The following is a 54937-nucleotide window of genomic DNA, read 5'->3' on the forward strand; positions in this document are numbered from 1 at the left end:
TCCGCCCTCGAGTGGCTGAAGTCCGTGCAGAACGAGGACGGCGGCTGGGGCTACACCCCCGGCGGCCCCAGCGACGCCAACTCCACGTCCGTCGTCATCGGCGCGCTGACCGCCACGGAGAGCGACCCCGAGCAGGTCGTCAAGGACGGCAGGTCGCCGTACGACGCCCTGCTGACGTTCGCGCTGCCCTGTGCCGCGGACAAGGGCGCGGGCGCCTTCGCCTTCCAGCCCGACAAGGACGGCAAGCTGCTCGCCAACGCGGACGCGACGGCCGCCGGTGTCCTCGGCGCGCTCGGCAAGGGCCTGGTCACCGAGGCCGGTGCGAAGTCCGCCGCCGCCACCTGCACCGACGCGAAGAAGCCCACCCGCGAGCAGGCCGCCGCGAACGGCGCCGCCCACCTCGCCGCGGCCGTCGCCGAGAAGGGCCACCTCACGTCCGCCCTCGGCGGCTCCGCCGACCAGCCCGACTACGGCAACACCGCCGACGCGGTCGTCGCACTCGCCGCGCAGGGCGGTGCCGACCAGGCGGCGAAGCCGCTGGCGTGGCTGGAGAAGAACAGCGCCAAGTGGGCCGCGCAGAGCGGCCCGGCCGCCTACGCCCAGCTGATCCTCGCCGCCCACGCCACCGGCACCGACCCGCGTGCCTTCGGCGGCACCGACCTGGTGGCGGCGCTGAACGCGACGGGTCCGAGCCCGCAGGGCGGCAAGGTGAGCGACAGCGCCACCGCGAGCGACGAGGACGGTGCGAAGGAGAACGACGAGAAGGACGACTCCGGCTTCGGCGTCTGGTGGTTCGTCGGCGTCTGCCTGGTCTTCGGCATCGGCGTCGGCTTCCTGCTGAGCGGCCGCAACAAGAAGCGGCAGCCGTGAGGCGCCGCGTCGTCCTCCTCTTCCTGGCCGCGTTCCTGCTGATCGGGACCGCGGGCCAGGCGCAGGCCGCCGGTTACCGCTACTGGTCCTTCTGGGACCGCGACGGCGACCGGTGGATCTACGCCACCCAGGGCCCGTCCCTCGTCCGCCCCTCCGACGGCGACGTCCAGGGCTTCCGCTTCTCGGTGAGCGAGAACTCGGACGACGCGGCCCAGCCGCGCGGCACCGCCGGCTTCGCGTCGATCTGCGCGAAGACACCGGCCGAGGACGGCAGCAAGCGCGTCGCCCTCGTCCTCGACTTCGGCACCGCGTCCGACGCCCCGGCCGGCGAGAACCCACCGGCTCCGCGCACGGCCTGCGCCCGGGTCTCCCCCGACGCGACGACGGCCGACGCCCTGGCCGCCGTCGCGGGCCCCCTGCGCTACGACACCAACGCCCTGCTGTGCGCCATCGCGGGGTACCCGAAGGCGGGTTGCGGCGACCAGGTGTCGGGGCAGGGGCAGAAGCAGGAGGGGAAGAAGGAGCAGCCGACGGCGACGGCGGCCGCGGACGGGACGAGTACCCGGGACGACGACGGCCCCTCGGTCGGCCTCTACGCGGGCATCGCCCTGGTGGCGGTCCTCGCCGGAGCGGCGACCTGGCAGGCGAGGCGGCGCCGGAATGCCACCGACTGACCCTGCCCCCGGCACCCCGGCGCACGTCCCGGCCGCGGGCGGTCGCACCGCCGCGACCCGGGCGGAGGCCGGATACGCACCCGCCGGGGAGGCTCCGGCGGCCCGGGCGGGCGGCCCCGCCCCCCGCCACCGCCCCGAGAGCCTGCACCCCGGCGCCTGGTGGCTCTGGGCGCTGGCCCTCGGCACCGCCGCCACCCGCACCACCAACCCCCTCCTCCTCGCCCTCCTCGTCACCGTCTCCGCCTACGTGGTCATCACCCGCCGCCCCCACGCCCCCTGGTCCCGCTCCTACGGCGCCTTCGTCAAGCTCGCCCTGGCCGTCCTGGTCATCCGCCTGCTGTTCACCACCGTCCTGGGCTCCCCCATCCCCGGCACGCACACCCTCTTCACCCTCCCCGAAGTCCCCCTCCCCGACTGGGCGCAGGGCATCCGGCTCGGCGGCCGGGTCACCGCCGAGGGCCTCGCCTTCGCGCTGTACGACGCGATGAAGCTGGCCGCCCTCCTGGTCTGCGTGGGCGCCGCGAACGCCCTCGCCAACCCCTCCCGCCTCCTCAGGTCCCTCCCCGGCGCCCTGTACGAGATGGGCGTGGCCGTCGTCGTGGCCCTCACCTTCGCCCCGAACCTCATCGCCGACGTCCAGCGCCTGCGCGCCGCCCGCCGCCTGCGGGGGCGACCCGACAGGGGTGTGCGCGGCCTGCTCCAGGTCGGACTCCCGGTGCTGGAGGGCGCGCTGGAGCGCTCCGTCGCCCTCGCCGCCGCGATGGACGCCCGCGGCTACGGCCGCACCGCCCAGGTCCCCGCCCCCGTACGCCGGACCACCGCCGCGCTCACCCTGGGCGGCCTGCTCGGCGTCTGCGCGGGGACGTACGGGCTGCTGACCGCCGCGGGCGGCACGTACGGCGTCCCGGTGCTCGTGCTCGGCGTCGCCGCGGCCCTGGCCGGGCTGTGGCTCGGCGGTCGCCGGACCGTTCGCACCCGCTACCGCCCCGACCGCTGGGACGCCCGCGCCTGGCTGGTCACCGCCTCCGGCGTCGCGGTCGCGGCCCTGATGTTCCTCGCCGCCGCCCGCGAGCCGGCTGCCCTGCACCCCGGAGTGGTCCCCCTGGTCGCCCCCACCCTGCCACTGTGGCCGGCGGCGGCCGTACTGATCGGCCTGCTTCCGGCGTTCGTCGCCCCCGCCCCCGATCCCGTACCCGCCAAGGAGTCGTCGTGATCCGCTTCGAGGACGTGTCGGTCACGTACGACGGCGCGGCCGCGCCCACCGTCCGGGGCATCGACTTCGAGGTTCCCGAAGGCGAACTCGTCCTGCTCGCCGGTCCGTCCGGCGTCGGCAAGTCCACCGTGCTCGGTGCCGTCAGCGGCCTCGTGCCGCACTTCACCGGCGGCACGCTGAGCGGCCGGGTCACCGTGGCCGGCCGCGACACCCGCACCCACAAGCCGCGCGAACTCGCCGACGTGGTCGGCTCCGTCGGCCAGGACCCGCTCTCCCACTTCGTGACGGACACCGTCGAGGACGAACTCGCCTACGGCATGGAGTCCCTCGGCCTCCCTCCGGACGTGATGCGCCGCCGGGTCGAGGAGACCCTCGACCTGCTGGGCCTGTCCGACCTGCGGGCCCGCCCGATCGCCACGCTCTCCGGCGGCCAGCAGCAGCGCGTCGCGATCGGCTCGGTCCTCACTCCGCACCCCGAAGTGCTCGTCCTGGACGAGCCGACCTCGGCCCTGGACCCGGCCGCGGCGGAGGAGGTCCTGGCCGTCCTCCAGCGCCTCGTCCACGACCTCGGCACGACGGTCCTGATGGCCGAGCACCGCCTGGAGCGGGTCGTCCAGTACGCCGACCAGGTCGTCCTGCTCCCGTCCCCCGGCGCGGCCCCGGTCCTCGGCCCGCCGGCCGAGGTGATGGCCGTGTCCCCGGTGTACCCGCCGGTGGTGGGGCTGGGCAGGCTGGCGGGCTGGTCGCCGCTGCCGCTGACGGTCCGGGACGCCCGGCGCCGTGCGGCCCCGCTGCGGGACCGGCTGGCCGGCCGGGAGATCCCGGGCCGCACGCCGCCGGCCGCCACGCTCCCGGCACCCCCCGCTCCCCGCCGGCGGTGGCGCGGCGGGGCTGCCCCGCGGACGCCCTCCGCCCCCGCCCCGTACGCCGCCGAGGTCCGTTCCCTGGCCGTCCGCCGCGACCGGATCCAGGCGCTGCGCGACGTCGACCTGACCGTCTCCCCCGGCGAGACGGTCGCCCTCATGGGCCGCAACGGCGCCGGGAAGTCCACCCTCCTGTCCGCCCTCGTCGGCCTCGTCGAGCCGTCCTCGGGCTCGGTGCGGACCGGCGACGCCGTACCGCACCGCACCTCCCCCCGGGATCTCGTCCGCCGGGTGGGCCTGGTTCCGCAGGAGCCGCGCGACCTGCTGTACGCCGACACGGTCGCCGCCGAGTGCCGGGCCGCCGACCGGGACGCGGAGGCGGCCGAGGGCACCTGCCGCGCCCTGCTGACGGAGCTGCTGCCCGGCGTCACCGACGACACCCACCCCCGTGACCTCTCCGAGGGCCAGCGCCTCACCCTCGCCCTGGCCGTGGTCCTGACGGCCCGCCCGCCGCTGCTGCTCCTGGACGAGCCGACGCGCGGCCTGGACTACGCGGCCAAGGCCCGGCTGGCCGGTGTCCTGCGCGGCCTGGCCGCCGAGGGCCACGCGATCGTGCTGGCCACGCACGACGTGGAGCTGGCCGCCGAGCTGGCCGACCGGGTGGTCCTGCTCGCCGAGGGCGAGGTGATCGCCGACGGTCCGGCGGCGGACGTCGTGGTGGCCTCGCCGTCCTTCGCGCCGCAGGTCGCCAAGGTGCTGGCACCGCGGAAGTGGCTGACGGTCGCCCAGGTGCGGGAGGCCCTGGCATGACCGGCGCCGGCACCGCTCCCCGTGACCGCCAGGCCCGCGCCGTCCGCCTCGGCCCCCGTTCCGTCGCCGCCCTCGTGCTGGTCAGCGCGGTGGGGGTGGCGGGCTTCGGCTGGCCCTTCCTCGCGCCGCCGGACGCCTCGGTCAACGCCCACACCCAGGACGCGCCGTGGCTGTTCGCGGGTGTCCTGGTGCTCATGGTGGCGGTGGTCGCGGCGACGATCTCGGAGTCGGGCCTCGGCCCCAAGGCCGTGGCGATGCTCGGCGTGCTGGCGGCGGCGGGCGCGGCGCTGCGCCCCATCGGCGCGGGGACGGCCGGTCTGGAACCGATGTTCTTCCTGATGGTGCTGAGCGGCCGGGTCCTGGGCCCCGGCTTCGGCTTCGTCCTCGGCTCGGTCACCATGTTCGCGTCCGCGCTGCTCACGGGCGGGGTGGGCCCGTGGCTGCCGTTCCAGATGCTGTCGATGGGCTGGTTCACGATGGGCGCGGGTCTGCTGCCCTTCCCCGACCGGTTGCGCGGCCGTGCGGAGCTGCTCGTGCTCGCCGCGTACGGCTTCCTGGCCGCGTTCGCCTACGGCACGGTGATGAACCTCGCGGGCTGGACCTTCATGAACAGGCTCGCCTCGAACATCGCCTTCGACCCGGACGCGTCCGTCCCGGACAACCTGGCCCGCTTCGTCGCCTACTGCCTGGCCACGTCCCTCGGCTGGGACGGGGGCCGCGCCGCCGTGACGGTGGTCCTGACCCTCGCGCTCGGCACGCCGGTCCTGAAGGCGCTGCGCCGGGCCACCCGCCGGGCGGCCTTCGAGGCGCCGGTCGCCTTCGAGCGGCCGACGAGGTGAACCGCCCCCCGTGACCGCGGGCGCCGACCGGCGCCGGCCCCGCGCCCGCGACGCCGGTCGCGCCGCGGGGCGGGGCCTTCGTAGGGGGCGGCGCGCGCACGGGAGGACGGTGCGCCGGGTGCGCCTACGGGAGGACGATGTCGCGGCCGGGTCCGCCGTCGGCGGTGTCCTTGCCGGGGCCGCCACCGACGAGGTCGTCGCCGCCTTCGCCGTGCAGCATGTCGTCGCCGGGGCCGCCGAGGAGGATGTCGCGGCCGTCCCCGCCCATGGCGTGGTCATCGCCGGAGCCGGCGTACACGGCGTCGTCGCCGCCGTAGCCCTCGATCATGTCGTCGCCCGCGCCACCCCACATCCGCTGGTTCTCGCCGTCACCCATGAGGTGGTCCATGCCGTCGCCGCCGTGCAGCACGGCGGGCCCCATGACCATGTCGTCCCCGTCACCGCCCAGCACCGTGCGCGCCGTGTGGGCGTGCAGTTCGTCGTCACCGGAGCCACCGCTGACGGTGCCGACCCCGGGGGTGAAGGCGGCGACCGTGTCGTCGCCGTCGCCGAGGTGGATGTCGATCCGGTCGGGACGGGGGCCTTCGGCGGGCAGTTCGCAGACGACGGCGGTGGTGTCCTCGGGCGAGGAGTGCGCGCAGTGGTCGCCCGGTTGGAGCGGTACCACGTCGCGGAAGCCGATCCGCTGGATGCCGTCGCTGGTGTACATGAAGAAGACGTTGAGGTCGTTGGTGTGGCCCGCGGCGGCCGTGAAGACGATCGACTGGGTCTCCCAGTCGGCTCCGACGCGGGACTTCGCCTCGGCGGCGCTCGCGGCGGTCGCCGGGCCGAGGGCGAGGCCGGCGGTGCACAGGGCCACGACGAACGCGCCGACGGCGGTTCGGTTTCGGTTCATGGAACCTCATCTCGATGGAGTGACGGTTGACCGAACGGCTTGCGTGGTGCTGGCGGGGACTCGGCCGTGACGGCGGTCTCCTCTGCCGGCCCGGATGCGCGGGACCGTGAACTGACGCGGCGTCATGGTAAGCCGTTGCCCCTCCGGATGCGATGGGTGGGACTCGACGGCATGGAGTGGTTCCGGAGTCGCCGTGGGAGGGGCCGACGCCCGATTCGGGAGGGGCTGATGCCCATTTCGGGAGGGGCGCCGGCGCCCGCACCAGGGCGGATTCCCCGACCGCGACCCACCCCCGTGATCAAGTTTGTCTGTTTCATTGACATTTCACTGAGGAGTCGTCACTTTGGGAGCGCTCCCATTACAGCCTTGCCTCTGGAAGGAGTTCCCCCCACATGCGCACAACGAGTCCGTTAACCGGGCGTTCTCGGTCGGCCCTCCGCCGGCCTCTCCAGGCGCTCGTCATGCTGTTCGCCGTGGTCGCCGGCGCCCTGGCCTGGTCGACCCCCGCCCAGGCCCACGGCACCATCGTCGGTCCCGCCACCCGCGCCTACCAGTGCTGGAAGACGTGGGGCAGCAACCACACGAACCCGGCCATGCAGACCCAGGACCCCATGTGCTGGCAGGCCTTCCAGGCCAACGCCGACACCATGTGGAACTGGATGAGCGCCCTCCGCGACGGCCTCGGCGGCCAGTTCCAGGCGAAGACCCCCGACGGGACGCTCTGCAGCAACAACCTGTCGAGGAACGCCAGCCTGAACAAGCCCGGCCAGTGGAAGACCACCAACGTCGGCAACAACTTCTCGGTGCAGCTGTACGACCAGGCGTCCCACGGTGCCGACTACTTCAAGGTCTACGTGAGCAAGCAGGGCTTCGACCCCAAGACCCAGACCCTGGGCTGGGGCAACCTCGACTTCATCACGCAGACCGGCCGCTACGCCCCGGCGCAGAACATCACCTTCCCCGTGCAGACCTCCGGGTACACCGGACACCACATCGTGTTCGTGATCTGGCAGGCCTCGCACCTCGACCAGGCGTACATGTGGTGCAGCGACGTGAACTTCGGCTGAGCCGAGGAGCGCCGCGCACGGCACCGGCCTTCGCCGGGCGCCGGTGAGCCGCCCGCCCGGCAGACCGAGCCCCGTCGGGGCAGGGGCCCCCAGGCCACCTGCCCCGACGGGGCTTCCGCGCTCGGGCTTCCGCGCTCGGGCTTCCGCGCTCGGGGTTCCGTGACGCGGGGACGGGACGCGGGTTCAGGCGGGAGTGGTCCGGAACCGCCGCCGGTACTCCGTCGGGGTCGCGTCCAGGCGCCGGCGGAACGCCCTGACCAGGGTGTCGACGGTGCCGAAGCCACAGGCGGAGGCGATCCGTTCCAGGGTGGCGTCGGTCGATTCGAGCTGATGGCGGGCCGCCTCGACGCGGGCCGACTCGATGTAGGCGTGCGGGGTCGTGCCGAGTTCGGTCTTGAAGATCCGGGTGAGCTGGCGGTCGCTGACGTGCGCGCGGGCGGCGAGGTCCGCGACGGTGAGCGGTTCGGCGAGATGGCGCATGATGTGGTGCCTCAGCTCCTCGACCCGCCGCGTGGCGGAGACCCGCTCCAGGGGGACGCTGAACTGACTCTGCCCGCTCGGCCGCTTCAGGTACATCACGAGCTGCCTGGCGACGCGCAGGGCGACGTCCTCGCCCAGGTCGTCGGCGATCAGGGCGAGCGAGAGATCGAGGCAGGCGCTGATGCCCGCGCCGGTCCAGACGTCACCCTCGCGGATGAAGATCGGGTCGGCGTCGACCTCGACGGCCGGATGGTCCTCGGCGAGCCGCCGCGCGGTCGACCAGTGGGTGGTGGCGCGCTTGCCGTCGAGCAGCCCGGCCGCCGCCAGGATGTGCGCCCCGACGCAGACGGACGTCACCCGCCGGGAGCGGGCGGCGAGTTGCCGCACCCGCTCCACCACGCCGGGGTCGGTGAGCGGGTGCACCCGGCCCCGGTCGTCCACCTCGACGGCGCCGGGCACGATCAGGGTGTCGACGGCCCTGGTGCGCAGCTCGCCGAAGGTGGTGTCGGGCAGGACGCGGACCCCCGCGCCGGTGGTGACCGGGACCATGGTCTCGGCGGCGAGGACGACGTCGTAGCCCGCCGCCTCGTCCGTCTCGCGCCGGGCCAGGGAGAACACCTCCGGCGGCCCGGTGACGTCGAGCAGGTCGACGCCCTCGAAGAGGACGACGACGATCAGACGGCTGACGGTGCGCACCGGACCCCCCGTACTCGGCACCAGCGATGTCGGTATCTGCAGGTTAGACGACATTGCCGACGCCACCGGACCGGCCGTAGCGTCATGAGCGCAGGTCACCGCGTCGGTGAACTGCCCATCCCGACACGCGACTCAAGGCGGTCCCCCATGCCCAGAACCACGCTGCGACAGCTCAACGGCCTCGACGACACCCCGGCGAAGCTCGCCGACTCGACCCTGGTCCTCATCGACTACCAGAACACCTACACGACCGGCGTGATGGAACTCGACGGCTGGCAGGACGCGCTCGCCGCCGGCGCCCGGCTCCTCGCGCGGGCCCGCCAGGAGGGCGCGAAGGTCGTCCACGTCGTCAACGACGGCGGCGAGGGCACCCCGTACGACGTCCGGGCCGAGATCGGCGCGATCCACCCGAGCGTCGCCCCGCTCGACGGGGAGCCCGTCGTCGTCAAGAAGGCCCCGAACGCCTTCGTCGGCACCGACCTGGACCGGCACGTCGACGCCGCGGGCCACGGCGACCTCGTCCTCGCCGGCTTCATGACGCACATGTGCGTCGCCTTCACCGCCCAGGGCGCCTTCCTGCGCGGCAACCGCCCCACCGTCGTGGCCGACGCCTGCGCCACCCGCGCGCTGCCGGTCGCGGGCACGGAGGTGGACGCCCGCCAGGTGCACCACGCCGCTCTCGCCACCATCGCCGACCTGTACGGGGTCGTCGTCCCGTCGCAGGAGGAGCTCGTCTGACGAGGCCGTCTCCGGGGACGGGGTCCCGGCACGGTCCGCGCACTCGAACCACACGGTCTTGCCGCCCTCGGGGCCCGGCCCCACGCCCCACTTGTCGGCGACCGCGTCCAGCAGCACCAGCCCCCGGCCGCACTCCGAGTCGTCGCGCACCGGCACGGCGAGCACGGGCTGCCGGGGACTGCCGTCCGCCACCTCGACCCGGACCACGCCGCCCGTCTGCCGCAGCAGCAGCAGCGTGCAGCGGCGGTCCGGGACATGGCGTACGACGTTGGCGAGCAGCTCCGTCACGCCGAGTTCGACGGCGTCCGTCACGCCGGCGAGGCCCCACTCGGCGAGGAAGGAACGGACGATCCGCCGCACGTGCCGGGCGGAGTGCGCGCCGGCCGTGAAGCTCATCCGGTACTGGTCGGCGCAGCGGTGACCCACGAGGGCCGAGGGAAAGTATTCGTTCACGGCACGAGCCTGACGTCGGACGACTACCGTGGGCTACCGCACGGATACAACCGGTTCCGGAGTGGACCGAGTTGTGCGAGAGGGGGCTCTGCGCATGACCCACATCAACGTCCTCGACCCGGACGCCTCGCCGCTGGACTACTACGGCTTCGAACTGCGCCGCTACCGCGAGGCCGCCGGACTGACCCAACGGCAGCTCGGGGACATCGTCAACTACACGGGCTCGCTGGTGGGCCAGATCGAGACGGCCCGGAAGCTGCCGACGCGCGAGTTCAGCGAACGCGTGGACGCGGCTCTGGGGACGGGCGGATTGCTGTCACGGTTGATCGACCTGGTGATGCGCAGTCAGGTTCCGGCCTGGTTTCAACAGGTGGCCGAGTTGGAGGCGCGTGCCGTGGAGATCTGCGCCTTCCAGACGCACATGGTTCACGGCCTGCTCCAGGTCGACGCTTACGTACGAGCCGTACTCGGCACACTCGACCCGACCGGCCTCGACGACCGCACCGCAGTACGGCTGGCTCGCCAGCGAATCTTCCAGAAGGAGGAGCCACCGGTCTTCTGGACAGTAATCGGCGAGGCAGCGCTGCATCAGGAGATCGGCGACCGGGCAACGATGCGCGGTCAACTGGCCCACCTGTTGTCGTTCGAAGCCAATCCCCGGATCAACGTCCAGGTGCTGCCGTTCTCTGTGGGAGAGCACGCGGGGCTACAAGGCTCGTTCACCCTCTTCCGCTTCGCTGCGGACGCGGCCATCGTCTACACGGAGGGGTACGGCAGCGGGCATCCGACGGCCAACCCGGACACCGTCAGGGACTGCTCGCTCCGTTACGATCATCTTCGGGCCGCCGCGCTCTCCCTCAAGGACTCGGCGGAGCTGATCCGCCGGGTGATGGAGGAACGCTATGGGGAGCAAGGCGATGCCGACGAGGATCCAGTGGCGTAAGTCCAGCTACAGCGGCGATCAGGGCGGTGAGTGCATCGAATGCGCCCCCCTCGGCCCGCTCGCCTGGCGTAAGTCGTCGTACAGCGGCGACCAGGGCGGCAACTGCCTCGAGGTCGCCGCACTCCCCCACCACGCCACCGTCGCCGTCCGTGACTCCAAGACCCCGGCGGGGCCGGTCCTCACCCTGAGCCCCGCCACCTTCACCGCCTTCGTCGGGTGGGCCTCCACCCCGGAGTGATCTGACCGGGACCGATCAACTAATCTGTTCGATTTCTCGTCTACGCACGTGCACCCGCCGTGCCCGCCGATGAAACCGAACGGATTCCCCGACCGTGGTCCCTGCCGAACTCGCCGTCGCCCTCCCCGAGGGGCGTACGGGCAGACCCCCGCGCGGTGCCCTGCGTGCCTTCGGGCACCGGCATCGCGTGCCGCTGCTCGCGACCCTGCCCACCCTCCCGCTGTACGCGGTGTGGTGGGCGTTTCTCGCCACCGGCGGGGGTGACCTCGCCGCGCAGGTGGCGTGGACGGACTTCGTCACGCGGCACGGCGGTTCGCCGTACGGACTGTTCTGGTACGGCGGAGTGCACACCGCGAACTACAGCGTGATCTCGCCGTATCTGATGGCCGTGTTCGGCGTGCGCACCGTCACCCTCGTCTCCGGGCTGGCCGCCGCCTGGCTGGCGGCCGTGCTCGTCGTACGGACCGGTGTACGCAAGCCCGTGTGGGTGGCCCTGCTCGCCTCGCTCGCCCTGTGGTGCAACGTCGCCTCGGGGCGCACGACCTTCGCGCTCGGCCTCGCCTTCGGGCTGGCCGCGTGCCTGGTGCTGGTCCGGGAGCGGCGACTGGTCCTCGCCGCCGGGTACGCGGCCCTGGCCACCATGGCGTCGCCGGTGGCCGGGCTGTTCCTGGCCGTCGTCGGGGCGGGCTTCCTGCTCGTACGGGACCGGGGGCGGGCCCTGGTGCTGCTGGTACCGCCCGCCGCCGTCGTCGGGCTCACCACGCTGCTGTTCCCGTTCAGCGGGGAGCAGCCGATGCCCGCCTCCCGGATATGGCCACCGGTCGTGCTCGGTCTCGCCGTGGCGGCGCTGGCCCCGCGCGACTGGCGGGTCGCCCGGTGGAGCGGGGCCGTGTACGCGGCCGGGACCGTGCTGACGTACCTCATACCCTCCGCCGTCGGCACGAACGTCGAGCGGTTCGCGGAGTACTTCGCGCCTCCCGCGTTGCTCGCGGCGCTGCTCGGCACGGACCGGGCGCGGCGGGTCGCGCGGGGTCTCCTGGTCGTCGCGCTCGTCTTCTCCGTGGGGTGGACGGTGAAGAAGACCGACGACGACCTGCGGGAGTACACGGTGGTGCCCGCCTGGGCGGCCGAGACGGACGGGGTCGTGCGGGCGCTCGACGGGTTCGGCGCCGACCGCACTCGGGTGGAGGTGGTGCCCGCGCGCGACCACCGCGAGGCCGCCGGGCTCGCCCCGCACGTCAACCTGGCCCGCGGCTGGAACCGGCAGCTGGACGTGGAACGCGCCCGCCTCTTCTACGACGGCACCTTCTCCGCGACCACGTACCGGCAGTGGCTGGACCGCTGGGCGGTCGGCTTCGTCGTGCTCCCGGCCGCCAAGCCGGACGGCCCCGCCGAGGCCGAGGCGGCCCTCGTGCGGGACCCGGCGCTGCGCCCCGACTGGCTGGAGCCCGTCTGGCAGGACGCGCACTGGAAGGTGTTCCGGGTGCGGGACGCCGTACCGCTCGTCTCCGAGCCCGGCACCGTCGTGACGACGAGCAGCACCGACCTGGTGCTCCACGTGGACCGGCCCGGCCCGGTGACCGTGCGGGTCGCCTGGTCGCCGTGGCTGCGGGCCGACGGCGGGTGCCTCGCCCGGGACGGCGAGTTCACCCGCCTGACCGTCGAGGCACCCGGCGCGTACCAGCTCAGCTCCCGGTACGGTCCTTCGCCGGCGACGGAGGATCGCTGCTGAGCCCCTCGGCGGGCCGCACGGAGTCCTCGGCCGGGGGCCGGGCGGGCGCGGGGACGGCCTGTGCGTCCGGGGTGGCCTTCTCGGCGGCCGTCGCCGTGACCACCCGGGCCCTCGGGCCCTGGAACAGGTAGGCCAGGCCGAAACCGGCGGCGACCACGGCCGCCCCGCCCACCGCGTCCAGCAGCCAGTGGTTGCCGGTCGCCACGATGGCCGCGGCGGTGAAGGTGGGGTGCAGGAGGCCCAGGGCCTTCATCCACATCTTCGGGGCGATGACCGCGATCGCCACCCCGCACCACAGCGACCAGCCGAAGTGCAGCGACGGCATCGCCGCGTACTGGTTGGTGAGGTGGGTCAGGGTGCCGTAGTCCGGCTTGGTGAAGTCCTGCACGCCGTGCACCGTGTCGATGATGCCGAGGCCCGGCATCAGCCGCGGCGGCGCCAGCGGGTACAGCCAGAAGCCGACCAGGGCCAGCAGCGTGGTGAAGCCGAGCGACGCGCGGGCCCAGCGGTAGTCGACGGGGCGGCGCCAGTACAGGACGCCCAGGACCGCCAGCGGGACGACGAAGTGGAACGACGTGTAGTAGAAGTCGAAGAAGTCCCGCAGCCAGCCGACCTTCACGACGGCGTGGTTGATCGCGTGCTCGACGTCGATGTGCAGGAAGCGTTCCAGGTCCAGGATCTGCCGGCCGTGCTCCTCGGCGCGCTCCCGGCCCGCCGAGTTGCTGCCGCCGGTCGCCGCGAGGCGGACCTTGGAGTACGCGGCGTAGGTGACCCGGATGAGGAGGAGTTCCAGGAGGAGGTTGGGGCGGGTGAGGACCCGGCGCAGGAACGGCAGCAGGGGGACGTGCTTGAAGCGGGTGGGGACCGGTGGCGCGTAGCTCGTGGGGACCGGCGCGTCGAAGTACGGCGAGGTGCGGGACAGGAACGGCACGGCGACGGCGGCGGCCAGGGCCGCGAGCAGGATCACGTTGTCGCGCAGCGGGTACAGGGCCGCCATGTTCGGCAGCATCATCTTCGCCGGCAGCGTCATCACCAGGACCACGGCGACCGGCCAGACGTACCGGTCGGAGGCGCGCTTGCCGACCCGGCCCACCACCGCGAGCAGCACCCACAGGAGCTGGTGCTGCCAGGCGGCCGGGGACACCGCGACGGCGGCGCAGCCCGTGACGGCGACGGCGAGCAGCAGCTGGCCGTCCCGGGCGTAGCGCACGGCGCGGCGCAGGGCGAGAGTGGCGACGGCCGCGCCGAGCAGCAGGAAGAGGGCGATCTCCAGGGGGCCGGTGAGCCCGAGCCGCAGCAGCGCGCCGTGCAGGGACTGGTTGGCGAGGTCGTCGGCCGCGCCGCCGAGGCCCACGCCGGCCAGGTGGTGCACCCAGTAGGTGTAGGAGTCCTCGGCCATGGCGGCCCACGCGACGGCCGTGCAGGCGAGGAAGGTGACCCCGGTGGACACGGCGGCCCGTCTGCGGTCCGTGAACCACAGCAGGGGGACGAACAGGAGCACGGTCGGCTGGAACGCGGCGGCGACCCCGATCAGCACGCCGCCGACCCGGTCGGCGTGCTCGCCGCGTACGGCGAAGCAGCCCAGCAGGACGAGCAGGACCGGGATGATGCTGGTCTGGCCGAGCCACAGCGCGTTGCGCACGGGCAGGGACAGCATCATCAGGCTGACGGCGACCGGCGCCGCCAGCAGCGCCGTACGGCGGCCCACCGGCTTCGGCAGGGCGCGGGCGGCGACCAGCCCCAGGGCCACCACGAGCAGCAGCGAGCCGAAGGTCCAGCCCCAGCCGAGGGCCTGTTCGGCGGCGCGGGTGAACGGTTTGAGGACCAGCCCGACGAACGGCGTGCCGGTGAACTGCGTCGAGTCGTACAGCGAGCCCTCGACGTGCAGGACTCCGTGCGGCCCGACCCAGGTCTCCAGATCCGTCAGCCGTTCCCCCCGCGGGGTGCTGAGGACCGCCGCCAGCTGTCGTACGACGAGGAGGGCGGCGACCAGCCACAGCCCGAGGCGCGCGGCCCGCAGCCGTGCTCTGGTCGCATCGACGGCCGGGGCTCCGAAAGCCTCCGCCGGTCGCCCACTGTGCTCCGCATTCGCCACGCCTCGTCGGCCTCCCGCCCCGCTCCCACCGCGCCCGTGTACGCGATGTGTTGTTCCTGCGAACCCTATGAGGCTCGCACCGCCCCCGGAGGGAGACGCAGGCAACCCCCGCTCAACCTGACCGCCGCCCGCCTTTCGCTCCGTTTTTTCTTCAGCCCACCGGTCATGCGTTCGACCGGTGACGGGGCGGAGCGGATGCGGACACCTCCCCCAGGAGCGAGAAGGATCACAGGTCACAGGGGGTGGAGGCGGGCCGTGACGCGGGGACGTCCCTGCGTGCACGCCCTTTCGGTGCACAGTGCAACGATAAGCGTACCGGGCGTAAGCGGCGCATCAGCGCCTATGGTCGTTTTCTGCCCGCGGCCGTGTGCCGCGGGCTTCTTCCGGCCCGGCGACAGCGCCGCCGTGCGGGTCGTGGCGTCCCTGTTCCCGTCGAAAGGTAGGCGAGCGAAGTCTTGTCGGCTGCCCCCGTCGCCGCTCACCCGTCCCGCACGAGCCCCGCTTCCCCGCCTCGCGCCGCCGCGCCCACCGTCACCGACCCCGCGCTCGTCCGGCGTGCCGTGAAGGCCGCGGCGCTCGGCAACGCGATGGAGTGGTTCGACTTCGGCGTCTACAGCTACATCGCCGTGACGCTAGGCAAGGTCTTCTTCCCGTCGGGCAACCCGACCGCCCAGCTCCTCTCCACGTTCGGCGCCTTCGCGGCGGCCTTCCTGGTGCGGCCGATCGGCGGCATGGTCTTCGGTCCCCTCGGGGACCGGGTGGGACGGCAGAAGATCCTCGCCCTCACGATGATCATGATGGCGGCCGGCACCTTCGCCATCGGGCTGATCCCGTCCTACGCGACGATCGGCGTCTGGGCGCCGGTGCTGCTGCTCGTCGCCCGGCTGGTGCAGGGCTTCTCCACCGGGGGCGAGTACGCGGGCGCGTCCACCTTCATCGCCGAGTACGCGCCGGACAAGCGGCGCGGGTTCCTGGGGAGCTGGCTGGAGTTCGGCACGCTGGCCGGGTACATCGGCGGCGCCGGGCTGGTGACGCTGATGACGGCGCTGCTCTCCGACGGCGACATGACGTCCTGGGGCTGGCGCATCCCGTTCCTGATCGCGGGGCCGATGGGCATCATCGGGCTGTATCTGCGGATGCGGCTGGAGGAGACGCCGGCCTTCGCCGCCGAGGTCGAGAAGGCGGAGGCGACCCGGCCCAAGGTGCCGCTGCGGGAGATGGTCACCGGGCAGTGGAGGGCGCTGCTGCTCTGCGTCGGCCTGGTGCTGGTCTTCAACGTCACCGACTACATGCTCCTGTCGTACATGCCCAGCTATCTGACGAGCGAGCTGAAGTACGACGAGACGCACGGGCTGCTGGTCGTGCTGGCCGTGATGGCGCTGATGATGGTCGTCCAGCCGTTCGCCGGCGCGCTGACCGACCGGATCGGGCGCCGCCCGGTCATCGCGGCGGGCTGCGCGGGCTTCCTGCTCCTGTCCGTCCCCGCGCTGCTGCTGATCCGCGAGGGCAGCCTGCTCGCCGTGGGGCTGGGTATGGCGGCGCTCGGCCTGCTGCTGGTCTGCTTCACGGCGTCGATGCCGTCCGCGCTGCCCGCGCTGTTCCCGACGCGGGTGCGGTACGGGTCGCTGTCGATCGGCTTCAACGTCTCGGTCTCGCTGTTCGGCGGGACGACGCCGCTGGTGGTGACGGCCCTGATCGGGGCGACGGGCGACATGATGATGCCCGCGTACTACATGATGGCCGCGGCCGTCGTCGGCGGTGTGGCGGTGTGGTTCATGTCGGAGTCGGCCGGGCGCCCGCTGCCGGGATCGGCCCCGGCGGTCGAGGCGGTCGAGGAGCGCGCGACCACCGCGTGAGTCCGCGCCGGCGCCGCCGGCGGGAGGCCCGTCCTCACGCCTCGTGGTAGAAGCCGACGTTGACGCTGCGCGGCTCCACCCGGTCCTGGACCAGGATCTCGCCGCTGCCGCCCCGGGGCAGCCCCACGGTGTCGCCGTAGCCGACCGGCCGGGCGTACCCGGCGACGGTGAGCCGGACCTCGGAGGAGGGGTCCGGCTGGGAGCCCCGCAACCAGGTCAGCTGCCACGTGCCGTCGGCTCCGCACCGGAACTCCAGGTGCACCCGGGAGACGAACAGCCAGTCGTCCGGCGTCGACAGCCGGCACACGGACTTGTCCCGGCCCACCCGCAGCACCGCTCCCGGCTCGCTGGGCGCCTCGGCCATCTGCATGCCGGCCGTGGCACCCGCGTCCGCCGCGGTCACGGCGGCCATGGTGAGTTCGAGCACGTGCGCTCCTTCCCTCGTCGCCGCCGCATAGTAGATCGGTCGGGGGTGCGGTGTCCGGCACAATGGGGTCATGACCGAGCGAAAGCCCCCGGGCGTCGACTTCGAGTCCTTCGTCGACAAGCAGATCCGCGACGCCGAGGCACGCGGTGAGTTCGCGCAGCTGCCCGGCGCGGGCAAGCCCCTGCCGAGCGAGATCGACAGCACCTACGACGAACTGTGGTGGGTCAAGAGGAAGATGGCCCGTGAGGGCTTCTCCGTGCTCCCCCCTACGCTCGCGCTGCGCAAGGAGGCGGAGGACGCCCTGGAGGCGGCCGCGAAGGCCCCGTCGGAGCGGGTGGTCCGCCGCATCGTCGAGGAGATCAACGTCAAGATCCGCGACGTCATGTTCAAGCCGCCGCCCGGCCCCCCGCTGGGTCTGAAGCCCTACGACGTCGAAGAGGTCGTACGGCGGTGGCGGGAGGGCCGGGCGGCGGAGCGGTGACGCCCACGCGTCACAGGTGCATCAGGCGGTCCGCCAGCTCGCGGTAGTCCCGCAGGGCCAGGCGGAGCTGTTCGGTGTCGGTGCTCGTCGCGCGGTCGTCCGCGCCGGTGTCGTGCCAGGACGTGCGCAGGGTCGTGCGGCGGTGCGTCACCGCGTCGGCGAGACGGGCGGCGATCTCCTCCAGGACGCGGTCGGCCTCCTCCACGGAGGCGCGCGGCGCGTCGACGAAGCCGGCCACCGCGTGGTGGAGGCGCTGACCGAACTTGTCCAGCTCGTCGTGCGGGAGGAGCGCGCCGTCACCGTGCGCCGGCCGGTGTTCGGAGGCACGGTCGGGGCCGTCGGACCGTCGGCCCGGGGTGTGCTCCGGACCGTCGGCCCCCAGGCCGGAGGTGCGGTCCGGACCGTCGGCCCGTGGACCGGAGGTGTGCTGCGGACCGTCGGATCGCAGGCCCGGGGTGGTCTCGCTCCGGGTGCCCGCCGCGTGATCGGCGCGCGCTCCCAAAGCCGGCTCCGTCGGCTGCGGCGGCGGTGTGGTGCCCAGGGCCGTCTCGCCTCGGGCGTCGGGGGTCTGCCTGTCTCGCTCGACGGGGATGCCGCCGGTCTGCCGGGTCACATCGGACATGTGGCTCAACTCTCCTTCGGCTGGCGCTTGTTGAACGACCAGGTGTGCTGGGTACGGGTGGCCGGAGCCCGGCCGTCGCCCTCGGCTCCGACACGGTGCCGGCTGCCGTCGTGGCGGGAGGAGTCCACCAGTTCCTCGAAGAGCGCGCGGGCCGCGACCATGGCCTCGCGCATCTCCTCCGTGCCCGCGCCGCTGTCCTGCGCGCCGTCCACCCGCGCGTGCGTCACGCGGTGCACGCGCCGGTAACCGTCGACGTGGTGGGCGTGGTGCACGGACAGCGCCGCGAGCTGCTCCTCGTACTGCCCGCCGTCCGGGAAGCCCCGGGTACCGGCCAGCTCGGCGAGCAGCCGGTCCGCCTCGCCGACCGCTTCGCGCGGGGAGTCGACGAAACGCTCCTGGGCCGCGGTCCACCGCGCCTCGTAACGCTCGCGCTCGGCCGGCTCCAGCGACCTGATGTGCAGCGAACCGTGCCGCTCCACGCGCTCGGCCAGCTCGCGCTCGGCGGCCTTGGTGTCGCCGTCGTGCCGGGCCACGGCCCGGTCGTACTCGGGCCCGAAGCGACGCTTCAGGCTTCCGCCGTGCTGGGGGCCCCGCGCGCGCCGGGCCAGTACGGCCGCTACGACGAGCACGGCGGCCACGATCACGATCAACGCGATGATCACGCCTGTGGACATGAGTGCCTTCCGGGTTCTCGGCCCTGACCGGCTCTCCGAACGGGCCGGTTCGCTGTCCGGGTTGCCTCCAAGTCCCCCCGTAAACAGCGCACGGGAGGCGCCGACGGCGCACCGGTGGGAAAATACGCTTGCGCCGGGAGCCGGCCCCCTCCTGACAATGCCGGTCATGACCTGGACCGTCGCCCCCGAACCCCACGACTCCCCCGTCGCCGCCGCCCTGTGGCGGGCGTACTACACGGAGGTCAGCGACCGCTGGTACCTGCTGCACGAGGGTCGGCCCACCGATCCCGCCGAGCTGGAGCGCGAGATCGCCGCGCACTCGGGTGCCGACCTCGTGCCGCCGCGGGGGCGGTTGCTCGTCGCCCGGTACGACGGTGAACCGGCCGGCACCTCGGGCGTACGGCTGCGGGACGACACCACCGCCGAGCTGACCCGGGTGTTCCTGTACGCGGGCATGCGCGGCCGGGGTGGCGCTGCGCTGCTCGTGCGGGCCGCCGAGGACGCCGCACGGGCGCTCGGGGCCTCGCGGATGGTCCTCGACACCCGGGGGGACCTCGTCGAGGCCCGAACCCTGTACGCGCGGCTCGGCTACACGGAGACCGAGGCGTACAAGGAGGACCCGTACGCCGAGCACTGGTTCGAGAAGCGGCTGGCGCACGCCGCCTGACGGGAAGTCAGCCTCTCACTCTGGACGGTGTGACCGGATATGCCTGTTTCCACGTCTGCGGGAAGCCGGTGTTCGGGGGCGTGCGCGCGCAAGTGTGGAGAAGATCTGCATAATCCTTGGAGTTCGCGAGGGGAGTCGCGAGGGGAGGGACGAACGCGTGGAACAGCAGAAAGAGCCGCCGCAGGAGCCGCTGGAGCCTGCCGCGGGCCACTCGTGCCCGGAGTGCGGCACGCCCAGGAAGGCCGACAACACGCCCTCCTGCGCCTGCGGAACGCGGGCGTCCGACGCCCTGCGCGAAGCCCGCACGGCCCAGGCGGCAGCGGCGGAGGACTTCGATCCCCTGCGCATCCGGCCCTACGTGGACCTGGACGACCGCCCCGGGCGGATACCGGCCCCCGGTGCCGACCCGACCCCGGGGGCCGGGACAGACGATGCCGCCCCGGCGCCCGGGACCGGTACGGCACCGGCATCCGGAACACCCGGACCCACGCGCCCGGAGGGCGAGGGGCACCCGTCCACGACGCCTCCTCACGGCACGACACCCGCGACCGGCACGCCGCTTGCTTCCGGCACCGCACCGGCACCCGGCACCCCGTCCGCTCCCGGCACCGCGCCCTCCCCGGGAGCGGAGACGCCCGCGTCCCCAGCGCCCGCGTCCCCAGCGCCCCTGCCGGGGACGCCCGCCACCCCCGCACCGACGTCCGCGGCCGGCCCCACCCCGCCCGGCAGGGCCCCGGCGCCGGACGAGGACGCCACCATGACGCTGCGCGCCGTCGGCAACGACAGGGGCGGCTCGGCGCCGACGGAGGCGACCTCCGTGCTGCCCACTCCCCTGGCGCCCTCGACCGACACGCCCAGCGCGCACGACCTGCGCCTGTTCGAGCCGTCCGCCACCGCGCCCGCCGCGCCCGCGGGGCCCGGCGCGGAAGGCACCTCTGACGGACGCCCGCCGCGCAGACGGCGTCGGGGCGTGCTGCTCAGCGCCGCCGGGGCGCTCGTGATCGTGGTGGGCGCGGCCGGGTTCGCGAGCGGACTGTTCTCCTACGAGAGTCCCTCGCGGGACGGGGCGCTGCCGGAGGAGGTCCGCGCGAGCGTGCCGGACCCGTCGACCGGCGCGGTGTCCACGGCCCCCGTGCCGAGCCCCGCGTCCGCCGGGCCGACCTCGTCGTCACCGTCCCCGTCCGCCTCCGCGTCCCCCAGCACGAGCCCGTCGGCCTCACCGTCGCCGTCGGCGTCGAGCGCCTCGCCCACACCGTCCCCGTCGGCCGAGCCGACGCAGACCACGACGACCACGCCGGCCGAGGACCCGACGCGGGAGTCCGAGGACGACGGCCGGGACGATGACGGCGGCTCCACGCTGCACCGCGGCGACCGCGGCCCCGAGGTCGCCGAACTCCAGCAGCGCCTGGCCCAGCTGTACCTCTACACCGGCGAGATCGACGGCACCTACGGCCACCGGGTCGAGGACGCGGTCCGCACCTACCAGTGGGCACGCGGCATCCGCTCCGACGAACTCGGCGTCTACGGCCAGGACACCCGGCGCCAACTGGAGTCGGAGACCCGGGCGCCGTGAACGCGGCCGCCGCCGGCCGCACCGGCCCTCTCGGCCGACGCGCAACCGCAGCTCGTCTCAGCCGACGAACAGCCGCCTCAGATCAGCCGGCGTACAGCCGGCCGCCGCTCAGCCGACGTGCAGCCGCAGCGTCCCGTCCGCGCCGGCCTCCACCCGGACCCGCGTCAGGTCCTCCACGACCACGTCGGGCCCGTGCAGAGCTGCCCGGGGACCGACCCCGACGACCCGCATCCCGGCGGCGCGGGCGGCGGTGATGCCGGCGCCGGAGTCCTCGAAGGCGATGCAGTCGGCGGGGGCGACGCCCAGCTCGGCCGCACCCTTGAGGAAACCCTCGGGGTCGGGCTTGCTGGCGCCGACGGACTCGGCGGTGACCCGGACGTCCGGCTGGGCGAGCCCGGCGGCGGCCATCCGCGCCGTGGACAGCGGCACGTCCGCCGACGTCACCAGGGCGTGCGGCAGACCGTGCAGCGAGGCGAGGAACTCCGACGCCCCGGGGATCTCGACGACGCCTTCGGTGTCGGCGGTCTCCTCGGCGAGCATGCGCGCGTTGTCCGCGTGGTTCTGCTCCATGGGCCGGTCCGGCAGCAGCAGCGCCATCGACGCGTAACCCTGCCGCCCGTGGACGACCTTCATGACCTCGTCGCCGTCCAGCCCGTGCCGGTCGGCCCAGCGCCGCCAGACGCGCTCGACGGCGGCGTCCGAGTTGACGAGGGTGCCGTCCATGTCCAGCAGCAGGGCACGGGCGGTGAGAACGGTGGTGGCGGTGGCCGTCATCGGCAGACTCCAGACGCGGGGAGGAAACAAGGCGGCCCCGCCCGCCGGTCAGGGAGAACGGGCGGGAGCCACTTTGTTTCTCCACGGTACAAAACGCATCGGGGATCGCGCCACCGCCCCGCCGAAACGTTCACGTGCCGTTCGCCTCACCCGGCACCCGCCCCGCCGGGGCCCGGCCCGCGGACCGGGTCTCAGCCGGCGACCGCCTCCCACAGGCTCCACACGCCGAGGCCCAGCATCAGCAGCGCCGCGATCTTGGTGATCAGCGCCAGCGGCACCCGCTTCATCAGGGCCTTTCCGCCGACGATGCCGAGACCGGCCACCGCCCACAGCGCGAGCACCGCGCCGAGGCCGACGGAGAGCGGGTCGTCGTAGCGGGCCGCCAGGTTCGCCGTCATGATCTGCGTGAGGTCGCCGAACTCCGCGACCAGGATGAGCATGAAGCCCGCCCCGGAGACCTTCCAGAAGGACTGGTCCTCCGGCTTGCGGATCTCCTCGTCCTCGTCGTCCTTCCGCATCAGCAGCACGGCCGCGCCGCCCAGGAACAGCACGCCGGTGACCGCGTGCACGATCTGCTGCGGCAGCAGGGTGAGCACGCTCCCGGCCGCGACCGCCAGCACGACGTGCACCAGGAAGGCGGCGGCCACGCCGGCGAAGACGTACGAGGCCCGGTAGCGGGTGCCGAGGACGAGGCCGGCGAGCGCGGTCTTGTCCGGGAGTTCCGCGAGGAAGACGACGCCGAAGACTACGGCCGTCACGGTCAGGCTGATCAAGGGTTCCTCTATCGGTCGGGGCCGCCCCACCGAGAGTGCTGGTCCTGCGCTGCGGACACCTCGGCACGGCAGCACACGGTCGCCCCCGCCGTACGGCACGGGCCTGCACTGCTTGCCGAAGGTCTCGCTGGCCGACCCCGCGCACGAGGCCTGCCTCCGGGCGCCGGCTCAGACGAGCTGAGCAGTATGTCGACGGTCCGGCGAAGAGCTACTCCCCTTCTGCGCCGTCCATAGTACGCGAGCGCCCGGGCGGCATCGAGGGGCGAAAGTCCCGGGGCGCTCCGTCACGAGTCCCGTCGCACCCATAGACGTGCCATGCACACGTCACTAACTTCTTACCGGCCGCACACCTGTGCGCCATGCGGCGTCGCGAGCATTCCCCCTGCCCGCGTCCCAACACCCCCACCTCCCCAGGGAGTTCGCATGTCGAAGTTCTACGCGCGTCGACGGCTCGGTTTCCTCGCCGCGTTCACCGGACTCATAGCCTCCGCCGGGCTCCTCAACGGCCCGGCCGCCTCCGCCGCCCTCCCCACCCCGGTCAGCGGGGCCACCGCCCGCTCCTACCTCGCCGGCCTCACGGTGAGGACCGAGAACCGCACCGGCTACGACCGCGACCTCTTCCCGCACTGGATCACGCAGTCCGGCGCCTGCAACACCCGCGAGACCGTCCTCAAGCGCGACGGCTCGGGCGTCGTCACCGACTCCTCCTGCGCCGCCACCAGCGGCAGCTGGTACTCCCCCTACGACGGCGCCACCTGGTCCGCCGCCGCCGACGTCGACATCGACCACCTCGTCCCGCTCGCCGAGGCCTGGGACTCGGGCGCCGGCTCCTGGACCACCTCCCGGCGCCAGTCCTTCGCCAACGACCTGACCCGTCCCCAGCTCCTCGCGGTCACCGACAACGTCAACCAGTCCAAGGGCGACCAGGACCCGGCCACCTGGATTCCCTCGCGCACCGCATACCGCTGCACATACGCCCGAGCCTGGGTACAGGTGAAGTACTACTACGACCTCTCGGTGGACTCCGCCGAGAAGTCGGCCCTGCAAAGCCAGCTCGCGAACTGCTGACGTCCCGTCCATCACGCGTTCGGCGCGGAGCCTCGCCGTCGGCCTCCGTCGTTCCGTACGGTACGGGGCGACGGAGGAGGGGATCACCATGGCCGGACTGCGCCTGGGACCACTGCTGAGATACACCGACGGCTCGTGCGCGACCGTCTGGGTCGAGACCGACCGGCCCTGCACCGCCGAGGTCCGCTGCGCCGACGGCGCCAAGGGCACGGCCCGCACCTTCCGCGTCGCGGACCACCACTACGCCCTGGTCCCGGTGAGCGGCCTGACACCGGGCACGGCGACGGAGTACGAGGTCCTCCTCGACGACACGCGCGTGTGGCCGCTGCCCGACTCGCGCTTCCCGCCGTCGGTGATCGCCACGTCCCCGGCGGACGGGGAGCTGCGCGTCGCCTTCGGTTCGTGCCGCTGGGCCGCGCCCCCGGCCGGCGGGAAGGACCCGGTGGGCCCGGACGCGCTGGACACCCTGGCCGCCCGCATCGCGGCCGACCCGGAGGGCGCCCGGCCCGACCTGCTGCTCCTGCTCGGCGACCAGGTGTACGCCGACGAGGTCTCCGACGCCACGCGCGAGTGGATCTCGGGCCGCCGGAGCCTGGACGAGGGGCCGGGCGACCAGGTCGGGGACTACGAGGAGTACAGCCACCTCTACGACGAGTCCTGGACCGACCCGGACGTGCGCTGGCTGCTGTCCACCGTGCCCAGTTGCATGATCTTCGACGACCACGACGTCATCGACGACTGGAACACCTCCGCCGCCTGGCTCGCCGACATGCGGGCCACCGACTGGTGGAACGAGCGCATCCTGAGCGGGCTGATGTCCTACTGGGTGTACCAGCAGCTCGGCAACCTGTCCCCCGACGAGCTGGCCGCCGACCCCCTCTACGCGGCCGTCCGCGAGGCCGACGACGGCACCGAGGTGCTCCGCTCGTTCGCCGCGCGGGCCGACGCCGACCCGGCCTCCGTCCGCTGGAGCTACCGGCGCGACTTCGGGCGCGTACGGCTGCTGATGGTCGACTCCCGCGCGGCCCGCGTCCTGGACGAGGACCACCGCGCGATGCTCGACCCGGGCGAGGACGCCTGGCTGCGCGAGCAGGTCATGGACGACCGGGAGTCCTACGACCACCTGCTGATCGGCACCTCCCTGCCCTGGCTGCTGCCCCACCTGGTGCACGACGTGGAGGCGTGGAACGCCGCGATCTGCGCCGGTGAGCGAGGCGCCCGCTGGGCCCGGCAGGGGGAAAAGATCAGGCGGGGCGCGGACCTGGAGCACTGGGCGGCCTTCCCGGCCTCCTTCGACGCCCTCGCGGACCTCATCGCCGAGGCCGGCACCGGGCCGGGGGCGCCCGCGACGGTGAGCGTGCTCTCCGGCGACGTCCACCACGCCTACGTGGCCGAGCCGTCCTGGCCGGGGCGCACCCCCGACGCCCGGGTGGCGCAGCTGACCTGCTCGCCCGTCCACAACTCGGTGCCGCTCTCGATCCGGCTCGGCTTCCGCTTCGGCTGGAGCGCCGCGGCGCGGGCCCTCGGCCGGCGCATCGCCCGGCACGGGCGCTGCGCGACGCCCGCGGTCGGCTGGCGCAAGACCGGCGGCCCCTGGTTCGGCAACCAGATCATGACGCTGACCCTGCGGGGACGCTCGGCCCGGCTGCGCCTGGAGCAGGCACAGGCGGAACGCGACGGGACGACCGCGCTGCGGCTGATCACGGAGCGCGAGCTGGCGTAGCCGCGGACGCGGGTCACGGGGGGCGGAGCCGGGTACGAAACAAGTCACACCGGCGGGCTCCGCCTCATGCGTGGGAGCGCTCCCACCTGTAGCGCGACCCGCCGCCGCGGCGCCACCGCACGTCACGCCTTGGCCTAATGTTGAACTTGCAAGTACTCGTTAGGCTCACCTAACGTGGGCACCCCACTCGGTTCCGTCCCCCACCGGCCCCTCATCGGGCCGGCCCGACCGAAGGAGCACCCCCCACATGTCCGGACGCCTCGACAGCGCCCAGCCCTATGCCCTCGGCCTGTTCCGCATGGTCGTCGGCCTGCTCTTCGCCTGCCACGGCGCCGCCTCCCTCTTCGGCGTGCTGGGCGGCGCGTCGGGCGGCGGCACGATCGAGGCCGGCACCTGGCCCGGCTGGTACGCGGCCGTCATCCAGTTGGTCGGCGGCACCCTGGTGCTGCTCGGCCTCGGCACCCGCGCCGCCGCGCTCGTCTCCTCGGGCTCCATGGCCTACGCGTACTTCAAGGTCCACCAGCCGTCCGCCCTGTGGCCGATGGAGAACGGCGGCGAGGCCTCGGCCATGTTCTGCTGGGCCTTCCTGCTGCTCGTCTTCACCGGCTCCGGCGCCTTCGGCCTGGACCGGCTGCTCACCCGGCGCACCTCCCAGCGGCCGGAGTCCGTCACCGAGCGGCAGACGCCGGTCGCGGCCTGATCCGGACCGCTCCGGACCGCGGCGCCCCGCCGACCGCTCCGGCCGCCCTCTCAGGTGAACGCTCCGTGGTGAAGACCTGAGCCCCCTGTGAACTGTCTGTCACACCCCCGGCGTACGCTGTATGGCTGTCATCGGCCGCTCCTGCCGTCCCCGCGTCCCGCGGCATGGCCCGGCCCACGGGGGAGGAACGGGGAGTTGTGGTGGTCGAAGGTCTCGGCACTATTGGTGTGTTGGTCAGCAGCCCATGGATCTATGTGGTGGTGGCCGTCTCCGTGCTCCTCGACATCTTCCTGCCGGTGCTGCCGAGCGGTGTCCTGGTGATCACGGCGGCCACCGCGGCGGCCGCGGGATCGGGCGCGGCGGCGGCCGGGCGGGTTCCGCAGGACGTCCCCGACATCCTGGTCCTGACGCTGTGCGCCGCGACCGCCTCGGTCCTCGGCGACCTGGCCGTCTACCGCCTCGCCTGGCGCGGCGGTCCGCGCCTGGACCGCGCGATCGCCCGGTCCCGTCGCCTGGTCACGGCGCAGGAACGTCTCGGCGGGGCGCTCGCCCGCGGTGGCGGCGCCCTCGTCGTGGTGGCCCGTTTCGCCCCGGCCGGGCGCTCGGTGGTCTCGCTGCTCGCGGGCACCGCCCACCGCCGGGTCCGCGAGTTCCTCCCCTGGTCGGCCCTCGCCGGTCTGGCCTGGGCCGCCTACAGCGTGGCCCTCGGCTACTTCGGCGGCCAGTGGCTGGGCGCCACCTGGCTGGCGACCGGAGTGTCACTGGCCGCCCTCTTCGGCGCGGGGGCCGGGGCCGCGTTCCTGATGCGCCCCCGACCCCGGGCGACGGAGGCCTCGTAGCGAGCGGGTGCGGCAGCGGCGGCGGGTCGTGCGGGCGGTGCGCGCCGGTCCACGGGAGGGCGCGACGGCGTCAGGAGGCCTTCCGGGCGCCGGCACCTCCTCGTACCTCCAGGCCGTCCAGCAGCTCGGCCGTGGCCGCGGTGATCGCCTCCACGGCCTGATCGAAGACCTCGCGGTTGTGCGCGGCCGGCGCACGGAACCCCGAGACCTTGCGCACGTATTGCAGGGCCGCGGCCCTGATCTCGTCCCCCGTGGCCTCCTCGGCCAGCACGGGCGGACGCAGTGTCCTGATGCTGCGGCACATGGGGTCAGTCTCCCTTCTCCAGGTCCACCCGCCAGTCGTTCGACCTGATCCAGTGGCCCTTCGGATACTCGAAGTCGGCCTGTCCGAGCAGGGTGAAACCGGCCCTGCGGCAGACCGCGTTGGACGCGGCGTGGCCGGTGTCCGGGAAGGCGTGCAGGTAACGGTGCCGGCCGGCCGCGCGGGCCGCCCGCGTCACCGCACGGGCCGCCAGGGCGGCCAGTCCGCGCCCCTGGAACTCGGGCAGCACCGCCCAGCCGGTCTCCCAGACCTCCGCGCCCCGCCAGGTCCGCTGCCAGTACCCGATCGAGCCGACGGTCTCGTCACCGCCCGCCGACGCCACCCGGTACATCCGCCCCGCCTCCAGCGCGGTGTACCTCCGGTGCCGGCCGAGGAGCTGCTCCTCGCTCTCCGGGCCGCCCAGGTGCGCGGTCATCTCCGGGCTGTTCGTCCTGCGCAGCAGCCACAGGTCCTGCTCCGACCAGGGGATCAGGCGCACCTGCTCCGTGCCGCTCCCGGTCCACTCGCCCACGCCGTCCATGCTCCTCACGGTAGGGCAGGGGTCTGACATCCGGCCCGGGTCGCGGGGGCCACCCTTTCGCGTGAACCACCGAAGGGAACGCGCGCCTCAAAATCGAACAGGCGTATCATTGGGCCCGTGGCTACGACCTATGACTTCCCCAGTGACCTCCTCGCCGGTCAGGAGGAACTGCACCAGGTCCGGGCCGAGCTGGCGGCCCTGCTGAAGAGACTTCCCTGGTCCGTCGAGCCACTCGACGGCTTCAGCGACGACAGCGGCTGGCGCAAGGTCGAGCGCCCGGCCTCCCCCGGCTGGTCGGCGGACGAGCAGGCCGAGGTGGAGAAGCTCCGACGGCGCGAGCGGGAGCTCGCCGTGTTCGTCAGCACCCACCGCTACTGGTCGCAGATCACCGGTCCCGACCAGGTGGACGCCCGCTCGGAGCTGAAGCGGGCCCATGAGGCCCCGCCGGGCGACACCCCGGCCACGGACGCGTGAGACGTACGGGAGGGACACCGCCCCGAGGCGGCCGCGACGAGGGCACGCGAAAGGCCCCCGGAGGATCTCCGAGGGCCTTCGCGCCGACGACAGCGGCGCCGGTCCCGGTGGGCGCGGACGGTTTCGAACCGCCGACATCCTGCTTGTAAGGCAGGCGCTCTACCCCTGAGCTACGCACCCAGGACGAGTCGACAGCCTACATGGCCCCGTGCGGTGCGCCGCAACGCCCGAGGGCTCCGGGCCACGGGCGGGGGGTTATCCCCACCCCCGATCCGCCGGTGACCCGGATCCCGCCGGGGCCCGCCGCTCCGTACGGTCGGAGAGTCTCGCCGCACCGGGCCCCGCACCGCGGATCGGCCCGCCGGCGCCTCGTCGTCCGTCCCTGGGGGAAACCGTCATGTCCCGCCGCATGCTTCCGGTCCGCGCACTCGCCGCCGGTGCCGTCGCCGTCCTCGTCGCCGGCCTCGGCGCCTGCGCCTCCGCCGACGAGGACAAGGACCCCGACCACCGGACCTTCGCCTTCCGGGGCGACACGCTGACCATCGACGCCGACGACTCCGCCCTGGAGATCGTGGCCGCCGACGGCAATCCGTCCGGCGAGGTCGAGGTGACCAGGTGGTTCCAGGGCTCGGTCGCCATCGGCTCCGATCCGAAGGTGACCTGGCGCATGGACGGCGACCGGCTGGAGCTGCGGACGCACTGCTCCGGAATGGTCGCCGACTGCGCCACCAGGCACCGCGTGCAGGTGCCGCGCGGCGTCGCCGTCAAGGTGAGGTCCGACGACGGCAGCGTGCGGGCCCGGGGTTTCCGGGACAGCCTGGACATCCGCACGGCGGACGGGTCCGTGCGCGTCAGCGACTCCTCGGGACGGCTGGAGATGCGCAGCGACGACGGTTCGCTGCGCGCGGACGTCTCCGCCCGGCAGGTGAAGGCGTCGACCCAGGACGGCTCGGTCCGCCTGCGGCTCGCCACCGTCCCGGACCTGGTGGAGACCCGCAGCGACGACGGCTCCGTGCGCGTCTCCCTGCCCCGGGAGACGTACAAGGTGTCCGCCGAGAGCGACGACGGCTCGGTCGACGTGTCCGTGCCCCGGGACGACGCCAGCTCCCACGTGGTGAACGCCCGGACCCAGGACGGCGAAGTCACGGTCGAAACCGCGAACTGACCGGGCCCGTGTGTTCGTCCTCAACGGGTGGGAGAATGGACCCGGGCAGGCCGGACGACACGGGAGAGGGATGTGACGGCGACACCATCGCAGCCGTACTCGCCGATGGTGCCGCGCGCGCGGCGCCTGCCGCACCGCTCCCGTCGGCGGCGCCCGCCCGGCGCGCTCCGCGACACGCTCACCCTCGTGGGGCTGCCCTTCCTCGCCGCGTTCGCGCTGCCCGCCGCGTTCGCCGGGGGCGGCACCCGGCGGTGGTTCGGCGGACGGGCCGAGAGTCAGCGGGCCGAGGCGCAGGCCGCGAAGGACGACGCGGCGGCCGCCTTCTACGAGCTGGACACCGCGCAGCGGGACCTCAGGATCTCGGTCGAGACGATCGCGGCCGTCGACGCCTCCCCCGCCGCCCGGCGCGCGGTCACCGACTTCGAGGCGCTCGGCCGCCGCATCGACGAGGCCAGCCACCAGTACATCGAGGCCGTCGACGCCCACGACCTCGACCGGGACGACCTGGAGGCGTCCGCCGCCTCCCACGCCCGCGGCGAACTGACCGCCGCCAGGACCGAACTGGGCCGCGTCAAGCAGGAACTGGACCGCTTCGCCGAAGGACTCGGCCCGCTCCTCGGCAAGGCCGAGACCCAACTCGCCCGGCTGGCGCCCGCCGTCGAACGCGCCCGGCAGACCCTCCTCGCCGCCTCCGACGCCCTTGACGCCGTACGGGAGGCCGGGCTGCGGGCGGACGACCTCGCCGCCCGGCTCGCCGCCCTGGGACCGGAGCTGACCCGGCTGAACCAGGGCGCCGGCCGGCACGGCGTGCCCGAGACCCTCGACCGGGCCGAACGCGTCATCCGGGAGGCCGGGGCCGTGCGGGCGGAGGCCGAGCGGCTGCCGGAACGGGCCGCCGAGATCGATCACCGCCTGGTCTCCCTGCGCACCCGCGCCCAGGCCCTGACCACCCGCACCGAACAGGTCGAGCCCGTGCTGAGCGAGCTGCGCCGGCGTTTCACCGTCGCCTGCTGGCAGGACCTCCAGCACGTGCCGGACCAGGCCGGCGAGTCGGTCCGGCAGGCGGAGCGGAAGCTGGCCGAGGCCCGGACCGCCCGCGAGGAGCAGCGCTGGCCCGACGCCACCGCCCTGCTGTCGACCGTACGGGCGCTGCTGAACGCGACCGACGAGGCGGTCTCCGCCGCCGGCGACCGGCTGCGGCAGTTGAACGCGGTGCAGAAGAACCCGGCGCAGGAGATCGAACGCACCCGCTTCGCGATCCGTGACGCCCAGCGCCTGGCCATGGCGGGCCGCAACACCCCCGACCCCCGGCACGCGCGACCGCTGGACGGGGCCGTGGCCCGGCTGGAGCGGGCGATCACCACGCTGGAGGGCCGGCACCCCGACTACTGGCACTTCCTGACCGAGACGGACGCCGTCCGGCGAACGGTGGCCGACGTCGTGGCCGGCATCCGGGAGGAGCGCGGCGCCGGGCACTGACCGCCCGCGCGACCACCGGCCCGGCGGGTTCCCGCCGACGGGCCGGCCCGTCCGGCCGAGCCGGTTAACCTGTGCCCATGCCTCGCTACGAGTACCGCTGCCGCAGCTGCGGCGACACCTTCGAACTGAGCCGTCCCATGGCCGAGTCCTCCGCGCCCGCCGCCTGCCCCGCGGGGCACGGGGACACGGTGAAGCTGCTGTCGACGGTCGCGGTCGGCGGCTCCTCCGCCGGACCGGCGCCCGCCCCCTCGCCGGGTGGCGGAGGCGGCGGCTGCTGCGGCGGAGGCTGCTGCGGCTGACGCCTCCGCGCGGTCCGCGCCGTCCCCGGCAGCCGTCCCTCCCGTGGCACCCCGCCGCATATTCCCCGCCAGGCGAGGAACACGAGGAGGAAGCCGCCCAGTCTGCCGAGGACGAAGGAACCGGGGTCGCCCATGCCGCCCAGCAGGAGCCAGCCGTACCACGCGTTTCCTCAGGCTCCCTTCAGCTCCGATTTCCTAGCGTGGCCGTCATGACAGCCATCGCAGTGCAGACGGCCGCGAGCGGCGGCGCGGCACCGGAGTGGATCAACGACCTCATGGACCGGCTCGGCGCCCCGGGCGCCGGCCTCGCCATCGCGCTGGAGAACCTCTTCCCGCCGCTGCCGAGCGAGGTGATCCTGCCGCTGGCCGGGTTCGCGGCCAGCTCGGGCCGGATGAACCTGATCGCCGTCCTGCTGTGGACGACGGCCGGCTCGGTGATCGGCGCGCTCGCGCTGTACGGGGTCGGCGCGCTGCTCGGCCGGGACCGCACGGTGGCGATCGCCGGCAAGCTGCCGCTGGTGAAGGTCTCCGACATCGAGAAGACGGAGGCCTGGTTCCAGAAGCACGGGACCAAGGCCGTCTTCTTCGGCCGGATGATCCCGATCTTCCGCAGTCTGATCTCCGTGCCGGCGGGCGTGGAGCGCATGCGGCTGCCCGTCTTCCTGGCCCTGACCACGCTGGGCAGCGCGATCTGGAACACCGTGTTCGTACTCGCGGGCTATGCGCTGGGCGACAACTGGTCCAAGGTCTCGGGCATCGCCTCCACGTACTCGAAGGTGATCCTCGCTCTCGCCGCCCTGGCGCTGCTGGTCTTCGTCGTCAGGCGGCTGATGCGGCCGGGCGGCGGACAGCGCAGGCGCGCACGCGGGGACGGACCGGACGCACGGCCGTCGGCCGACGACGACCGCCCCGGCACCGGGGACGGTGCCGGGGAGTACGACGCCCACGACGGCGGGGTCAGCGACTCGGACTCACCGCGTGGAGGAACTCCCGGAGGATCCGCTCACCCGCCAGCACACCGCGCTCGGGCAAGGCGCTGATCGCCGGGGCCGTCCAGTCGGAGTCCGCCAGCTCCCCGTGGCCGGGGCGCCATCCCCGGTCCGCGACGAGGAGCAGGTCGGCGTCGAGGAGGGAGTCGCCGGCGGCCAGCGTGAGGTCGGCGCCGGTGCGGCGGGCGACCTCACGCACGGCGGCGCTCTTGGTGAGCGGCTTCGGGACCGCGTAGATCTTGCGGCCCTGGAGGGACACCGTCCAGCCGCGGTTCTCGGCCCACACGGCGAGTTCCTTGACCCACTCCTCGGGGAGCAGTTCCCGCTCGACGACGAGGTAGGCGAAGAGGTCCTCGGCGACCCGGTGCTTGCGTACCCACAGCGGGTCGGCGGTGTGCGCCAGGTGGTCGCGGACCTCGGCCAGCGAGGCGCACTCGTCGGCCAGCCGTGCGGTCACCCGCGCGTGCCAGTCCGGGTCGGAGACGCCGTCCACCAGCAGGTGCCCGCCGTTGGCGCAGATCGCGTACTTCGACGGCGGGCCGGGGAGGTTGATGCGCTGGTACTGCTTGCGGGTCCGGGTGGTGGTCGGCACGAACAGCGCCGCGTCACCGAGGTCGGTCAGCAGCCGGGCCGCCGTCTCCGTGAGGTAGGACAGGGGCTTGCTCTCGTAGACCTCGACGCACAGCAGCCGCGGTGCCCTCAGGTCGGGCATGGTCAGCCCGAGGGCGGCGGCGGAGTAGATGAGCGTGCGGTCGAGGTCGCTGGCGACGAGTACCGGCATCAGAGCGCCACCGCCCTGCCGTCGGCTCCGGTCGCGCCCCGCGTGAACTGGGGGTGGATCAGCCCCACGCAGGTGTAGGGCAGGCCGTCGACCTCCTCGACGGGTACGCCCCGCTGTTCGGCGAGCAGGCGCACGTGGTCCAGGTCGGCGCCGGCACCGGCGCGTGCGAGCACCTTCCACGGCACGCGGCGCAGCATCACGCGGGTGGTCTCGCCGACGCCGGGCTTGACGAGGTTCACGTCGTGGATGCCGTACTCCTCGCTGATGCGCTCGACGGCGGCCCAGCCCTCCCAGGTGGGCGTGCGGTCGGCGGCGAGGAGTTCCTTGGTCTGGGCGTCGACCGCGTCGGCGACGTCCGGGAAGCGGGCGGAGACTGCGTCGAGGAAGGCCGTCGACAGGTCGGCGCTGCTGAGTTCGCGGTAGAACTTGGCGCCGTGGAAGTCGTGCGGGCCGACCAGGTCGGCGCGGAGCACGGTGCGCGAGATCAGCCCGGAGACGGTCGAGTTGAGGCACGCGGAGGGGATGAGGAAGTCGTCGCGGGTGCCGTAGGTGCGCACGCAGGAGGCGGGGTCGGCCAGTACGGCGATCTCGGGGTCGAAGCCGGTGATGCCGTCGGAGGCCTCGAAGTCGCGCAGGGCGGTGGCGAGTTCGCGGGTGATGGCGCCCTTGCCGGTCCAGCCGTCCACGAAGACGACGTCGGCGGGGTCGTGACGGTCCGCCAGCCAGCGCAGCGCGTTGGCGTCGATGCCGCGGCCCCGGACGATGGACACGGCGTAGTGGGGCAGGTCGAGGCCGTGGCGGAACCGCGCCCAGCGGCGCATGAGGATGCCGACGGGGGTGCCCGCGCGGGCGAGGGAGACCAGGACGGGACGGGGCGACCGCTCGGTGAGCACGATCTCGGTGACGGCGCCGACGGCGCGGGCCAGCCGGGCGGCGGAGGTGGCCAGCGCCGCGTGGAACAGCTCCTGGTACTGCTCGGTGGGCTGGTACTCCACGGGCAGGGACTCCGCGTAGTGCGCGCCGCCGCTCTGGATGGCCTCCTCGCGCTCCTCGGTCGGCGCCTCCAGCGTCACGTCCGACAGGTCCTGGAGCAGCCACCCGACCTCGTCGGGCGGGTACGAGGAGAAGTCGGGGCCGCGCAGGGGCTCGGGCAGCATGGAGGGCCTTTCGGGGGCGTGCGGGGCCGTCGGGACGTACGACGGGACGACCGCGAGCAGGACGTGCGGGACGTGGGCGGCGAGCCGGGCGGGCAGTCCGTCCCGGGCGTGCAGGGCGGGGGTGTCGGCGGCCGAGTCGACGACGGCGACCACGGCGTCGAAGCCGGCGCCCGCGACGTTGTACGCGTAGCGCTCGCCGGGGCCGTCGGCCGGGTCGTCGTGCGCGGGGAAGACCAGGCGGGTGCGTATCGCGTAGCCGGGATCGTCGACCGCGAGGACGGGAGAGCGGGTGGTGGTGGAGTAGCGCACCTCGGCGTCGACGGTCCCCTCCAGCGCGTGGGCCAGGCGCAGCGGGGCGTACATCAGCTCCTCGCAGCCGAGGACGAGCACGCGGCGGGCACCGGCGGGCAGTGCCCCGGCGATCCGCGCCGCCATCTCCGGCAGTGCCTGCTCCAGCCGCTCCCGGTGCGCGGCCGTGAACCCGTGCCGCCCGCCGTCGGGAACGCCGTCGGGCCAGCGCAGGTCGACGCGGGCGACACGGCCGGCGGCTCCCCCGGTCCCGGCTCCCGCACCCGCATCCGTGCTCGGGACCTCGTAGCGCGCGACCAGTTCCTGCCCCTTGTCCAGCACCCCCGGCGGCAGCCGGACCGTGCCCGAGGCGGCCGTCACCAGGTCGACGCGGGCGCCGATCTCGCGGGCGAACTCCTCCAGCCGGCCGGCGTCGGCGGACGAGCGCATGTCGACCAGGGCCACCACGACGTACCGCTCGCGCGGGTAGCGCTCGTGCAGGGCGCGCACGGTGTTGAGCACCGTGTTGCCGGTGGAGAACTCGTCGTCGACGAGGACCAGCGCCCCGTCCCCCGCCAGCAGCGCCGGGTCCTCGGGCAGCAGCAGGTGCGAGGTCGCGTGCGAGTGGGACTCCTCGAAGCCGCCCGCCCGGGCGACCCCGGCGACCGGGCGGCGGGTGGAGTGCAGGTACGGGGCCGGCCCGAGACCGTCGGCGACCGAGTGGCCGAGGCCGGTGGCGGTCTCCGCGTAGCCGAGGACGACGGCGCTCCCTGCCGCTTCCTCGCCGAGCAGGTCGCGGACGCGCCGGCCGAGGGCGACGCCGTGGCCGTACACCACGGACGGCGCCTGGGGGACGTGCTTGCCGAGCACGTTCGAGACGAGCAGGTGCGCCCGCTTGGGGTTGCGGCGCAGGGCGAGGCCCAGCATGCCGGTCAGCGTCTCGTCGCCGGCGAGTTCGACGCCGAGCCGCTCGGCCACCCAGCTTCCGGACCAGACTCCGGCCCGCCCCTCGGCGCGCGCCCTCTCCGTCATGTGCTCGTGCCTCCCGTGGTCCACCGTGGCAGGGGTCCTTGCGTCGGTCATGGGTTCCTTGCGTTCATTCGGCCAGGCCGGCGGCGAGCAGTTCCACGAAGCCGATGTCCTCGTTCGCCACCCCGAAGACCTCGGCACGCAGCAGCGTCCGTTCGGCCCAGGCGCGGTGGGGCTTCACCTCGTTCATCTTGTTCGTGTAGGCCGACCTGAGGACACCCCCACCGCAGCGTTCCGGCCGCAGGATGTCCGCCGCGTCGCTGTACTCCTCGTGGCTGACGACGGACAGCGCGTGCACGGGCAGGACGTGCGAGGGGTGGATGCAGGTCTTGCCCAGCAGGCCGTTGGCGCGGTCCAGGGAGATCTCCCGCAGCAGACCGTCCATGGAGTGTTCGATCAGCTTCTGCCGCAGCGCGACGGCCCGGCCCTCCAGGAAGGGGCTCTGGCGCAGTTGCGGTTTGAACATCCGCTCCTGGACGCGGAAGTACTCCCAGACCGGTCCGGTCACCGTGAACCCGGTGCCGTCGACGCGGGCCAGCATGTTGACCACGTCGGCGATGACGGAGGCGACGATCTGGATGTCGTACGCCGTCATGTCGGGGCCCCTGCGCAACCCGTAGGAGGAGCAGAAGTCGGTCACGCCGAGCCGCAGGGCGAGCACCCGGTCGCGGTACTTGTCGACCGCGCGGAAAATGCCCTCCAGCGTCTGCACGCGGGACTCCCGGTACAGCAGGTCGGGCGACTCCAGCACGGGCATGGCGAAGAGCCTGCGGCCGCAGGCCGCCTCGGCCGCGGAGAGGGCCTCCAGGAAGGGCACACCGCGTTCCTCGGTGAACTTCGGCAGCACGAAACCGGACAGCAGGCGCACCGCGGGGCCGAGGCGGCGGACGAGGTCGGGTATCTGCTCGGGGGTGCGGACCCGGACGAACAGCAGGGGGACGTCGGCGCCGGAACGTTCCGCCAGGTCCGTGAGCTGGCGGACGAGGTTCTCCTCGCCGGCCGGTACGTCGGCGTCGTCGATCGAGTCCTCCAGGCACAGCACCATCGACACCACACCGGCGGCGCCCTGCTTGAGGATGTCGTCGGCGAGTCTGGGCCGGGTGGCCGGGCTGTACAGCGTGGCGCCCAGGGCCGCGGCGAGCAGCCGGGCCGGGGAGTCCGCGGTGAAGGTGCAGGGCTCCTTGTGGAAGAGGCGCTTCCGCACTTCGGGGGCAATCTGCCCGAAATGACGCATGAGAACTCCCCCGCTAGTGTCTGGGCGACCTGCGAACTGTCCGAAGGTGGCCGGTAATAGTACGTACGTATCCATGTCGGAGGTTCCCACCTGGCATGAATTCCAGGTAACCCGGTCGTGTCGACGGCGGCGACCGGGGCGGGGCGCCACGGACCGGGTACCCGCCCCCCGCATTGTCGTGACCAGGACCGAGAGGGCAGGATGACGGCATGACGCACGCGATGCTGAAGGGGTCGAACGTCCCGCTGCAAGCCACCACGGTACGCGCCGTACTGCGCTGGACGCCCGGGCAGGGGGTCCCCGACGTCGACGCCTCCGCGTTGCTCCTGGGGGCGGACGACCGCGTGCGTTCCGACGAGGACTTCGTCTTCTACAACCAGCCTCGGCACCCCTCGGGCCAGGTCTGGCGGCTGGGCAAGAAGCGGGTCGGCGAGGACCTGACCGACACGATCCAGACGGATCTGACCGGGGTCGAGGCCTCGGTGGGCCGGATCCTGCTGGTGGCGTCGGCGGACGGCGTCTCCTTCGACCGGGTCCGCTCCCTGCGCATCCTGCTGCACGACGCCTCGGCCGCCGACGCGGAACCGCTGGCGTACTTCGACGTCAAGCCGGAGACGGGCCAGGAGACGGCGCTGATCTGCGGCGAGCTGTACCGGCGCGGGGAGGGGTGGAAGTTCCGGGCGCTGGGCGAGGGCTACTCGAACGGGCTCAAGGGCCTGGCGACCGACTTCGGCATCTCGGTGGACGAGTCGGAGGGGGCGGAGGACCCCATGGCGGCCCCGCGGCCCGGATCGTCCGCGCACACGTCGGACCGGTCCACGCCCCCGCGGTCCACGCCCGCCCCGCCGACGGCCGGTCCGGACGAGCCGACGACCGTGCAGCCCCTTCCGGAGGTCTCGCGTCCGCTGCCGCCGGAGCAGCCCCCGGGGGTACCGGCCCAGCCCGCCTACGGCTATCCGCAGCAGCCGCCGGCGGCCCAGCCGGCCTACGGCTATCCGCAGCCGGCCGGCCGCCCCGACTACGGGTACCCGCAGGCGCCCGCCGCGGCGGGGATCACCGGTGCGCAGTCCGGCTACGGCTACCCGCCGCCGGCTACCGGGACGCCCGACCCGGACTTCCGGCTGCCGCCGCAGGGCCCCCAGTTCATCGGACGCTAACGGGCGCGGGAGGCACGGCCGGGCGTCAGCGCTCGGCCTTGCTCTTGTGGCCCCGGCCCCACTGCAGGCCCCACCCGTACAGCCGGTCCAGCTCGCCCTGGAAGCCGTACACGAACTTCACCTCGCGGCGGACGAGGATCTCGCCCTTCACGTTCTCGATCATCACCACGGCGCAGGACCGGGCCTGCGGGTGACGCTCGTCGAGGCCTATCTCGATGCGCGGGCCGTTGCTCGGGTACAGCGTGACGATGGCGTGCGTCCGGTCGAAGGCCGGGGTCTGGTCGTAGATGTAGGCGAAGAGCAGGAGGCGCTTGATGGCGTCCTTGTGGTCGAGGTTGACGTAGATCGTCTCCCCGGAGGCGGAGCCGAACCGGTCGTCGCCGCTGAGCTTGACGTACGGCGGGGCGTTGACGTCGCCGAGGAAGCCGCCGAGCGGCTGGACGACCCCGCGGGTGCCGTCCTGGAGCTCGTAGAGGCAGCCGAGGTCGAGGTCGACGTTGACCATGCTCTGGCTGTGGCCGACGACCTCGGGGGGCTTGAGCGCCTTTAGGGGGTGCCGCAGCAGGCTCTCGCGCTGCGAACCCATGATGTCCGAGGTCCGCATCCGCCAGGTGAGGTTGACGCGCAGGTTGCCGGTGGCCGCGCCCTGCCGGTCCAGGGAGACCTGGCTGTGCCGTTTGGTCAGCTGGATGGAGTTGGTCGCCGCGCTGCCCGAGTCGAACTCGCTCTCGCGGCCGCGCCACAGCCCGTCCAAGAAACCCATTCCCGCCCCCATCTCATCGACCGCCGAACGCCGAACGCCGACACAGACCGCTGACGCAGACCGCCGACGGGGCGGCCCCGAGGAAACGTCCTCGTCGACCGCCCCGCACAGAGCGTTCCTCGTCCGGGCCCTGTTCACACCAACGGAGCAGGCGCACCGGGGGTGAACCCGGCCCGGGAAGAGCAGGGTTTCACACCCCGGAGGAGACCTCCGCCTTCTCCTTGCCGCCGTCGCCCCCGGCCGCGGCGAGCCGCTTGTTGCGGCGGACCGAGGACCAGAAGGAGGCGCCGATCAGGACCACGCCGATCATGCCGGTGATGAACTCGTTGATCTCGTACTGGATGGTCACCAGGAGGACGGCGGCGAGGGCGCCGATGGCGTAGTGGGCGCCGTGCTCCAGGTAGACGTAGTCGTCGAGGGTGCCCTCGCGGACCAGGTAGACGGTCAGGGACCGCACGTACATGGCGCCGATGCCGAGGCCCAGGGCCATCAGGACGATGTCGTTGGTGATGGCGAAGGCGCCGATGACGCCGTCGAAGGAGAACGAGGCGTCCAGGACCTCCAGGTAGAGGAACATGAAGAACGCGGCCTTGCCGGCCAGCTTGACGGCCGACTTGGGCTTGCCGGCCCGTTCGGCCTGCTCCTCGGCCTCGTGCTCGCGCTCCTCTTCCTCTTCGAGCTTGTCCTCGAAGAAGCCGGAGAGGCCGCCCACGACCAAATAGGTGATCAGACCGCCGATGCCGGAGAGCAGGACCGTCTCGGCCTTGTCGGCGTGGGTGCCGCCGTGCTGGTGGGCGTGGGCGCCGAAGGTGATGGCGGAGACCAGCAGCACGATCAGGGCGATGCAGACCGACAGCATGTCGACCTTGCCGAGCTTGGCCAGCGCGCGCTCCAGCGGAGCGAGCCACTTGATCTCCCGGTCCTCGAAGATGAAGTCGAGGAAGATCATCAGGAGGAACATGCCACCGAAGGCGGCGATCGACGGATGGGCGTCCGTCACCAGCTCCTGGTAACGGTCCTTGTCGGTGAGGGCGAGGTCGACGGCCTCGATCGGCCCGAGCGACGCGCTGATGGCGACGATCACGACCGGGAAGACCAGGCGCATGCCGAAGACGGCGATCAGGATGCCGATGGTGAGGAAGATCTTCTGCCAGAAGGCATTCATCTTCTTCAGGATCCCGGCGTTGACCACCGCATTGTCGAAGGACAGCGAGATCTCCAGGACGGACAGGATCGCCACGACGCCGAAGGCGGCCCACCCCCCGTAGAAGACCGCGGCCACCAGGCCGAGCGCGGTGACCGCGAACGACCACCCGAAGGTTTTCAGAACCACTGGCTACCCAATCGTATGTGTACGGGGCTCCCCCGCGCCGTACGCGGCTTTACGAAACGTTGACTCCGAAGTCTAGAGCGATGCCCCGGAGTCCCGACGCGTACCCCTGTCCCACCGCGCGGAACTTCCATTCCCCCTGGTAACGGTAGAGCTCACCGAAGATCATCGCAGTCTCCGTGGAGGCGTCCTCGCTGAGGTCGTACCGGGCGAGCTCCTGGCCGTCGGCCTGGTTGACGACCCGGATGAAGGCGTTGCTGACCTGGCCGAAGGTCTGGCCCCGCTCGTCGGCCATGTGGATCGAGACCGGAAAGACGATCTTGTCGCAGTGGGCCGGTACCGCCGAGAGGTCGACCAGCACCGACTCGTCGTCACCGTCACCCTCACCGGTGAGGTTGTCGCCGGTGTGCTCGACGGAGCCGTCCGGGCTCTTGAGCTGGTTGTAGAAGACGAACCACTCGTCGCCGAGCACCCGGCCGCTGCTGCACACCAGCGCGCTGGCGTCCAGGTCGAAGGGTGCTCCGGTGGTGGAACGCGCGTCCCAGCCCAGCCCGACCAGTACCTGTGTGAGGTTCGGTGCGGCCTTGGACAGGGAGACGTTGCCCCCCTTGGCAAGCGTGACGCCCATGGTGATCCCTCCCCGGGTGATGGTTCTCGGGTTTCCTGCGCGTCCGGCGCCGCACGTAAACCGTGCGGCGCCGGACGGTCGGGGCTGTCGCCCCGGATGTGGCGGTGACTCAGACGTTCACGCCGAAGTCCTGCGCGATGCCGCGCAGGCCCGAGGCGTAGCCCTGGCCGATGGCGCGGAACTTCCACTCCGCGCCGTGCCGGTACAGCTCACCGAAGACCATGGCGGTCTCTGTGGAGGCGTCCTCGGACAGGTCGTACCGGGCGATCTCGGCGCCGCCGGCCTGGTTGACGACGCGGATGAACGCGTTGCGCACCTGGCCGAAGGACTGCTGGCGGTTCTCGGCGTCGTAGATCGAGACCGGGAAGGTGATCTTCTCGACGTCGGCGGGGACGGTGGCGAGGTCGATCTTGATCTGCTCGTCGTCGCCCTCGCCCTCACCGGTGAGGTTGTCGCCGGTGTGCTCGACCGATCCGTCCGGGCTCTTCAGGTTGTTGAAGAAGATGAAGTGCGCGTCGCTGGCGACCTTGCCGCCGCTGTTCAGCAGCAGCGCGCTGGCGTCGAGGTCGAAGTCGGTACCGGTCGTGGTGCGGATGTCCCACCCCAGACCGACGATGACCGCGGTGAGGCCGGGGGCCTCCTTGGTCAGCGAAACGTTGCCGCCCTTGCTGAGGCTGACTCCCACGAGTCCTCCATTGGTGTCCAGGGGCGGGGAGCCCCGTAGTGCGTGGATATCGGATCAACGATTCGATCCTAGTGACGGGTTCCCGCCCCCCGCAGGCCCTGGGACCGACAAATCACTCGGTGTCGAGGTCGCATGTCGAGGTCGGTGCCGGTCAGAGGGAGTCGAGCGCCTTCACGTACTCGGTCAGGTCGCGGGCGTCCGGCAGGCCGTTGCGCACGGTCCAGCGGACGACGCCCTCCCGGTCGATGATGAAGGTGCCGCGGACGGCGCACCCCTTGTCCTCGTCGAAGACGCCGTACGCGCGCGAGACGTTGCCGTGCGGCCAGAAGTCGGACAGCAGCGGGTACTCCAGACGCTCCTGCTCGGAGAAGACGCGCAGGGTGTGGATGGAGTCGTTGGACACGGCGAGGACCTGGGTGTCGCGGTCGGAGAACTGCGGAAGGTTGTCCCGCACCTCGCACAGCTCACCGGTGCACACGCCGGTGAAGGCGAACGGGTAGAAGAGCAGCACGACGTTCCTGCGGCCGCGGAAGTCGGACAGCCGGACGGTCGCGCCGTGGTTGTCCTTCAGCTCGAAGTCGGGGGCCTTGTCGCCGACCTGGATCGCCATGTCCTGTTCGTCCCTTCCGAGGATGGTTCGCTGGGAACACCCTACGCAGGGACCCTCACGGACCCGCGGACGGGCCGACGGCGGTCGGCCCGTCCGGAGTCGGGTGGGTGCGGAGCCCGGCCGGCTACCGCTTGGACTTGGCGGCCTTGGGCGTGGCCAGTCGGCTGCCGCTCCAGTCCTTGCCGACGCTGACGCTCTTGGACGCCGTCAGTCCGGCCGTCGTCGCGGCTTCCGAGATGTCACTGGCCTCGACGTACCCAGACCGGCCGGTCTTCGGCGTCAGAAGGAGGATCGACCCGCCTTCTTCGATGTACGTGGTGGCATCCACCAGCGCATCCGTCAGGTCGCCGTCGTCGTCACGGAACCACAGCACGACGGCATCGGCCACGTCCTCGTAGTCCTCGTCCACCAGCTCGCCCTCGACGGCGCCCTCAATGGCCTCGCGGAGCTCCTGGTCGACGTCGTCGTCGTAGCCGATCTCCTGGACCACCTGCCCGGGCTGGAAACCCAGCCTGGCGGCAGGGTTCGTCCGCTCCTCCGCGTGGTCCGCGGTCGCGCTCACGGGTTGCCTCCTGATCATGTCTTGGTGAATGTCTCAGCCACGCGCGTGCGCGAAGCATTGGCCGTAGTCCACACGGGCGGGACGGATCGCGCAAGTACCCGGCGACTGGGACCGCCGAAACGGTGACGATCCCGGCCGTGTCGCCGCAACTCCAGCCATGCCGTCCAGACCAAAGGTGACGCACACCACACCTATCTGCCCCGTTTGCGTATTTGGGAACCACGTGTGGGTACGAGACTCGAATGAACGTGCCCCCGATCCCCATGGGGGAACCGGTTACCCCACGGTACAGATGACGTTTGCCCTCGCGAGGTACACGATGGTGAATCGGCGGGGAATCGGCGCAGACACCCGGCAAAGTGGCCCTCCGACAGCGAAGGAACAGCGTGGCTTCCGCATCCGATCGCAATGATCGCAGTCCGATCATCATTGGCGGCCTCCCGAGTCAGGTCCCCGACTTCGACCCCGAGGAGACCCAGGAGTGGCTCGACTCCCTCGACGCCGCCGTCGACGAACGCGGCCGGGAGCGGGCCCGCTACCTGATGCTGCGGCTGATCGAGCGGGCCCGTGAGAAGCGCGTGGCCGTGCCCGAGATGCGCAGCACGGACTACGTCAACACCATCCCGACCAAGAGCGAGCCGTTCTTCCCGGGCAACGAGGAGATCGAGCGCAAAATCCTCAACGCCACCCGCTGGAACGCGGCGGTGATGGTCTCGCGCGCCCAGCGGCCCGGCATCGGCGTGGGCGGGCACATCGCGACCTTCGCCTCCTCGGCTTCCCTGTACGACGTGGGCTTCAACCACTTCTTCCGGGGCAAGGACGAGGGCGACGGCGGCGACCAGGTCTTCTTCCAGGGCCACGCCTCGCCGGGCATCTACGCGCGCGCGTACCTGCTCGACCGGCTCAGCGAGGAGCACCTGGACGGCTTCCGGCAGGAGAAGTCCAAGGCGCCGCACATGCTGTCCTCGTACCCGCACCCGCGGTCGATGCCGGACTTCTGGGAGTTCCCGACGGTCTCGATGGGCCTCGGCCCGATCGGGGCGATCTACCAGGCCCGGATGAACCGCTACATGCACGCGCGCGGCATCGCGGACACCTCGCGCTCGCACGTGTGGGCCTACCTCGGCGACGGCGAGATGGACGAGCCCGAGTCGCTGGGCCAGCTCTCCATCGCCGCCCGCGAGGGCCTGGACAACCTGACCTTCGTGGTCAACTGCAACCTCCAGCGCCTGGACGGCCCGGTGCGCGGCAACGGCAAGATCATCCAGGAGCTGGAGTCGGTCTTCCGGGGCGCCGGCTGGAACGTGATCAAGCTGGTGTGGGACCGCACCTGGGACCCGCTGCTCGCACAGGACCGCGACGGCGTGCTGGTCAACCGGATGAACACCACGCCCGACGGCCAGTACCAGACCTACGCCACCGAGTCCGGCGCCTACATCCGCGACCACTTCTTCGGCGACGACCACCGGCTGCGCGCGATGGTCGAGAACATGACCGACGACCAGATCCTGCACCTGGGCCGCGGCGGTCACGACCACCGGAAGATCTACGCGGCGTACAAGGCGGCCCTGGAGCACAAGGGCCAGCCGACGGTCATCCTGGCCAAGACGATCAAGGGCTGGACGCTGGGGCCGAACTTCGAGGGCCGCAACGCCACGCACCAGATGAAGAAGCTGACGGTCGACGACCTCAAGCGCTTCCGCGACCGGCTGCACCTGCCGATCTCCGACAAGGAGCTGGAGTCCGGCCCGCCGCCGTACTACCACCCCGGCCGGGACACCGAGGAGATCCAGTACATGCACGACCGCCGGCTGGGTCTCGGCGGCTACGTCCCGACCCGCGTGGTGCGGGCGAAGCCGCTCGCGCTGCCGGACGCCAAGACGTACGCGACCGTGAAGAAGGGGTCCGGCCAGCAGTCCATCGCGACGACGATGGCCTTCGTGCGGCTCCTGAAGGACCTCATGCGGGACAAGAAAATCGGCAAGCGGTTCGTACTGATCGCGCCGGACGAGTACCGCACGTTCGGCATGGACTCCTTCTTCCCGAGTGCGAAGATCTACAACCCGCTCGGGCAGCAGTACGAGTCGGTGGACCGGGAGCTGCTGCTGGCCTACAAGGAGGCGCCGACCGGGCAGATGCTGCACGACGGCATCTCGGAGGCCGGCTGCACGGCCTCGCTGATCGCGGCCGGATCGGCGTACGCCACGCACGGCGAGCCGCTGATCCCGGTCTACGTCTTCTACTCGATGTTCGGTTTCCAGCGCACCGGCGACCAGTTCTGGCAGATGGGCGACCAGTTGGCGCGCGGTTTCGTATTGGGCGCGACCGCAGGCCGCACGACCCTGACCGGTGAGGGGCTCCAGCACGCGGACGGCCACTCGCAGCTGCTGGCCTCGACGAACCCGGCGTGCGTGGCGTACGACCCGGCCTTCGGCTTCGAGATCGCGCACATCGTCGAGGACGGGCTGCGCCGGATGTACGGCGGGGACGAGCAGCACCCGCACGGCGAGGACGTCTTCTACTACCTCACCGTCTACAACGAGCCGATCCGGCACCCCGCCGAGCCGGAGAACGTGGACGTCGAGGGCATCCTCAAGGGCATCCACCGCTTCAGCGAGGCCACCGGCGGTTCGATCCCGGCGCAGATCATGGCGTCCGGCGTCGCGGTGCCGTGGGCCGTGGAGGCGCAGCGGATCCTCGCCGAGGAGTGGGACGTGCGGGCCGACGTCTGGTCGGCGACCTCCTGGAACGAGCTGCGGCGCGACGCGGTGGCCTGCGAGGAGCACAACCTGCTGCACCCCGAGGAGGAGCAGCGGGTCCCGTACGTGACGCGCAAGCTGGCCGGTGCGCAGGGCCCGTTCGTGGCGGTCTCCGACTGGATGCGGGCGGTGCCGGACCAGATCGCGCGCTGGGTGCCGGGCACGTACCAGTCGCTGGGCGCGGACGGATGGGGCTTCGCGGACACCCGCGGTGCGGCGCGGCGGTTCTTCCACATCGACGCGGAGTCGATCGTGGTGGGGGTGCTGAGCGAGCTGGCGCGGGAGGGGAAGGTCGACCGGTCGGTGCTGAAGCAGGCGGTGGACCGGTACCGGCTGCTCGACGTGACGGCGGCCGACCCGGGCGTGGCCGGCGGGGACGCCTAGGCGCGGGCATGGCGTCCGGGGCTCGGCGGGGTTCCGACTCCGCCGTCCCGGGCGGCCTCGGCGCTCCCTACGATGCGGGGATGGCGCGTACGGGCGAGGGCATCGAGGGGCGGACGGCACGGGAGCGTTGGGAGCGGCGCACCCAGCGGCCGCTGCTGGCGCTGGCCGTGCTGTTCGCCGTGGCGTACGCGGTCCCCATCGTGAACAGTTCGGCGAGCGGCTCCCTGACCCGGGCGTGCGCGCTGGCGGAGTGGCTGGTGTGGGCGGCCTTCGTCGTGGACTACGTGGTGCGGCTGGTGCTCAGCGAGGACCGCCGGCGGTTCGTCCGTACGCACTGGCTGGACCTGTGCGCGGTGGCGCTGCCGATGCTCCGGCCGCTGCGGCTGCTGCGGCTGGTCTCCACCCTGCTGCTGGTCGGGCGGCGTGCCCGGATGGCCCCGCAGATCCGGCTGACGACGTACGTCGCCGGGGCGGTGGTGGGGCTGCTGATGTTCGGTTCGCTCGCGGTGCTGTCCGTGGAGCGGGACGCGCCCGGCGGGAACATCCGCACGCTGGGGGACGCGCTGTGGTGGTCGTTCACCACGATGACGACCGTGGGGTACGGGGACCACGCGCCGACCACCGGGGTGGGGCGGTTGCTGGCCGTCGGCCTGATGCTGTCCGGCATCGCCCTGCTCGGTGTGGTGACGGCGAACATCGCGGCGTGGTTCCTCGCGCGCTTCGAGCGGGACGACGTGGAGGAGCGGCGGCAGACCGAGGCGATCCGGGCGCTGACGGAGGAGGTGCGGGCCCTGCGGGCGGAGGTCGCGGGGCTGAGGGGGACCGCGGAACCCGGGCCTGCCGGTGCTGCTCCCGCCTCCGTTCCCGGTCCCGTGTCCGTTCCCGTCTCGGCCCCTGTCCCCGCGGCCTCCGACGCTGCGGAGTAGCGGAGGCGCGGGTGCTCTCCCCCGACGTGGTCGCAGGTCAGAGGAGACCGTTGCCCAGGGGTGCCGCGCCGATGAGCCACAGGACCGCCAGGACCGTGTCGATGACCCCCAGGACGACCGCGACCACGGCCGGAACCGGGCGGGGGCCCGCCCAGGTGCGGCCCATGGCCAGTCGGCCGCAGACGATCGCGGCGGGGCCGAGGACGATCCCCAGCACGAACAAGCCGGCGACCGCGCAGACGAGTCCGACGACGGCGAGGGTCGCGCGATCCGGCCCGGTCCGTGACCACGTCCGGCCACGTGAGCGGGGGAGCCTGCGCGATCCGGTGCCGAAGCTTGCCATCATCAACTCCCTGAACTCATCGTGGAGTTCGGGTACCCCCCTGCGGCGGCTCATGCCTGCCGCGGAGGCGCTGCCCGCGCGCTGCCCCCCTCCGGCAGCGCGCCGCAGCCTCTCGTCCCCCGTGCCCTGCGGAGGACTTGACCCACTGTGACCTGCACGGTCGGCGGGAGGGGAGGGTTCTCCGGCCCTGTCACCCGGATGGGCGAAACAGGGCCGGGGACGCGCGGAACTCCTCAGATGTGGCCCACGCCCGCGCCGGCCTCCGCGTTCGCGCCGCGCTTGGTGAGGAAGGCGACCAGCACGGCGACGGCCGCGACACCGGCGGCCACGAGCGACGCGAGGCTCATGCCGGAGATGAAGGTGTCGTGCGCGACCTCCGTGACCTTCGCGACCATCGGCCCCGGCATGCCCTCGGCCACCGGTGCCGCGCCGACCTGGACCGCCTCGGAGGCCTGACCCAGCTCTTCCGGCGTCAGCTTCGGAAGGCCGGCGTCCGCCCAGTTGCCCGCCAGGTCGTTGTCGACCTTGGAGGCCATCACGGCGCCCAGCACGGCCGTGCCCAGGCTGCCGCCGATCTGCATCGCCGCCTGCTGGAGACCGCCGGCGACACCGGACAGCTCCATCGGCGCGTTGCCGACGATGACCTCGGTGGCACCGACCATGACGGGCGCGAGGCCGAGGCCCAGCAGGGCGAACCAGAGCGACATGACGCCGCTGCCGGTGTCCTTCTCCAGCGTGGACATGCCGTACATGGCGAGCGCGGTGAACGCCATGCCCCCCGCGAGCGGGATGCGCGGGCCGACCTTGGTGATCATCACGCCGGCCAGCGGCGAGCCGACGATCATCATGCCGGTGAGCGGCAGCAGGTGCAGGCCGGCGTCGACGGGGCTCATGCCGTGCACGTTCTGGAGGTAGAACGTCACGAAGAACAGACCGCCCATGAAGGCGATCGCCATCATGACCATGAGGACGACACCCGCCGACAGCGGAACGGAACGGAACAGCCCCAGCGGGATCAGCGGCTCCCTGACCCTCGTCTCCCAGAAGGCGAACAGCCCGAAGCCCACGACGGACACCACGAGGAACAGCCACGTCTTCCCGTCGCCCCAGCCCCATTCGGGGGCCTTGATGAGCGCCCAGACCAGACAGAACATCGCGGCGGACAGCAGGGCTATGCCGAGGACGTCGAAGGAGCGCGGGGCGTTCACCGCGCGGTGGTCCAGCAGGATCATGACGCCGAGGACCACGGCGAGGACGCCCACCGGCACGTTGATGAAGAACACGGACTGCCAGTTGACGTGCTCGACCAGGACGCCGCCGAGGATCGGTCCGCCCGCGGTGGAGGCGCCGATGACCATGCCCCAGATGCCGATGGCCATGTTGAGCTTCTCGGCCGGGAAGGTCGCCCGGAGCAGGCCGAGCGCGGCCGGCATCAGCAGGGCACCGAAGACGCCCTGGAGCACGCGGAAGCCGACGACCAGCGGAATGGTGTCGGACAGGCCGATGGCACCGGAGGCGGCGGCGAAGCCGACCACGCCGATGAGGAAGGTCTGCCGGTGGCCGAAGCGGTCACCGAGCTTGCCCGCGGTGATCAGCGAGACCGCGAGGGCGAGGAAGTAGGCGTTGGTGATCCACTGGACGTCGGCGAAGCTGGCCTTCAGGTCGACCTGGATGGCCGGGTTGGCGATGGCCACGATGGTGCCGTCGAGGGCCACCATCATGACCCCTACGGCGACGGTGACGAGGGTGAGCCACGGGTGGCCGCGCAGTCCGCCGGCCGGTGCGGGGCCCGACACACCGGACGAGGTCCCCCCGTCCCCCGGTCCCGTCTTGTCGATGGTGGTCTGACTAGTCATACGTTCGAGGCTAGTGACAGTCACTGACAGTTGACAAACCATTTCACTAGTCGGTAACTGACATGTCATCTCCCTCTAGCCTGAACTGCGGAAACGACGGCGGGGCAGCAGGCCGGCGCCGACCCGAGGAGCGAACCTTTTGAACATGGCGGACACGGCCACACCACCGGGCCTGCGTGAGCGCAAGAAGCAGCGCACCCGGGACACGCTGCTGCGGTCCGCCCTGGAGCTGTTCACGGACCGGGGCTACGAGGAGACGACCGTCGACGACATCGCCGAGACGGCCGATGTCTCGCAGCGCACCTTCTTCCGCTACTTCGCCAGCAAGGAGGACGCGGCCTTCTTCGTGGCGCGGCTCGCGGAGTCGCACTTCGTCGAGGCGGTGCGCCGCCGCCCGCCCGGCGAGGCGCCGCTGGACGCCATGCGCCAGGCGCTCGACGAGAGCTGGGACACCATCGGCGAGGCCGTGGAGCGGCTGGTCCCGCTGGAGCTGCACATGCGCTTCTACCAGGTGATCGAGTCGACGCCCGCGCTGCTCGCCGCCCATCTGCGGCGGGCGGCCGAACTGGAGGAGGAGATCGCCCGGGTCGTCGCCGACCGCGAGGGCCTCGACCTCGACGCGGACCCGCGCCCCCGCGTGGTCGTGGCCGTCTTCGGCGCGGTGATCCGGGTGGCGGAACGGATCTGGTCGGCGCGCGGCGACGCCAGTCTCGCGGCGCTGCGCGAGCTGGCCGCCGCCCACCTCGACCAGGTGGAACCCGCGCTCACGGGCGACCGGCGGAGCGCCCACGGGGCCGGACGGGCGGAACCAACCCCGTAGCGCATGATCGAAACGTGATCCGTGTCACTGGATTCCCGCGAGACCGTCCCGTTCTCCTAGTGTGTCCTCCCAGTGACTTCCTTCGACACCTCCCCGCAGCTGAACGTCTGGCGCGCACTGCTCGCCCTGGCCGTGGTGTTCGTGATGCTGGCGACCACCGGCTGGACCGCCCTGCGCAACCAGCGGGGCCCCACGGCCCTCGAGGCGTCGGTCACGGCCTGGGAGCACGGCCGGATCGACGGGCGCCGGCTGCCCGACGCGCAGGCGTCCCCCGCCCGGCTGGCCCGCTTCTTCGCCTCGCTCACCGAGTGGCAGCGCACCAGCCTCGCCCGCCGCTACTCCCTGGCCGTCGGCAACATGAACGGCGCCCCCGTCGACCTGCGCTACCTCGCCAACCGCGCGGCGCTGCGCAAGGCCCGCGCCGTGGAGCGGCTGCGCATGCACGACAAGCGCCTGTCGCTGTCGGGCCAGCACGAGGCCGGCCGGCGTGTGCGCCAGTACGAGGCGCTGCTCCACCGCGACCGGCACATCCTCGCCTTCGATCCGGCGGGTGCGGGCAAGGTCGCCGAGGTCTTCGGCGACCTCGGCCGCGCCGAGCGCGTGTCGGTCGTCGTGCCCGGCGTCGACACCGAGCTGCTCACCTTCCAGCGCACCCATCGCAAGTACTCGGCGCCCGTCGGCATGGCCGAGTCGCTCCACACGGCCGAGCGCGCGGCGAGCCCCGGCACCCGCACGGCCGTGATCGCCTGGGCCGACTACACCTCCCCCAGCGGTCTCGGCATGGAGGCGGCCACGGCGATCCGAGCCCAGCACGGGGCCGCCCGGCTGAACGCGCTGCTGCGGGCGCTGCCCGGCCGGGCCCCCGTCTCGCTGTTCTGCCACAGCTACGGCTCGGTGGTGTGCGGTGTCGCCGCCGACGCGCTGCCCCGCCGGGTGACCGACATCGCGGTGGCCGGCAGCCCCGGCATGCGCGTCGAGACGGCCGCCCAGCTGCACACCTCGGCCCGGGTGTGGGCGATGCGGGACGCGGACGACTGGATCCAGGACGTGCCGTACCTGGAGGTCGGCGGCCTCGGGCACGGCGCCGATCCGGTGTCCCCGGCGTTCGGGGCGCGGCTCCTGTCCGCGCGGGGCGCCCAGGGGCACAGCGGCTACTTCGTGCCGGGCACGGAGAGCCTCAGGAACTTCGCACAGATCGGCGTTGGCGCATACCCCACGGTCGCCTGCGCCGGCGAGAACGACACATGCCGGGCGGATTTGTCCGCGACGGCGGCGGCCTGACGCGCGTAGAGGCGCAGATACTCCGGTTTGCACGGGGAGGGGACGGAAGAGCTCGTGCCGCATACGATGAGCCGCATGGGTGACGTACTGGCCGGATTTCATGCCGCCTGGGAGTTCGAGTCCGACTCCGTGCTCATCCGCTACGAACGGGGGATTCGGACGCCCAAGCTGTTCCAGGCCCTCGGGGAACGCCGTGTCCCCGTCGAGGCGATCGCCGGGGTGACGCTCACGCCCGGCCGGCGGGGCACCGTCGTGCTGCGCATCGAGCTGCGCCCGGGCGCCGACCCGCTGATGGAGGCGGCGGCCGGGCAGCTGAAGGAGAGCGGTGACCCGTACCGGCTCGTCCTGCCGGCCGAGCGGGAGACGCTCGCGGAGTACTACGCCGACGAACTGCGCGCACTGCTGACCGGGTCCGACGAGACCGAGCGGTACCTCGTCGCGGCGCCCGAGGCGCCGCTGCACTTCAAGGCGTACGACGGGAAGGCGTCCTTCGACGGCAAGGCGGTGTCCTTCCGCTGGTCCTGGACGGGCGCCTCGTCGGCGAAGTGGAAGGCCGGCGACCAGAACTTCCCGGTCACCGAGCTGGGCGGCGTGGAGTGGCGGTCCCCCGAGGCCTTCGAGGGGTACCTGCGGCTGCTGCCGAGGGAGCCCGCGCCCGTCGCCCCGCAGGCCGACCAGGACCCCGCCTCGGTCGTCTTCGGGCTCGGGTACGGGCCGGTGCACGAATCGCTGCCGTTCGCCGCCGCGGTGCTGGCGGCGGTGCGGGAACGGGGCGGGGGCGCCCCGGTGCCGGTGCCGGTCCCGGCGCCCCGGCGCGACCCCGCGGACATCGCCGAGCGGATCCGGCACCTGGGTGAGCTGCACCAGCAGGGACTGGTCACGGACGAGGAGTTCTCCTCGAAGAAGGCCGAGCTGCTGGCGGAGCTGTGACGCCGCTCTACTCCCGTCCGGCGGACGTGAACGTCATGTCCGCGTACCGGTCGCCCGCGACCTTCCCCGCGATCGGCTCCAGCACCGCCAGTTCCTCCTCGGTGAGGACGATCCGCGTCGCGCCCGTGTTCTCCGCCACCCGGGCCGGCCTGCGCGTCCCCGGGATCGGGATCACCGGCAGGCCGTGCACCCGCGCCTGCTGCTGGACCCAGGCCAGGGCGATCTGGCCGAGGGTGGCGTCGTGGGCCCCGGCGACCGTGCGGACGGGGTCGAGGAGGGCCGCGTTGGCCGCCGCGTTGTCGCCGGTGAAGCGGGGCTGCTGACGGCGGAAGTCGCCGTCCGTGAGGTCGCGGTCGGCGTGGACGAAGGAGCCGGTGAGGAAGCCCCGGCCGAGCGGCGAGTACGGCACCAGGGCCACGCCCAGCTCGCGGGCGGCCGGCACCACGCCCGCCTCGATGTCCCGGCTGAACAGCGACCACTCCGACTGCACGGCGGCGATCGGATGCACCGCCTGCGCGGCGCGCAGTTCCTCCCCCGTCACCTCGCTCAGCCCGAGGTGCTTGACCTTGCCCTCGCGGACGAGGTCGGCCATGACGGCGACGGTCTCCTCGATCGGCACGTTCACGTCGCGCCGGTGCATGTAGTAGAGGTCGATGACGTCGACGTCCAGCCGCCGCAGACTCGCCTCGACCGCCTGGCGGACGTACGGCGCGTCATTGCGGATGATCCGCTTCGTCGGGTCGTCCGGCGGGATCGACAGGGCGAACTTGGTCGCGATGACGACCTCGTCGCGGTGCGCCTTGAAGAACGGCGACAGGAACCGCTCGTTGTCGCCCGCCCCGTACGCGTCCGCCGTGTCGTAGAGCGTGACGCCCAGCTCCAGCGCCCGCTCCAGGGTCGCCCGCGACGCGTCGGCGTCCACGGGGCCGTAGGCGAAGCTCATGCCCATGCAGCCCAGGCCCTGGACGCCCACCAGCGGGCCTCCGTCGCCGAGCCGTACCGTCGGGATGCTGCTGTCGGTCATCGGGTCGTCTCCGTTCCGCGGGCGCGTCCGGCGTCCCCGTAGAAGCTGATCTTGCGGTCGAGTACGGCGAGGGTGTCCTGCAGCTCGGCGATGCGCGTCAGCACGTCGCGGCGCGTGGACTCCAAGAGTTCCCGCCGGTCGTGGTAGGTGCCCTCGCCCTCACGCACCAGCTCCGCGTACCGGACCATGTCGGCGACCGGCATGCCGGTCATGCGCAGCTTGCCGACGAAGTCCAGCCAGTCCAGGTCGCGGTTGCTGTAGCGGCGCTGGCCGGTGTGCGAGCGGTCGATGTGGGACATCAGCCCGATCCGCTCGTACCAGCGCAGCGTGTGGGCCGTCAGGCCGGTGAAGGCGACGACCTCGCTGATGGTGTAGCGGTCCTGCCCGTCGGGGCGTGGGTGGCGCGGGGGCGGGGCGGAGCAGATGTCCGTTCTGGTGGCGTGCGGCGCGGGCGTCCCGGCCGTGGTCTGCATCACCGTCATGGGTTCCACGCTATGACCTTGGAGTGCACTCCAGGCAAGCGCCCGCGGGGAGAAGGCGGTGGCGGTGGGAAAAGGGCGGGACAGCCGGCGGGGCGGGTCACTAGCGTGCGGGCATGAGTCCCGTACGCCGTGCCGTGGCCGCCGACGCGGCCGAAGTGCTCCGCCTGCGTCAGGTGATGCTGGACGCGGTGGGCCGCCCGCCGTCCACCGACTGGCACGCCGACTCCCTGCCGACGCTGCGGGCGCGGCTCGCCGACCCGGACGGGGAGTTCGCCGCGTTCGTCGTCGACCACCCGGAGCGGCCGGACGCGCTGGCGGCGCTGGTGGTGGGCACGGTGGAGTACCGGATCGGGCGGGCCGGCAATCCGCGGGGGCTGACCGGGTACGTCTTCAGCGTCGCCACGGACCCCGGGGCGCGGCGTCGCGGTTACGCCCGCGCGTGCATGGAGGAGCTGCTGGAGTGGTTCCGCGAGCGGGGCGCCGGCCACGTCATGCTCAACGCCTCGCCGGAGGCCGAGCCGCTGTACGCGTCGATGGGGTTCACCCGGGACCCGGACCCCTCCATGCGGCTGCACCTGTGACCCGCTTAGGCTCACGGGCATGTCCTTGAAGAGCCTCGCGTCGATCGAGAACTGGCCCGTCCCCACCGCCGCGGCGGGTGCCGTACGCGCCGACGGCACGATCCTGGGCACCCACGGCCCCCTCGCGCACCGCTTCGCCCTCGCCTCCGTCACCAAGCCGCTCGCGGCGTACGCGGCGCTGGTCGCGTACGAGGAGGGCGCGGTCGAACTCGACGAGCCCGCAGGACCGCCCGGGTCGACGGTCCGCCACCTGCTGGCGCACACCTCCGGGCTGGCCTTCGACGAGCACCGGGTGACCGCCCCGCCCGGGGAGCGGCGGCTGTACTCCAACGCCGGTTTCGAGCAGCTCGGCGACCACATCGCGAAGGCGGCGGACATGCCGTTCGCCGAGTACGCACGCCAGGCGGTGCTGGAGCCGCTGGGCATGACGTCCACGACCCTGGACGGCTCTCCGGCGAAGGACGGCGTGTCCACGGTGGAGGACCTGCTCCGCTTCGCCGCCGAGGTCCAGGCCCCGCGCCTGCTGGACCCGCGCACGGTCGCCGAGGCGATGACGGTGCAGTACCCGGGCCGCAAGGGCGTGCTGCCGGGCTACGGCCACCAGAACCCCAACGACTGGGGCCTCGGCTTCGAGATCCGCGACGGGAAGTCCCCCCACTGGACGGGCGCCTCGTCCTCCCCCCGCACCTTCGGCCACTTCGGCCAGTCGGGCACGTTCCTGTGGATCGACCCGGACGCCGGACTCGCCTGCGTGGCCCTGACCGACCGCGCCTTCGGCCCGTGGGCGGTCGAGGCGTGGCCGGTGTTCACGGACGCGGTGCTGGCCGAGGCCTAGGCCATCTCCCAGACCAGCACCTCGGCCGGCGTCACCGCCACCGCGTCCACCCCTTCGGCGCCGGTGAGGCGGGCCGCGTCGCCCGCGTCGAGCTGCTCGGCGTCCAGGCGTACGGAACCCCGCACCACGTGCACGTACACGTACGCCCCGTCCGGCACCGCCGTCCGCTCCCCCGCTGCCAGGCGGCGGACGTGGAGCATCGCGCCGGCCTCCGGGACGGCGTACGGGGTGGAGTCGGCGATGCCGCGGACGATCTCGTAGGCGGGTTCGCCGCCGGGGGTGAGCGGGGCCAGCCACATCTGGACGAAGGTCAGGGGCGCGGGGCCGTCGTTGCGCTCGACGTGGCGGACGCCGGCCGCGGAGCTGAGGCGCTGGACGTCGCCGGCGCGGACGACCGTCTCGTGGCCGGCGGTGTCGCGGTGGGTCAGTTCGCCCTCGACCACCCACGTGACGATCTCGGT

The 54937-nt window shown here is 72.7% G+C and carries 55 protein-coding genes, 1 tRNA gene and 1 pseudogene (2 of these 57 cut by a window edge); 31 read left to right on the forward strand and 26 right to left on the reverse strand.

What is annotated here, in order from left to right; genetic code table 11:
- The 5 genes in view from ACZ6EG_RS02595 to ACZ6EG_RS02615 are tightly spaced (each overlapping or abutting the next) and all read left to right on the forward strand, a layout consistent with a single transcriptional unit that may run on beyond the window.
- Window positions 1-870: the 3' portion of a prenyltransferase/squalene oxidase repeat-containing protein gene (locus tag ACZ6EG_RS02595; protein WP_469600896.1), read on the forward strand. It extends 399 nt beyond the left edge of the window; 870 of the gene's 1269 nt are visible here — the last part of the coding sequence; its start codon lies beyond the left edge, outside the window; its stop codon occupies window positions 868-870.
- Complete coding sequence (locus tag ACZ6EG_RS02600) at window positions 867-1544, forward strand: SCO2322 family protein (protein ID WP_391967812.1); 678 nt, start codon at window positions 867-869, stop codon at window positions 1542-1544. Before ACZ6EG_RS02595 ends, ACZ6EG_RS02600 begins: the two co-directional genes overlap by 4 nt.
- On the forward strand, window positions 1531-2757 hold the full coding sequence (locus ACZ6EG_RS02605) for an energy-coupling factor transporter transmembrane component T (RefSeq protein ID WP_391967813.1): 1227 nt from the start codon (window positions 1531-1533) through the stop codon (window positions 2755-2757). Before ACZ6EG_RS02600 ends, ACZ6EG_RS02605 begins: the two co-directional genes overlap by 14 nt.
- Window positions 2754-4430, forward strand: a complete 1677-nt coding sequence (locus ACZ6EG_RS02610; RefSeq protein ID WP_469600900.1) for an ABC transporter ATP-binding protein — start codon at window positions 2754-2756, stop codon at window positions 4428-4430. The genes ACZ6EG_RS02605 and ACZ6EG_RS02610 overlap by 4 nt, the downstream gene beginning before the upstream one ends.
- Complete coding sequence (locus ACZ6EG_RS02615) at window positions 4427-5269, forward strand: ECF transporter S component (RefSeq protein ID WP_469600903.1); 843 nt, start codon at window positions 4427-4429, stop codon at window positions 5267-5269. The genes ACZ6EG_RS02610 and ACZ6EG_RS02615 overlap by 4 nt, the downstream gene beginning before the upstream one ends.
- A 124-nt stretch (window positions 5270-5393) precedes the next feature.
- Here the strand turns inward: ACZ6EG_RS02615 and ACZ6EG_RS02620 are convergent, their stop codons facing one another.
- On the reverse strand, window positions 5394-6164 hold the full coding sequence (locus ACZ6EG_RS02620; protein WP_391967816.1) for a calcium-binding protein: 771 nt from the start codon (window positions 6162-6164) through the stop codon (window positions 5394-5396).
- A gap of 392 nt (window positions 6165-6556) precedes the next feature.
- On the opposite strand from ACZ6EG_RS02620, the gene ACZ6EG_RS02625 reads away from it, so the two are divergent.
- Window positions 6557-7231 (forward strand): lytic polysaccharide monooxygenase auxiliary activity family 9 protein, encoded by a 675-nt coding sequence (locus ACZ6EG_RS02625; protein ID WP_469600908.1) that lies wholly within the window; start codon window positions 6557-6559, stop codon window positions 7229-7231.
- 183 nt (window positions 7232-7414) lie between these two features.
- On the opposite strand, the gene ACZ6EG_RS02630 is transcribed toward ACZ6EG_RS02625, so the two are convergent.
- Window positions 7415-8407, reverse strand: a complete 993-nt coding sequence (locus ACZ6EG_RS02630; RefSeq protein WP_469600911.1) for a GlxA family transcriptional regulator — start codon at window positions 8405-8407, stop codon at window positions 7415-7417.
- Between the two features lie 147 nt (window positions 8408-8554).
- Here ACZ6EG_RS02630 and ACZ6EG_RS02635 point away from each other — a divergent pair, with 147 nt between their 5' ends.
- Window positions 8555-9145, forward strand: a complete 591-nt coding sequence (locus ACZ6EG_RS02635; RefSeq protein WP_469600914.1) for a cysteine hydrolase family protein — start codon at window positions 8555-8557, stop codon at window positions 9143-9145.
- A 39-nt stretch (window positions 9146-9184) separates the two neighbouring features.
- Here the strand turns inward: ACZ6EG_RS02635 and ACZ6EG_RS02640 are convergent.
- A pseudogene (locus tag ACZ6EG_RS02640) lies at window positions 9185-9598 on the reverse strand (ATP-binding protein); the annotation flags it as partial.
- Window positions 9599-9692: 94 nt separating this feature from the next.
- Between ACZ6EG_RS02640 and ACZ6EG_RS02645 the strand changes: the two are divergent.
- From ACZ6EG_RS02645 to ACZ6EG_RS02655, 3 genes are all read left to right on the forward strand, one after another.
- Window positions 9693-10541 carry a helix-turn-helix domain-containing protein gene (locus ACZ6EG_RS02645; protein ID WP_469600916.1) on the forward strand — a complete coding sequence of 283 codons (849 nt, stop codon included), beginning with the start codon at window positions 9693-9695 and terminating at the stop codon, window positions 10539-10541.
- On the forward strand, window positions 10516-10779 hold the full coding sequence (locus ACZ6EG_RS02650) for a DUF397 domain-containing protein (RefSeq protein ID WP_391967820.1): 264 nt from the start codon (window positions 10516-10518) through the stop codon (window positions 10777-10779). The genes ACZ6EG_RS02645 and ACZ6EG_RS02650 overlap by 26 nt, the downstream gene beginning before the upstream one ends.
- A 94-nt stretch (window positions 10780-10873) precedes the next feature.
- Window positions 10874-12511 carry a hypothetical protein gene (locus ACZ6EG_RS02655; RefSeq protein ID WP_469600920.1) on the forward strand — a complete coding sequence of 546 codons (1638 nt, stop codon included), beginning with the start codon at window positions 10874-10876 and terminating at the stop codon, window positions 12509-12511.
- Here the strand turns inward: ACZ6EG_RS02655 and ACZ6EG_RS02660 are convergent.
- The gene (locus ACZ6EG_RS02660) at window positions 12465-14606 is read right to left on the reverse strand and encodes a bifunctional glycosyltransferase 87/phosphatase PAP2 family protein (RefSeq protein ID WP_469600923.1); all 2142 of its coding nucleotides are present in this window, start codon (window positions 14604-14606) and stop codon (window positions 12465-12467) included. The genes ACZ6EG_RS02655 and ACZ6EG_RS02660 overlap by 47 nt on opposite strands.
- Before the next feature lie 455 nt (window positions 14607-15061).
- Here ACZ6EG_RS02660 and proP point away from each other — a divergent pair, with 455 nt between their 5' ends.
- Window positions 15062-16462, forward strand: coding sequence for a glycine betaine/L-proline transporter ProP (gene proP, locus ACZ6EG_RS02665; RefSeq protein ID WP_458417695.1), 1401 nt, complete (start codon window positions 15062-15064; stop codon window positions 16460-16462).
- Window positions 16463-16496: 34 nt separating this feature from the next.
- On the opposite strand, the gene ACZ6EG_RS02670 is transcribed toward proP, so the two are convergent.
- Complete coding sequence (locus ACZ6EG_RS02670; RefSeq protein ID WP_391967824.1) at window positions 16497-16889, reverse strand: hypothetical protein; 393 nt, start codon at window positions 16887-16889, stop codon at window positions 16497-16499.
- 70 nt (window positions 16890-16959) lie between these two features.
- Here ACZ6EG_RS02670 and ACZ6EG_RS02675 point away from each other — a divergent pair, with 70 nt between their 5' ends.
- Entirely contained in the window at window positions 16960-17370 is a 411-nt protein-coding gene (locus tag ACZ6EG_RS02675) for a DnaJ family domain-containing protein (RefSeq protein WP_391967825.1), read from the forward strand.
- A 10-nt stretch (window positions 17371-17380) separates the two neighbouring features.
- On the opposite strand, the gene ACZ6EG_RS02680 is transcribed toward ACZ6EG_RS02675, so the two are convergent.
- Window positions 17381-17992, reverse strand: a complete 612-nt coding sequence (locus ACZ6EG_RS02680) for a hypothetical protein (protein WP_391967826.1) — start codon at window positions 17990-17992, stop codon at window positions 17381-17383.
- A 5-nt stretch (window positions 17993-17997) separates the two neighbouring features.
- A complete protein-coding gene (locus ACZ6EG_RS02685) occupies window positions 17998-18666 on the reverse strand; it encodes a hypothetical protein (protein ID WP_391967827.1) in 669 nt (222 codons plus the stop codon).
- Between the two features lie 166 nt (window positions 18667-18832).
- Here ACZ6EG_RS02685 and ACZ6EG_RS02690 point away from each other — a divergent pair, with 166 nt between their 5' ends.
- Both ACZ6EG_RS02690 and ACZ6EG_RS02695 read left to right on the forward strand, forming a co-directional pair.
- On the forward strand, window positions 18833-19333 hold the full coding sequence (locus tag ACZ6EG_RS02690) for a GNAT family N-acetyltransferase (RefSeq protein ID WP_391967828.1): 501 nt from the start codon (window positions 18833-18835) through the stop codon (window positions 19331-19333).
- A gap of 757 nt (window positions 19334-20090) precedes the next feature.
- Window positions 20091-20906, forward strand: coding sequence for a peptidoglycan-binding domain-containing protein (locus ACZ6EG_RS02695; RefSeq protein ID WP_391967829.1), 816 nt, complete (start codon window positions 20091-20093; stop codon window positions 20904-20906).
- A 108-nt stretch (window positions 20907-21014) separates the two neighbouring features.
- Here the strand turns inward: ACZ6EG_RS02695 and ACZ6EG_RS02700 are convergent, their stop codons facing one another.
- Together ACZ6EG_RS02700 and ACZ6EG_RS02705 are read right to left on the reverse strand one after the other, a co-directional pair.
- Entirely contained in the window at window positions 21015-21680 is a 666-nt protein-coding gene (locus tag ACZ6EG_RS02700) for an HAD family hydrolase (protein WP_391967830.1), read from the reverse strand.
- Between the two features lie 191 nt (window positions 21681-21871).
- On the reverse strand, window positions 21872-22453 hold the full coding sequence (locus ACZ6EG_RS02705) for a TMEM165/GDT1 family protein (RefSeq protein WP_469600931.1): 582 nt from the start codon (window positions 22451-22453) through the stop codon (window positions 21872-21874).
- A 423-nt stretch (window positions 22454-22876) separates the two neighbouring features.
- Between ACZ6EG_RS02705 and ACZ6EG_RS02710 the strand changes: the two genes are divergently transcribed.
- The 4 genes from ACZ6EG_RS02710 to ACZ6EG_RS02725 all read left to right on the forward strand — a co-directional run bounded on the left by ACZ6EG_RS02710 (window position 22877) and on the right by ACZ6EG_RS02725 (window position 26783).
- Window positions 22877-23521: an HNH endonuclease family protein gene (locus tag ACZ6EG_RS02710; RefSeq protein ID WP_391967832.1), complete on the forward strand. Its 645-nt coding sequence runs from the start codon at window positions 22877-22879 to the stop codon at window positions 23519-23521.
- Between the two features lie 88 nt (window positions 23522-23609).
- Window positions 23610-25244, forward strand: a complete 1635-nt coding sequence (locus ACZ6EG_RS02715) for an alkaline phosphatase D family protein (RefSeq protein ID WP_391967833.1) — start codon at window positions 23610-23612, stop codon at window positions 25242-25244.
- 247 nt (window positions 25245-25491) lie between these two features.
- Window positions 25492-25944: a DoxX family protein gene (locus ACZ6EG_RS02720; RefSeq protein WP_391967834.1), complete on the forward strand. Its 453-nt coding sequence runs from the start codon at window positions 25492-25494 to the stop codon at window positions 25942-25944.
- Window positions 25945-26144: 200 nt separating this feature from the next.
- Window positions 26145-26783 carry a DedA family protein gene (locus ACZ6EG_RS02725; protein WP_469601664.1) on the forward strand — a complete coding sequence of 213 codons (639 nt, stop codon included), beginning with the start codon at window positions 26145-26147 and terminating at the stop codon, window positions 26781-26783.
- Window positions 26784-26853: 70 nt separating this feature from the next.
- Here ACZ6EG_RS02725 and ACZ6EG_RS02730 read toward each other — a convergent pair whose 3' ends face one another.
- Both ACZ6EG_RS02730 and ACZ6EG_RS02735 read right to left on the reverse strand, forming a co-directional pair.
- Complete coding sequence (locus ACZ6EG_RS02730; RefSeq protein ID WP_391967835.1) at window positions 26854-27087, reverse strand: DUF2277 domain-containing protein; 234 nt, start codon at window positions 27085-27087, stop codon at window positions 26854-26856.
- A gap of 4 nt (window positions 27088-27091) precedes the next feature.
- The gene (locus ACZ6EG_RS02735) at window positions 27092-27625 is read right to left on the reverse strand and encodes a GNAT family N-acetyltransferase (RefSeq protein ID WP_469600936.1); all 534 of its coding nucleotides are present in this window, start codon (window positions 27623-27625) and stop codon (window positions 27092-27094) included.
- Between the two features lie 117 nt (window positions 27626-27742).
- On the opposite strand from ACZ6EG_RS02735, the gene ACZ6EG_RS02740 reads away from it, so the two are divergent.
- On the forward strand, window positions 27743-28099 hold the full coding sequence (locus ACZ6EG_RS02740; protein WP_391967837.1) for a hypothetical protein: 357 nt from the start codon (window positions 27743-27745) through the stop codon (window positions 28097-28099).
- Between the two features lie 108 nt (window positions 28100-28207).
- Here ACZ6EG_RS02740 and ACZ6EG_RS02745 read toward each other — a convergent pair.
- Window positions 28208-28279: transfer RNA gene (locus tag ACZ6EG_RS02745), tRNA-Val, on the reverse strand.
- Between the two features lie 217 nt (window positions 28280-28496).
- On the opposite strand from ACZ6EG_RS02745, the gene ACZ6EG_RS02750 reads away from it, so the two are divergent.
- The 4 genes from ACZ6EG_RS02750 to ACZ6EG_RS02765 all read left to right on the forward strand — a co-directional run bounded on the left by ACZ6EG_RS02750 (window position 28497) and on the right by ACZ6EG_RS02765 (window position 32082).
- The gene (locus ACZ6EG_RS02750; protein WP_469600940.1) at window positions 28497-29264 is read left to right on the forward strand and encodes a DUF4097 family beta strand repeat-containing protein; all 768 of its coding nucleotides are present in this window, start codon (window positions 28497-28499) and stop codon (window positions 29262-29264) included.
- A 72-nt stretch (window positions 29265-29336) separates the two neighbouring features.
- A complete protein-coding gene (locus ACZ6EG_RS02755; protein WP_391967839.1) occupies window positions 29337-30743 on the forward strand; it encodes a coiled-coil domain-containing protein in 1407 nt (468 codons plus the stop codon).
- Window positions 30744-30820: 77 nt separating this feature from the next.
- A complete protein-coding gene (locus ACZ6EG_RS02760; protein WP_356611353.1) occupies window positions 30821-31042 on the forward strand; it encodes an FmdB family zinc ribbon protein in 222 nt (73 codons plus the stop codon).
- Between the two features lie 209 nt (window positions 31043-31251).
- Window positions 31252-32082, forward strand: coding sequence for a DedA family protein (locus ACZ6EG_RS02765; RefSeq protein WP_391967840.1), 831 nt, complete (start codon window positions 31252-31254; stop codon window positions 32080-32082).
- Here the strand turns inward: ACZ6EG_RS02765 and ACZ6EG_RS02770 are convergent.
- The 3 genes from ACZ6EG_RS02770 to ACZ6EG_RS02780 form a co-directional block, all read right to left on the reverse strand.
- Complete coding sequence (locus tag ACZ6EG_RS02770) at window positions 32000-32812, reverse strand: HAD family hydrolase (RefSeq protein WP_391967841.1); 813 nt, start codon at window positions 32810-32812, stop codon at window positions 32000-32002. The genes ACZ6EG_RS02765 and ACZ6EG_RS02770 overlap by 83 nt on opposite strands.
- On the reverse strand, window positions 32812-35289 hold the full coding sequence (locus ACZ6EG_RS02775; protein WP_469601667.1) for a phosphoribosyltransferase: 2478 nt from the start codon (window positions 35287-35289) through the stop codon (window positions 32812-32814). The genes ACZ6EG_RS02770 and ACZ6EG_RS02775 overlap by 1 nt, the downstream gene beginning before the upstream one ends.
- A gap of 64 nt (window positions 35290-35353) precedes the next feature.
- Complete coding sequence (locus ACZ6EG_RS02780; protein WP_391967842.1) at window positions 35354-36520, reverse strand: HpcH/HpaI aldolase/citrate lyase family protein; 1167 nt, start codon at window positions 36518-36520, stop codon at window positions 35354-35356.
- A gap of 209 nt (window positions 36521-36729) precedes the next feature.
- Here ACZ6EG_RS02780 and ACZ6EG_RS02785 point away from each other — a divergent pair, with 209 nt between their 5' ends.
- Complete coding sequence (locus ACZ6EG_RS02785) at window positions 36730-37677, forward strand: TerD family protein (protein WP_469600945.1); 948 nt, start codon at window positions 36730-36732, stop codon at window positions 37675-37677.
- 25 nt (window positions 37678-37702) lie between these two features.
- Here the strand turns inward: ACZ6EG_RS02785 and ACZ6EG_RS02790 are convergent, their stop codons facing one another.
- From ACZ6EG_RS02790 to ACZ6EG_RS02815, 6 genes are all read right to left on the reverse strand, one after another.
- On the reverse strand, window positions 37703-38440 hold the full coding sequence (locus ACZ6EG_RS02790) for a TerD family protein (protein WP_356611343.1): 738 nt from the start codon (window positions 38438-38440) through the stop codon (window positions 37703-37705).
- A gap of 190 nt (window positions 38441-38630) precedes the next feature.
- Entirely contained in the window at window positions 38631-39773 is a 1143-nt protein-coding gene (locus ACZ6EG_RS02795; RefSeq protein WP_361011301.1) for a DUF475 domain-containing protein, read from the reverse strand.
- Window positions 39774-39822: 49 nt separating this feature from the next.
- A complete protein-coding gene (locus ACZ6EG_RS02800; protein ID WP_053130134.1) occupies window positions 39823-40398 on the reverse strand; it encodes a TerD family protein in 576 nt (191 codons plus the stop codon).
- A 109-nt stretch (window positions 40399-40507) separates the two neighbouring features.
- A complete protein-coding gene (locus ACZ6EG_RS02805) occupies window positions 40508-41083 on the reverse strand; it encodes a calcium homeostasis/redox stress adaptation protein (RefSeq protein WP_053130137.1) in 576 nt (191 codons plus the stop codon).
- Between the two features lie 151 nt (window positions 41084-41234).
- On the reverse strand, window positions 41235-41693 hold the full coding sequence (locus ACZ6EG_RS02810) for a peroxiredoxin (RefSeq protein WP_384688066.1): 459 nt from the start codon (window positions 41691-41693) through the stop codon (window positions 41235-41237).
- Between the two features lie 124 nt (window positions 41694-41817).
- Window positions 41818-42255 carry a DUF3052 domain-containing protein gene (locus tag ACZ6EG_RS02815; RefSeq protein ID WP_053130143.1) on the reverse strand — a complete coding sequence of 146 codons (438 nt, stop codon included), beginning with the start codon at window positions 42253-42255 and terminating at the stop codon, window positions 41818-41820.
- A gap of 386 nt (window positions 42256-42641) precedes the next feature.
- On the opposite strand from ACZ6EG_RS02815, the gene aceE reads away from it, so the two are divergent.
- Window positions 42642-45398: a pyruvate dehydrogenase (acetyl-transferring), homodimeric type gene (aceE, locus tag ACZ6EG_RS02820; RefSeq protein ID WP_469600952.1), complete on the forward strand. Its 2757-nt coding sequence runs from the start codon at window positions 42642-42644 to the stop codon at window positions 45396-45398.
- Window positions 45399-45478: 80 nt separating this feature from the next.
- Window positions 45479-46324 carry a potassium channel family protein gene (locus ACZ6EG_RS02825; protein WP_469600955.1) on the forward strand — a complete coding sequence of 282 codons (846 nt, stop codon included), beginning with the start codon at window positions 45479-45481 and terminating at the stop codon, window positions 46322-46324.
- 37 nt (window positions 46325-46361) lie between these two features.
- Here the strand turns inward: ACZ6EG_RS02825 and ACZ6EG_RS02830 are convergent, their stop codons facing one another.
- Together ACZ6EG_RS02830 and ACZ6EG_RS02835 are read right to left on the reverse strand one after the other, a co-directional pair.
- Window positions 46362-46670: a small hydrophobic protein gene (locus tag ACZ6EG_RS02830; protein WP_469600958.1), complete on the reverse strand. Its 309-nt coding sequence runs from the start codon at window positions 46668-46670 to the stop codon at window positions 46362-46364.
- Window positions 46671-46900: 230 nt separating this feature from the next.
- Complete coding sequence (locus ACZ6EG_RS02835) at window positions 46901-48523, reverse strand: MFS transporter (protein WP_391967847.1); 1623 nt, start codon at window positions 48521-48523, stop codon at window positions 46901-46903.
- Between the two features lie 145 nt (window positions 48524-48668).
- Between ACZ6EG_RS02835 and ACZ6EG_RS02840 the strand changes: the two genes are divergently transcribed.
- The 3 genes from ACZ6EG_RS02840 to ACZ6EG_RS02850 all read left to right on the forward strand — a co-directional run bounded on the left by ACZ6EG_RS02840 (window position 48669) and on the right by ACZ6EG_RS02850 (window position 51554).
- On the forward strand, window positions 48669-49343 hold the full coding sequence (locus ACZ6EG_RS02840) for a TetR family transcriptional regulator (protein ID WP_469600963.1): 675 nt from the start codon (window positions 48669-48671) through the stop codon (window positions 49341-49343).
- Window positions 49344-49415: 72 nt separating this feature from the next.
- Complete coding sequence (locus ACZ6EG_RS02845; RefSeq protein ID WP_391967849.1) at window positions 49416-50624, forward strand: alpha/beta hydrolase family protein; 1209 nt, start codon at window positions 49416-49418, stop codon at window positions 50622-50624.
- A 75-nt stretch (window positions 50625-50699) separates the two neighbouring features.
- Complete coding sequence (locus ACZ6EG_RS02850) at window positions 50700-51554, forward strand: DUF4429 domain-containing protein (protein WP_469600967.1); 855 nt, start codon at window positions 50700-50702, stop codon at window positions 51552-51554.
- 7 nt (window positions 51555-51561) lie between these two features.
- Here the strand turns inward: ACZ6EG_RS02850 and ACZ6EG_RS02855 are convergent, their stop codons facing one another.
- Window positions 51562-52578 carry an aldo/keto reductase gene (locus tag ACZ6EG_RS02855; RefSeq protein WP_469600970.1) on the reverse strand — a complete coding sequence of 339 codons (1017 nt, stop codon included), beginning with the start codon at window positions 52576-52578 and terminating at the stop codon, window positions 51562-51564.
- Window positions 52575-53060, reverse strand: a complete 486-nt coding sequence (locus ACZ6EG_RS02860) for a MerR family transcriptional regulator (protein WP_356603041.1) — start codon at window positions 53058-53060, stop codon at window positions 52575-52577. The genes ACZ6EG_RS02855 and ACZ6EG_RS02860 overlap by 4 nt, the downstream gene beginning before the upstream one ends.
- A gap of 113 nt (window positions 53061-53173) precedes the next feature.
- Here ACZ6EG_RS02860 and ACZ6EG_RS02865 point away from each other — a divergent pair, with 113 nt between their 5' ends.
- Window positions 53174-53641 carry a GNAT family N-acetyltransferase gene (locus ACZ6EG_RS02865; protein WP_391967852.1) on the forward strand — a complete coding sequence of 156 codons (468 nt, stop codon included), beginning with the start codon at window positions 53174-53176 and terminating at the stop codon, window positions 53639-53641.
- 19 nt (window positions 53642-53660) lie between these two features.
- The gene (locus tag ACZ6EG_RS02870) at window positions 53661-54476 is read left to right on the forward strand and encodes a serine hydrolase domain-containing protein (RefSeq protein WP_469600975.1); all 816 of its coding nucleotides are present in this window, start codon (window positions 53661-53663) and stop codon (window positions 54474-54476) included.
- On the opposite strand, the gene ACZ6EG_RS02875 is transcribed toward ACZ6EG_RS02870, so the two are convergent.
- Window positions 54473-54937, reverse strand: the 3' portion of a protein-coding gene (locus ACZ6EG_RS02875) for a pirin family protein (RefSeq protein WP_391968283.1). It continues 186 nt past the right edge of the window; 465 of the gene's 651 nt are visible here — the last part of the coding sequence; the start codon falls outside the window, past its right edge — the gene reads right to left on this strand; it ends in the stop codon at window positions 54473-54475. The genes ACZ6EG_RS02870 and ACZ6EG_RS02875 overlap by 4 nt on opposite strands.

This window comes from Streptomyces sp. NPDC041968 (genome assembly GCF_055589025.1).

Excerpts from the sequence above, each read along its gene's own strand:
- ACZ6EG_RS02605 (WP_391967813.1), top strand. The coding sequence starts at position 1,531 with ATGCCACCGACTGACCCTGCCCCCGGCACCCCGGCGCACGTCCCGGCC.
- ACZ6EG_RS02615 (WP_469600903.1), top strand. The coding sequence starts at position 4,427 with ATGACCGGCGCCGGCACCGCTCCCCGTGACCGCCAGGCCCGCGCCGTC.
- ACZ6EG_RS02620 (WP_391967816.1), bottom strand. The coding sequence starts at position 6,164 with ATGAACCGAAACCGAACCGCCGTCGGCGCGTTCGTCGTGGCCCTGTGC.
- ACZ6EG_RS02625 (WP_469600908.1), top strand. The coding sequence starts at position 6,557 with ATGCGCACAACGAGTCCGTTAACCGGGCGTTCTCGGTCGGCCCTCCGC.
- ACZ6EG_RS02635 (WP_469600914.1), top strand. The coding sequence starts at position 8,555 with ATGCCCAGAACCACGCTGCGACAGCTCAACGGCCTCGACGACACCCCG.
- ACZ6EG_RS02645 (WP_469600916.1), top strand. The coding sequence starts at position 9,693 with ATGACCCACATCAACGTCCTCGACCCGGACGCCTCGCCGCTGGACTAC.
- ACZ6EG_RS02650 (WP_391967820.1), top strand. The coding sequence starts at position 10,516 with ATGCCGACGAGGATCCAGTGGCGTAAGTCCAGCTACAGCGGCGATCAG.
- ACZ6EG_RS02675 (WP_391967825.1), top strand. The coding sequence starts at position 16,960 with ATGACCGAGCGAAAGCCCCCGGGCGTCGACTTCGAGTCCTTCGTCGAC.
- ACZ6EG_RS02680 (WP_391967826.1), bottom strand. The coding sequence starts at position 17,992 with ATGTCCGATGTGACCCGGCAGACCGGCGGCATCCCCGTCGAGCGAGAC.
- ACZ6EG_RS02685 (WP_391967827.1), bottom strand. The coding sequence starts at position 18,666 with ATGTCCACAGGCGTGATCATCGCGTTGATCGTGATCGTGGCCGCCGTG.
- ACZ6EG_RS02690 (WP_391967828.1), top strand. The coding sequence starts at position 18,833 with ATGACCTGGACCGTCGCCCCCGAACCCCACGACTCCCCCGTCGCCGCC.
- ACZ6EG_RS02695 (WP_391967829.1), top strand. The coding sequence starts at position 20,091 with ATGACGCTGCGCGCCGTCGGCAACGACAGGGGCGGCTCGGCGCCGACG.
- ACZ6EG_RS02700 (WP_391967830.1), bottom strand. The coding sequence starts at position 21,680 with ATGACGGCCACCGCCACCACCGTTCTCACCGCCCGTGCCCTGCTGCTG.
- ACZ6EG_RS02710 (WP_391967832.1), top strand. The coding sequence starts at position 22,877 with ATGTCGAAGTTCTACGCGCGTCGACGGCTCGGTTTCCTCGCCGCGTTC.
- ACZ6EG_RS02715 (WP_391967833.1), top strand. The coding sequence starts at position 23,610 with ATGGCCGGACTGCGCCTGGGACCACTGCTGAGATACACCGACGGCTCG.
- ACZ6EG_RS02720 (WP_391967834.1), top strand. The coding sequence starts at position 25,492 with ATGTCCGGACGCCTCGACAGCGCCCAGCCCTATGCCCTCGGCCTGTTC.
- ACZ6EG_RS02730 (WP_391967835.1), bottom strand. The coding sequence starts at position 27,087 with ATGTGCCGCAGCATCAGGACACTGCGTCCGCCCGTGCTGGCCGAGGAG.
- ACZ6EG_RS02735 (WP_469600936.1), bottom strand. The coding sequence starts at position 27,625 with ATGGACGGCGTGGGCGAGTGGACCGGGAGCGGCACGGAGCAGGTGCGC.
- ACZ6EG_RS02750 (WP_469600940.1), top strand. The coding sequence starts at position 28,497 with ATGTCCCGCCGCATGCTTCCGGTCCGCGCACTCGCCGCCGGTGCCGTC.
- ACZ6EG_RS02760 (WP_356611353.1), top strand. The coding sequence starts at position 30,821 with ATGCCTCGCTACGAGTACCGCTGCCGCAGCTGCGGCGACACCTTCGAA.
- ACZ6EG_RS02765 (WP_391967840.1), top strand. The coding sequence starts at position 31,252 with ATGACAGCCATCGCAGTGCAGACGGCCGCGAGCGGCGGCGCGGCACCG.
- ACZ6EG_RS02770 (WP_391967841.1), bottom strand. The coding sequence starts at position 32,812 with ATGCCGGTACTCGTCGCCAGCGACCTCGACCGCACGCTCATCTACTCC.
- ACZ6EG_RS02775 (WP_469601667.1), bottom strand. The coding sequence starts at position 35,289 with ATGACGGAGAGGGCGCGCGCCGAGGGGCGGGCCGGAGTCTGGTCCGGA.
- ACZ6EG_RS02780 (WP_391967842.1), bottom strand. The coding sequence starts at position 36,520 with ATGCGTCATTTCGGGCAGATTGCCCCCGAAGTGCGGAAGCGCCTCTTC.
- ACZ6EG_RS02785 (WP_469600945.1), top strand. The coding sequence starts at position 36,730 with ATGACGCACGCGATGCTGAAGGGGTCGAACGTCCCGCTGCAAGCCACC.
- ACZ6EG_RS02790 (WP_356611343.1), bottom strand. The coding sequence starts at position 38,440 with ATGGGTTTCTTGGACGGGCTGTGGCGCGGCCGCGAGAGCGAGTTCGAC.
- ACZ6EG_RS02800 (WP_053130134.1), bottom strand. The coding sequence starts at position 40,398 with ATGGGCGTCACGCTTGCCAAGGGGGGCAACGTCTCCCTGTCCAAGGCC.
- ACZ6EG_RS02810 (WP_384688066.1), bottom strand. The coding sequence starts at position 41,693 with ATGGCGATCCAGGTCGGCGACAAGGCCCCCGACTTCGAGCTGAAGGAC.
- ACZ6EG_RS02825 (WP_469600955.1), top strand. The coding sequence starts at position 45,479 with ATGGCGCGTACGGGCGAGGGCATCGAGGGGCGGACGGCACGGGAGCGT.
- ACZ6EG_RS02830 (WP_469600958.1), bottom strand. The coding sequence starts at position 46,670 with ATGATGGCAAGCTTCGGCACCGGATCGCGCAGGCTCCCCCGCTCACGT.
- ACZ6EG_RS02835 (WP_391967847.1), bottom strand. The coding sequence starts at position 48,523 with ATGACTAGTCAGACCACCATCGACAAGACGGGACCGGGGGACGGGGGG.
- ACZ6EG_RS02840 (WP_469600963.1), top strand. The coding sequence starts at position 48,669 with ATGGCGGACACGGCCACACCACCGGGCCTGCGTGAGCGCAAGAAGCAG.
- ACZ6EG_RS02850 (WP_469600967.1), top strand. The coding sequence starts at position 50,700 with ATGGGTGACGTACTGGCCGGATTTCATGCCGCCTGGGAGTTCGAGTCC.
- ACZ6EG_RS02855 (WP_469600970.1), bottom strand. The coding sequence starts at position 52,578 with ATGACCGACAGCAGCATCCCGACGGTACGGCTCGGCGACGGAGGCCCG.
- ACZ6EG_RS02860 (WP_356603041.1), bottom strand. The coding sequence starts at position 53,060 with ATGACGGTGATGCAGACCACGGCCGGGACGCCCGCGCCGCACGCCACC.
- ACZ6EG_RS02865 (WP_391967852.1), top strand. The coding sequence starts at position 53,174 with ATGAGTCCCGTACGCCGTGCCGTGGCCGCCGACGCGGCCGAAGTGCTC.
- ACZ6EG_RS02870 (WP_469600975.1), top strand. The coding sequence starts at position 53,661 with ATGTCCTTGAAGAGCCTCGCGTCGATCGAGAACTGGCCCGTCCCCACC.